This is a genomic window from Streptomyces sp. NPDC096132 (assembly GCF_044763345.1).
Classification (GTDB): Bacteria; Actinomycetota; Actinomycetes; order Streptomycetales; family Streptomycetaceae; genus Streptomyces.
The window spans coordinates 253,106-310,776 of record NZ_JBIWGA010000004.1 but is presented as its reverse complement, the minus strand read 5'-3'; the positions used below and the strand labels follow the sequence as shown (position 1 = coordinate 310,776).

Annotated in this window: 40 protein-coding genes and 1 pseudogene (2 of these 41 running past the window's edge); 27 read left to right on the top strand and 14 right to left on the bottom strand. The window is 69.8% G+C overall.

Going from position 1 to position 57,671, the window contains the following annotated elements; all coding sequences use genetic code 11:
- Nucleotides 1–710, bottom strand: partial view of a class I SAM-dependent methyltransferase gene (locus tag ACIRF9_RS12020; protein WP_403819504.1) — the 5' portion only. It extends 151 nt beyond the left edge of the window; 710 of the gene's 861 nt are visible here — the first part of the coding sequence; its start codon is at nucleotides 708–710; its stop codon lies off the left edge, out of view.
- Nucleotides 711–935: 225 nt separating this feature from the next.
- On the opposite strand from ACIRF9_RS12020, the gene acnA reads away from it, so the two are divergent.
- Nucleotides 936–3,653, top strand: coding sequence for an aconitate hydratase AcnA (acnA, locus tag ACIRF9_RS12015; protein ID WP_403819502.1), 2,718 nt, complete (start codon nucleotides 936–938; stop codon nucleotides 3,651–3,653).
- A 69-nt stretch (nucleotides 3,654–3,722) separates the two neighbouring features.
- Here acnA and ACIRF9_RS12010 read toward each other — a convergent pair whose 3' ends face one another.
- Both ACIRF9_RS12010 and ACIRF9_RS12005 read right to left on the bottom strand, forming a co-directional pair.
- Nucleotides 3,723–4,727 carry a helix-turn-helix transcriptional regulator gene (locus ACIRF9_RS12010; RefSeq protein ID WP_403819500.1) on the bottom strand — a complete coding sequence of 335 codons (1,005 nt, stop codon included), beginning with the start codon at nucleotides 4,725–4,727 and terminating at the stop codon, nucleotides 3,723–3,725.
- Between the two features lie 118 nt (nucleotides 4,728–4,845).
- On the bottom strand, nucleotides 4,846–8,517 hold the full coding sequence (locus ACIRF9_RS12005) for a S8 family peptidase (protein WP_403819498.1): 3,672 nt from the start codon (nucleotides 8,515–8,517) through the stop codon (nucleotides 4,846–4,848).
- A 254-nt stretch (nucleotides 8,518–8,771) separates the two neighbouring features.
- Between ACIRF9_RS12005 and ACIRF9_RS12000 the strand changes: the two genes are divergently transcribed.
- The 5 genes from ACIRF9_RS12000 (at nucleotide 8,772) to ACIRF9_RS11980 (ending at nucleotide 14,018) form a co-directional block, all read left to right on the top strand.
- A complete protein-coding gene (locus ACIRF9_RS12000) occupies nucleotides 8,772–9,497 on the top strand; it encodes a response regulator transcription factor (protein WP_403819496.1) in 726 nt (241 codons plus the stop codon).
- Nucleotides 9,494–11,008 carry an ATP-binding protein gene (locus tag ACIRF9_RS11995; RefSeq protein ID WP_403819494.1) on the top strand — a complete coding sequence of 505 codons (1,515 nt, stop codon included), beginning with the start codon at nucleotides 9,494–9,496 and terminating at the stop codon, nucleotides 11,006–11,008. Before ACIRF9_RS12000 ends, ACIRF9_RS11995 begins: the two co-directional genes overlap by 4 nt.
- Before the next feature lie 188 nt (nucleotides 11,009–11,196).
- Nucleotides 11,197–11,490: a hypothetical protein gene (locus ACIRF9_RS11990; protein ID WP_403819492.1), complete on the top strand. Its 294-nt coding sequence runs from the start codon at nucleotides 11,197–11,199 to the stop codon at nucleotides 11,488–11,490.
- A gap of 100 nt (nucleotides 11,491–11,590) precedes the next feature.
- Nucleotides 11,591–12,571, top strand: a complete 981-nt coding sequence (locus tag ACIRF9_RS11985) for a phosphotransferase enzyme family protein (protein ID WP_403819490.1) — start codon at nucleotides 11,591–11,593, stop codon at nucleotides 12,569–12,571.
- Nucleotides 12,572–12,953: 382 nt separating this feature from the next.
- Entirely contained in the window at nucleotides 12,954–14,018 is a 1,065-nt protein-coding gene (locus ACIRF9_RS11980) for a lytic polysaccharide monooxygenase (RefSeq protein ID WP_403819488.1), read from the top strand.
- A gap of 159 nt (nucleotides 14,019–14,177) precedes the next feature.
- On the opposite strand, the gene tnpA is transcribed toward ACIRF9_RS11980, so the two are convergent.
- Complete coding sequence (gene tnpA, locus ACIRF9_RS11975) at nucleotides 14,178–14,462, bottom strand: IS200/IS605 family transposase (protein WP_403819486.1); 285 nt, start codon at nucleotides 14,460–14,462, stop codon at nucleotides 14,178–14,180.
- 92 nt (nucleotides 14,463–14,554) lie between these two features.
- On the opposite strand from tnpA, the gene ACIRF9_RS11970 reads away from it, so the two are divergent.
- Nucleotides 14,555–15,778, top strand: coding sequence for an RNA-guided endonuclease InsQ/TnpB family protein (locus ACIRF9_RS11970; protein WP_403819485.1), 1,224 nt, complete (start codon nucleotides 14,555–14,557; stop codon nucleotides 15,776–15,778).
- Between the two features lie 175 nt (nucleotides 15,779–15,953).
- A pseudogene (locus ACIRF9_RS11965) lies at nucleotides 15,954–16,691 on the top strand (glycoside hydrolase family 92 protein); the annotation flags it as partial.
- Here the strand turns inward: ACIRF9_RS11965 and ACIRF9_RS11960 are convergent.
- Entirely contained in the window at nucleotides 16,672–17,676 is a 1,005-nt protein-coding gene (locus ACIRF9_RS11960) for an acetylxylan esterase (RefSeq protein WP_403819483.1), read from the bottom strand. The pseudogene ACIRF9_RS11965 and the gene ACIRF9_RS11960 sit on opposite strands and share 20 nt — an antisense overlap.
- Before the next feature lie 228 nt (nucleotides 17,677–17,904).
- Between ACIRF9_RS11960 and ACIRF9_RS11955 the strand changes: the two genes are divergently transcribed.
- From ACIRF9_RS11955 to ACIRF9_RS11930, 6 genes are read left to right on the top strand one after another with little or no spacing between them, the layout of a single operon-like run.
- Nucleotides 17,905–18,822 carry an ABC transporter permease gene (locus ACIRF9_RS11955; RefSeq protein ID WP_403819481.1) on the top strand — a complete coding sequence of 306 codons (918 nt, stop codon included), beginning with the start codon at nucleotides 17,905–17,907 and terminating at the stop codon, nucleotides 18,820–18,822.
- A complete protein-coding gene (locus ACIRF9_RS11950; RefSeq protein ID WP_403819480.1) occupies nucleotides 18,816–19,688 on the top strand; it encodes a carbohydrate ABC transporter permease in 873 nt (290 codons plus the stop codon). Before ACIRF9_RS11955 ends, ACIRF9_RS11950 begins: the two co-directional genes overlap by 7 nt.
- Nucleotides 19,689–19,715: 27 nt before the next feature.
- Nucleotides 19,716–21,371: an extracellular solute-binding protein gene (locus ACIRF9_RS11945; RefSeq protein WP_403819479.1), complete on the top strand. Its 1,656-nt coding sequence runs from the start codon at nucleotides 19,716–19,718 to the stop codon at nucleotides 21,369–21,371.
- Complete coding sequence (locus tag ACIRF9_RS11940; protein WP_403819477.1) at nucleotides 21,368–22,876, top strand: xylan 1,4-beta-xylosidase; 1,509 nt, start codon at nucleotides 21,368–21,370, stop codon at nucleotides 22,874–22,876. Before ACIRF9_RS11945 ends, ACIRF9_RS11940 begins: the two co-directional genes overlap by 4 nt.
- Nucleotides 22,873–23,553, top strand: coding sequence for a hypothetical protein (locus ACIRF9_RS11935; RefSeq protein ID WP_403819476.1), 681 nt, complete (start codon nucleotides 22,873–22,875; stop codon nucleotides 23,551–23,553). Before ACIRF9_RS11940 ends, ACIRF9_RS11935 begins: the two co-directional genes overlap by 4 nt.
- A complete protein-coding gene (locus ACIRF9_RS11930; RefSeq protein WP_403819474.1) occupies nucleotides 23,550–25,610 on the top strand; it encodes a beta-galactosidase in 2,061 nt (686 codons plus the stop codon). The genes ACIRF9_RS11935 and ACIRF9_RS11930 overlap by 4 nt, the downstream gene beginning before the upstream one ends.
- Here ACIRF9_RS11930 and ACIRF9_RS11925 read toward each other — a convergent pair.
- Together ACIRF9_RS11925 and ACIRF9_RS11920 are read right to left on the bottom strand one after the other, a co-directional pair.
- A complete protein-coding gene (locus ACIRF9_RS11925; RefSeq protein ID WP_403819473.1) occupies nucleotides 25,604–27,562 on the bottom strand; it encodes an alpha-glucuronidase in 1,959 nt (652 codons plus the stop codon). The two genes, ACIRF9_RS11930 and ACIRF9_RS11925, sit on opposite strands and share 7 nt — an antisense overlap.
- A complete protein-coding gene (locus ACIRF9_RS11920) occupies nucleotides 27,559–31,338 on the bottom strand; it encodes a GH92 family glycosyl hydrolase (protein ID WP_403819472.1) in 3,780 nt (1,259 codons plus the stop codon). The genes ACIRF9_RS11925 and ACIRF9_RS11920 overlap by 4 nt, the downstream gene beginning before the upstream one ends.
- 354 nt (nucleotides 31,339–31,692) lie before the next feature.
- Between ACIRF9_RS11920 and ngcE the strand changes: the two genes are divergently transcribed.
- The 9 genes from ngcE (at nucleotide 31,693) to ACIRF9_RS11875 (ending at nucleotide 43,983) form a co-directional block, all read left to right on the top strand.
- Nucleotides 31,693–33,156, top strand: coding sequence for an N-acetylglucosamine/diacetylchitobiose ABC transporter substrate-binding protein (ngcE, locus tag ACIRF9_RS11915; RefSeq protein ID WP_403819470.1), 1,464 nt, complete (start codon nucleotides 31,693–31,695; stop codon nucleotides 33,154–33,156).
- 27 nt (nucleotides 33,157–33,183) lie between these two features.
- The gene (locus ACIRF9_RS11910; RefSeq protein ID WP_403819468.1) at nucleotides 33,184–34,110 is read left to right on the top strand and encodes a carbohydrate ABC transporter permease; all 927 of its coding nucleotides are present in this window, start codon (nucleotides 33,184–33,186) and stop codon (nucleotides 34,108–34,110) included.
- 2 nt (nucleotides 34,111–34,112) lie between these two features.
- Nucleotides 34,113–35,027, top strand: coding sequence for a carbohydrate ABC transporter permease (locus tag ACIRF9_RS11905; protein WP_403819467.1), 915 nt, complete (start codon nucleotides 34,113–34,115; stop codon nucleotides 35,025–35,027).
- 318 nt (nucleotides 35,028–35,345) lie between these two features.
- Nucleotides 35,346–36,545 (top strand): ROK family transcriptional regulator, encoded by a 1,200-nt coding sequence (locus tag ACIRF9_RS11900; protein WP_403819465.1) that lies wholly within the window; start codon nucleotides 35,346–35,348, stop codon nucleotides 36,543–36,545.
- Nucleotides 36,546–36,680: 135 nt separating this feature from the next.
- Nucleotides 36,681–37,763 (top strand): sugar ABC transporter substrate-binding protein, encoded by a 1,083-nt coding sequence (locus ACIRF9_RS11895; RefSeq protein WP_403819463.1) that lies wholly within the window; start codon nucleotides 36,681–36,683, stop codon nucleotides 37,761–37,763.
- Between the two features lie 270 nt (nucleotides 37,764–38,033).
- A complete protein-coding gene (locus tag ACIRF9_RS11890; RefSeq protein ID WP_358999009.1) occupies nucleotides 38,034–38,825 on the top strand; it encodes an ATP-binding cassette domain-containing protein in 792 nt (263 codons plus the stop codon).
- A complete protein-coding gene (locus ACIRF9_RS11885; protein WP_403819462.1) occupies nucleotides 38,822–40,243 on the top strand; it encodes a sugar ABC transporter permease in 1,422 nt (473 codons plus the stop codon). The genes ACIRF9_RS11890 and ACIRF9_RS11885 overlap by 4 nt, the downstream gene beginning before the upstream one ends.
- A gap of 143 nt (nucleotides 40,244–40,386) precedes the next feature.
- The gene (dxs, locus tag ACIRF9_RS11880; RefSeq protein ID WP_403819460.1) at nucleotides 40,387–42,315 is read left to right on the top strand and encodes a 1-deoxy-D-xylulose-5-phosphate synthase; all 1,929 of its coding nucleotides are present in this window, start codon (nucleotides 40,387–40,389) and stop codon (nucleotides 42,313–42,315) included.
- Nucleotides 42,316–42,462: 147 nt separating this feature from the next.
- Nucleotides 42,463–43,983, top strand: a complete 1,521-nt coding sequence (locus ACIRF9_RS11875) for an amino acid permease (RefSeq protein ID WP_403819459.1) — start codon at nucleotides 42,463–42,465, stop codon at nucleotides 43,981–43,983.
- Nucleotides 43,984–44,227: 244 nt separating this feature from the next.
- Here ACIRF9_RS11875 and ACIRF9_RS11870 read toward each other — a convergent pair whose 3' ends face one another.
- Entirely contained in the window at nucleotides 44,228–44,599 is a 372-nt protein-coding gene (locus ACIRF9_RS11870) for an NTP pyrophosphohydrolase (protein ID WP_403819457.1), read from the bottom strand.
- Nucleotides 44,600–44,718: 119 nt separating this feature from the next.
- Here ACIRF9_RS11870 and ACIRF9_RS11865 point away from each other — a divergent pair, with 119 nt between their 5' ends.
- Nucleotides 44,719–45,735 (top strand): hypothetical protein, encoded by a 1,017-nt coding sequence (locus ACIRF9_RS11865; RefSeq protein ID WP_403819455.1) that lies wholly within the window; start codon nucleotides 44,719–44,721, stop codon nucleotides 45,733–45,735.
- A gap of 270 nt (nucleotides 45,736–46,005) precedes the next feature.
- Here the strand turns inward: ACIRF9_RS11865 and ACIRF9_RS11860 are convergent, their stop codons facing one another.
- The 4 genes from ACIRF9_RS11860 to ACIRF9_RS11845 form a co-directional block, all read right to left on the bottom strand.
- A complete protein-coding gene (locus ACIRF9_RS11860; protein WP_403819453.1) occupies nucleotides 46,006–48,135 on the bottom strand; it encodes a 3-hydroxyacyl-CoA dehydrogenase NAD-binding domain-containing protein in 2,130 nt (709 codons plus the stop codon).
- Entirely contained in the window at nucleotides 48,132–49,349 is a 1,218-nt protein-coding gene (locus ACIRF9_RS11855) for a thiolase family protein (protein ID WP_403819451.1), read from the bottom strand. Before ACIRF9_RS11855 ends, ACIRF9_RS11860 begins: the two co-directional genes overlap by 4 nt.
- Before the next feature lie 118 nt (nucleotides 49,350–49,467).
- Nucleotides 49,468–50,496: a LacI family DNA-binding transcriptional regulator gene (locus tag ACIRF9_RS11850; protein WP_403819449.1), complete on the bottom strand. Its 1,029-nt coding sequence runs from the start codon at nucleotides 50,494–50,496 to the stop codon at nucleotides 49,468–49,470.
- Nucleotides 50,493–52,901: a glycoside hydrolase family 2 protein gene (locus ACIRF9_RS11845; protein ID WP_403819447.1), complete on the bottom strand. Its 2,409-nt coding sequence runs from the start codon at nucleotides 52,899–52,901 to the stop codon at nucleotides 50,493–50,495. The genes ACIRF9_RS11850 and ACIRF9_RS11845 overlap by 4 nt, the downstream gene beginning before the upstream one ends.
- 170 nt (nucleotides 52,902–53,071) lie before the next feature.
- Here ACIRF9_RS11845 and ACIRF9_RS11840 point away from each other — a divergent pair, with 170 nt between their 5' ends.
- From ACIRF9_RS11840 to ACIRF9_RS11830, 3 genes are read left to right on the top strand one after another with little or no spacing between them, the layout of a single operon-like run.
- Complete coding sequence (locus ACIRF9_RS11840) at nucleotides 53,072–54,385, top strand: extracellular solute-binding protein (protein ID WP_403819445.1); 1,314 nt, start codon at nucleotides 53,072–53,074, stop codon at nucleotides 54,383–54,385.
- Complete coding sequence (locus tag ACIRF9_RS11835; protein WP_403819443.1) at nucleotides 54,385–55,254, top strand: carbohydrate ABC transporter permease; 870 nt, start codon at nucleotides 54,385–54,387, stop codon at nucleotides 55,252–55,254. Before ACIRF9_RS11840 ends, ACIRF9_RS11835 begins: the two co-directional genes overlap by 1 nt.
- Nucleotides 55,251–56,081, top strand: a complete 831-nt coding sequence (locus ACIRF9_RS11830; RefSeq protein WP_403819441.1) for a carbohydrate ABC transporter permease — start codon at nucleotides 55,251–55,253, stop codon at nucleotides 56,079–56,081. The genes ACIRF9_RS11835 and ACIRF9_RS11830 overlap by 4 nt, the downstream gene beginning before the upstream one ends.
- Before the next feature lie 5 nt (nucleotides 56,082–56,086).
- Here the strand turns inward: ACIRF9_RS11830 and ACIRF9_RS11825 are convergent, their stop codons facing one another.
- Nucleotides 56,087–57,400 carry an HRDC domain-containing protein gene (locus ACIRF9_RS11825; protein ID WP_403819439.1) on the bottom strand — a complete coding sequence of 438 codons (1,314 nt, stop codon included), beginning with the start codon at nucleotides 57,398–57,400 and terminating at the stop codon, nucleotides 56,087–56,089.
- 117 nt (nucleotides 57,401–57,517) lie between these two features.
- Nucleotides 57,518–57,671, bottom strand: the 3' end of a protein-coding gene (locus tag ACIRF9_RS11820) for a response regulator transcription factor (RefSeq protein WP_189292051.1). It continues 509 nt past the right edge of the window; 154 of the gene's 663 nt are visible here — the last part of the coding sequence; its start codon lies off the right edge, out of view — the gene reads right to left on this strand; the stop codon is at nucleotides 57,518–57,520.

Genomic DNA, 57,671 nt, shown 5'->3' with positions numbered 1-57,671 from the left:
AGGTGCGGGGCCGAGTAGGACCGGGAGAACGCCCAGGACACGAGGTCGTCCGTGGTGCGGACCGCCACGTCCCCGGCCGGCACGACCAGGCGTCCCGCGTGCTCGAAGCCGGCCCCGGCCAGGATGCGGTCCTCCCCGCCCGGGGTGCCGTCGACGAGCATCCCCTGCCCCGCGCGGCGGACCGGCCCCAGGTGCTGCCGCACCAGATCGTGGATCCGCGCGTACGGGGGAGCGGGCAGCGGCAGGGGGGTCGGCGGGGTGGGCGGGTCCTGGAGGTCGCTGATGTGGACGAGCGTGCCGCCCGGCTCCAGCATCCGCAGCACGGTGGCGGCGACCCGCTCGCGGTCCGTCCAGTGGAAGGACTGGGCGAACACCACCACCCGGAACTCGCCCAGGCCGGCGGGCAGATCCTCCGCGCGGGCGGCCACCCATCGAGCGTTGCCCACCCTCTGGCGCCCGGCCCGTCGCTCCGCCTCGGCCAGCATGTCCTCGTCCGGGTCGAGTCCGACCGCCTCGGCGAAGAACCGCGCCAGCGGGAGCGTCACGATGCCGGGTCCGCAGCCGACGTCGAGGAGCCGGCCCCGGCCGTCCAGTCCGAGCGCCGTGGCCAGTTCCTCGGCGAAGCCCGGGGCGTACGGCAGTCTGCCCCGCTCGTAGTGGGCCGCGCTGCCCTGGAACAGGGTCCGGTCCCACTGCCATCCCTCAGGCATGTCGTTTCCCCTCCACGAGGAGGAGCCTAGGGGGTGTGACGAGCCCGGGCATGACCATCCAGCCCCCATGTACTAGAGTTATCTCGACATCGAGATATCTGCCGAGGCGCACCGCAGCCGCCACCCTAGTAAGGGTTACCTAACTTAGCCTGACCTTAGCGGATCGGCCAAGCCCGCGTGGCGGCAGGATGCGGTGGTACGCGCACATCAATGAAGGAGACCGTCGTGTCGGCGAACAGCTTCGACGCCCGCAGCACGCTGCAGGTGGGCGACGAGTCGTACGAGATCTTCCGCCTGGACAAGGTGGAGGGCTCGGCCCGACTCCCCTACAGCCTCAAGGTCCTGCTGGAGAACCTGCTCCGCACGGAGGACGGCGCGAACATCACCGCCGACCACATCCGCGCCCTCGGCAACTGGGACTCCCAGGCGCAGCCCAGCCAGGAGATCCAGTTCACGCCGGCCCGCGTCATCATGCAGGACTTCACCGGCGTTCCCTGTGTCGTCGACCTCGCCACCATGCGTGAGGCCGTCAAGGCGCTCGGCGGCGACCCGGCGAAGGTCAACCCGCTCTCCCCGGCCGAGATGGTCATCGACCACTCCGTCATCGCCGACAAGTTCGGCACGAACGACGCCTTCAAGCAGAACGTCGACCTGGAGTACGGCCGCAACAAGGAGCGCTACCAGTTCCTGCGCTGGGGCCAGACCGCCTTCGACGACTTCAAGGTCGTACCGCCCGGCACCGGCATCGTCCACCAGGTGAACATCGAGCACCTCGCCCGGACCGTCATGGTCCGCGGCGGCCAGGCGTACCCCGACACCCTCGTCGGCACCGACTCGCACACCACCATGGTCAACGGCCTCGGCGTCCTCGGCTGGGGCGTCGGCGGCATCGAGGCCGAGGCCGCGATGCTCGGCCAGCCGGTCTCCATGCTCATCCCGCGCGTCGTCGGCTTCAAGCTGACCGGTGAGCTGCCCACCGGCACCACCGCCACCGACCTCGTGCTCACCATCACCGAGATGCTGCGCAAGCACGGCGTCGTCGGCAAGTTCGTCGAGTTCTACGGCGAGGGTGTGGCGGCGACGAGCCTCGCCAACCGCGCCACCATCGGCAACATGTCCCCGGAGTTCGGCTCCACCGCCGCGATCTTCCCGATCGACGACGAGACCCTGAACTACCTCAAGCTCACCGGCCGCTCCGAGCAGCAGGTCGCGCTCGTCGAGGCGTACGCCAAGGAGCAGGGCCTCTGGCTGGACCCGAAGGCCGAGCCGGACTTCTCCGAGAAGCTCGAGCTGGACCTGTCCACCGTCGTCCCGTCGATCGCCGGCCCGAAGCGCCCGCAGGACCGTATCGTCCTCGCGAACGCCGCCGAGCAGTTCAAGTCGGACGTCCGCAACTACGTCGACACCGTCGACGAGGCCGGCCAGGAGTCCTTCCCGGCCTCCGACGCCCCGGCCGTCGCCCCGAACGGCGCCCCGTCGAACCCGGTCACCGTGACCGCCCCCGACGGCTCGACGTACGAGATCGACCACGGCGCGGTGACGGTCGCGGCCATCACCTCCTGCACCAACACCTCCAACCCGTACGTCATGGTCGCCGCCGCGCTCGTCGCGAAGAAGGCCGTGGAGAAGGGCCTGACCCGCAAGCCGTGGGTCAAGACCACCCTCGCCCCGGGTTCGAAGGTCGTGACGGACTACTTCGACAAGGCCGGGCTGACCCCGTACCTCGACAAGGTCGGCTTCAACCTGGTCGGCTACGGCTGCACCACCTGCATCGGCAACTCCGGCCCGCTGCCGGAGGAGGTCTCCAAGGCCGTCAACGACCACGACCTCGCGGTCACCTCGGTCCTCTCCGGCAACCGGAACTTCGAGGGCCGGATCAACCCCGACGTCAAGATGAACTACCTGGCCTCCCCGCCGCTGGTCGTCGCGTACGCCCTCGCGGGCTCCATGAAGGTGGACATCACGCGCGACGCCCTGGGCGCCGACCAGGACGGCAACCCGGTCTTCCTCAAGGACATCTGGCCCTCCGAGGCCGAGGTCAACGACGTCGTGGCCAACGCCATCGGCGAGGACATGTTCTCCAAGTCCTACCAGGACGTCTTCGCGGGCGACGCCCAGTGGCAGGCCCTGTCGATCCCCACCGGCGACACCTTCGAGTGGGACGCGGAGTCGACGTACGTCCGCAAGCCCCCGTACTTCGAGGGCATGACGATGGAGACCACCCCGGTCTCCGACATCACGGGCGCCCGCGTCCTGGCGAAGCTGGGCGACTCGGTCACCACCGACCACATCTCCCCGGCCGGCGCCATCAAGGCCGACACTCCGGCCGGCAAGTACCTCACCGAGCACGGTGTGGAGCGTCGTGACTTCAACTCCTACGGCTCCCGCCGAGGCAACCACGAGGTCATGATCCGCGGTACCTTCGCCAACATCCGCCTGCGCAACCAGATCGCGCCGGGCACCGAGGGCGGCTACACCCGCGACTTCACCCAGGCCGACGCTCCGGTGTCGTTCATCTACGACGCGTCGCAGAACTACCAGGCCGCCGGCACCCCGCTGGTCATCCTGGGCGGCAAGGAGTACGGCTCCGGCTCGTCCCGCGACTGGGCCGCGAAGGGCACCGCGCTGCTCGGCGTCAAGGCCGTCATCACCGAGTCGTACGAGCGCATCCACCGCTCGAACCTCATCGGCATGGGCGTCCTGCCGCTCCAGTTCCCGGCCGGCCAGAACGCCGACTCGCTCGGCCTGACCGGCGAGGAGACCTTCTCCATCACCGGCGTGACCGAGCTGAACGACGGCACCACCCCGAGCACGGTCAAGGTCACCACCGACACGGGCGTCGAGTTCGACGCGGTCGTCCGCATCGACACCCCCGGTGAGGCCGACTACTACCGCAACGGCGGCATCATGCAGTACGTGCTGCGCAGCCTGATCCGCAAGTAAGGTTCCAGGCAGGCAGGTTGAGGGCCGCGTCCCCGGGCCACCGGGGACGCGGCCCTTCGCCGTACGGGCTCACACCCACCCGCGCTGCGCCGCCCGCACCCCCAGCTGGAACCTGCTGGCCGCCCCCAGCCGCTCCTGCAGCTCACTCACCCGCCGCCGCAGGGTCCTGAGGCTCACCCCCAGATGCCGGGCCACCGCCTCGTCCTTCATCCCGGCCGTCAGCAGCCGGACCAACATCGCTTCCTCCTCGGACAGTTCACTGTCCTGCACGGGCAGGCCGAGGGGAGTCGCCTGCTGCCAGGCCATGTCGAAGAGCTGCTGCAGCGCCTCGGTCACCGCGGAGTGCCGCACCACCACACAGCAGTACCCGCCCGCCGCGGACGCGGTCAGCGGAAGCAGCGCCCGGGACCCGTCGACCACCAGCAGCTTGACCGGTACCGAGGGCAACACCCGGGCCCGCTCGCCGAGTTCACCCATCCGCAGGGCCTGGGCCAGCACCTTCGGATCCTCCAGGGCGGTCGCCGCGTAGATCCCCCGGGAGATGATCCCGCGGCGGAGCAGATCCGCCTGGAGATCCTGCTGCGGGGCGGGCGGGGCGAGATACGGGGGAGTGTCGAAGAGACACACCTCGCGCTCGGCCCGCGCGTACAGCTCCTCCAGCCGGGCCGCGATGGCGCCCTCGCCGGACACCACCTCGACCAGCCGGTCCGGCTCCTCGCGCAGCAGCCCCGCCTCGTACGCGGTCGCCAGTTTCTCGGCCGTCGACGCGAGCAGCTCGGACTCCGTCTCGCGCCGCCGGATCAGGGCCCGGACCGCCACCCGTGGGTCCACCGCCCGCATCCCGCCCATGGAGTCCGGCGGCTGCAGCAGCCCGAGCGCGAGTAACCGGTTGCAGGCCTCGCGGACCTGGGCCGCGGACTCGGCGCCCGTCAGCAGCGCCCAGCCGGCCGCCCCGGCATCGGGCTGATGGAGGATCGCCTGGTAGACGAGTTCCTCGAACGCGGAGACCCCCACCGCGGCCCAGGGGCCCGCGGCAGGGGTCTGCGTTGCCGTGTCGTATGCGGTGTTCACCATGTCCCGGCACGGTAGAGGATCTTTGTTAAGGCTGAAGGCGCATCCCTCAGGCCCGCCTCAGGCCCGCCTCAGGCCTGCTTCAGGCCTGCTCCATGCCTGAAGCAGGCCCGCTCCAGGCCTATTTCAGGCCGAACGCCCGCAGCACGGTCTGGTCGATCCCGTTGCCGTCGCGGTCGGTGGCCCGCACCCGCAGCGACACCGTCTCGGCGCCCTTCGCGGGCTTGAACCGGGCCTTGCCGTCCTCGACCTTCACCGCCTTCCAGGACGTGCCGTCGTCGTAGGAGACCCAGGCCTTCAGACCGCGTGCCTTCACACTGCCCAGCTGGTTCGACAGCGGCAGCCCGACCTCCAACTGCTCGCCGCGCTTCGCCCGGTTGAGCAGGTCGAGACCCTTGGGCGCGATACCGACCGTGAGCAGCGGCAGCGCCGTCTCGGTCGCCGTGTGCGCCGAGGCGAAGGTCCACTCGGTGTGCGTGCTCGTGGAGTACTTGGCCCAGGCCGCCCGGCGCTGCACGTCCAGATCGAAGCGGTACGACGCGTTGTCCGCCGGCACGTCGAAGACGCCGTACCCGCCGAGCGTCGAGTCACCGATCAGCTGCCCGTCCGCGTAGAGCTTGCCCTTCGCGGTGTTGTCGATGCCGTCGATGTTGCCGTAGTGACCCGGCGTGGAGTCGGTCAACTCCGCCACCCGGAAGGTGAGTTTGTCACCGGTGCGCTGGGAGACGCCGTACTCCTGGCTGGTTCCCGGCCGGATGACCTGGCGCAGCCAGTTCTCGGACGGTGCCGTGCCCGGCTTGCTGAAGACCTGCAGCGGGCTCCACTGCCCCCGCAGCGTCGCCCAGTTCGGGTAGACGACGTGCCAGGTACGGGTGTCGGGGTCGGCATAGTAGTACTCGTCGCGCTCCGTGCCGAGCTCGGTCTCCACGCTGCTCTCGATGCCGAAGCGCTGCCAAGGGCGGAACGTGTACACGGTGTCCGCGCCGATCTCACCGGCCGTGGCCCCGTAGTAACGGGCCCTCTTCTTCACCGTGGTGGACTTGTTCAGGTCGAAGGTCTGCTCGGCGGAGATGGCGCCGCTCTGCGCCGCGAGCAGGTTGTAGACGTACGGACTGGTCGGCGTGCCCTTCAGCTTCAGGGTGACCTTCTTGCCGGTCTTCAGCAGCTCGCCGAGCCTGGCCCCCTCCTCGCCGGTCGCGATCATCAGCGGAACCGTGGTCGCGCGGTCGACGGCCTCGATCCAGAAACCGGCCTTCTTGCGGTAGGCGATCAGGTAACCCGCACCGGCCTTGGTCGCGTTGTCCAGGGCGCTCTGCGCCCGCTCCGTGGCGTCGAGCGCGACCACCGCCACCTTGCCCTTGACGTCGAGCCCCGCGAAGTCGGCCTCGGTACCGGCGCCCGCGTCCACCGCCTGCACCTTGTGCTCACCGCTGAACTTCAGCGGGAAGTCCTCGTACGTCTGGGAGTAGTAGAGCGAGGACAGCTCGGTCTTCTCCGGGCTGGTGACACTCGCCGTCAACTCCTTCGCGTACAGCCGGAACTTGGCGTAGAACTCCAGGGATCCCACGGAGACCTGCTTCGTCGGAGCCACATAGATGTGGTCGGTCCAGAAGCCCTGGCTGTAGGTGAGACCCCAGGAGCTGCCCGGCCCCTCGCGGTGCCAGCTGGTGCTGAAGCCCTTGAACTCGGAGTCCTCCTTGGTCTTCGGCTTGATCTCCACCGCCTCACGGGCGTCGAGGACGACCTCGGTGTTCCCGTTCACCTTGATCTCGGGATTGCCGACGACCGAGGTGCCGACGGCGATTCCGCCCCCGTCCCGGTCCGGGATCCAGGTGGAGATCGAGTACGTCCCGGCCGGCACCTGCCACGTCCAGCCGCTGCCGATGTAGCCGTACTCGGTGGGGTAGGCGCCGTTCAGCTCCTGGAGCGAGTAGATCGACGCCCCGGTGGACGGCTTGCCGTCGCGGCCCAGGACCGAGACCTTCAGGTCGTAGGTCTTCGGCGCCTTCTCGAAGCCGACGGCCGTGGTGACCTGGACGCCGTCGGCGGTCGCCGTGATGTGGCCCGTGTACCGGCCCTGGGCCTCCGCCTCGGGGTCGAGACCGACCGGGACCGTGGCGGTGCCCCGCGCGGGAACGGTCACCGTGCCGGCGCCCACCGTGACGTCGGCGAGCGAGGACGCGATCTTCAACTCCACCGCCTTGTCGGTGGTGTTGGTGTAGGTGATGTCCTTGTCGACGACGCCGGTGTCACCGTCCGAGAACTTGCCGAAGCTGAGCGTCGGCGTCGCGAAGACGTTCTGCTCGACGGCCCGCACGGCGTCGACCCGTCCGTCGCCCTGCTCGAACACCGAGTTGGTGGCGTTCGTCTTCGCCGTGCTGGCCAGGGCCTGCTTGATCTGCTGCCCGGTCCAGTCCGGATGCGCCTGAACGACCAGCGCCGCCGTACCCGCGACATGCGGGGTGGCCATCGAAGTACCGCTGGCCACCGTGTAGTAGTCGTCGACCGGCGTACTGCCGGGCATGGAGGTGCCGACGGCGCGGGCCGCGGTGATGTTCACGCCCGGCGCGGTGATCTCCGGCTTGACCGCGGAGTCACCGAGGCGCGGGCCACGGCTGGAGAACGACGCCAGTTTGTCGGACTTGTCGACCGCGCCCACCGTCAGCGCCGAGTCGGCGATGCCCGGGGTGCCGACGGTCTGCTCGCGCGGGCCCGCGTTGCCCGACGCGATGACGAAGAGGGTCCCGGTGGACGCGGACAGCTCGTCGACGGTCTCACTGAGCACGTCCGAGGGGCCGGACGCCGTACCGCCCAGCGACATCGAGACGATCTTCGCTCCGGAGTGCGCCGCCCACTCCATGCCCGCGATGATCCACGAGGCCTGGCCGGAGCCCGTGTTGTCCAGCACCTTGCCGACCAGCAGCTCCGCGCCCGGCGCCACGCCCTTGAACCTGCCGTCCGAGGCGGCGCCCGAGCCGACGATCGTGGACGCCACATGGGTGCCGTGACCGAAGCCGTCCTGCACGCTCTCGTCCGGTACGAAGGTCTGCGACTCGGCGATCTTCCCGGCGAGATCCGGATGCCCCAAGTCCACGCCCGTGTCCAGGACCGCGACCTTGACGCCGGTGCCGTCGTAGCCCGCGCGCCACACCTCGGGCGCGCCGATCTGCGGCACGCTCACATCCAGGGACGCCTTCACCTTGGCGTCCAGCCAGATCTTGTCGATGCCCTCGCCGAGCCGCTTCGCGGCCGTGGAGGTGGCCTTCGTACCCAGGGCCGGGGCGATGTCCGCCCAGAAGGCGGTGGACTTCTTCGCGCTCAGCGCGGCGCCGTCGATCCCGGGCAACGCCAGCGTCCGGCGCGCGCCCTCGGGGGTCGCACTGCCCTTGCCGTAGGTGGCGATCACCGGCGTGACACCGGTCTTCGCGTCCGCGTACCCCTGCGCGACCAGCTGGGTGACGTTGAACAGGGCCGGGTCGAGCCGGCCGGCCTGGATCAGCGGAATGGCGTCCGCGGGCAGGACGCTGATCTCGCCGTTCTGCTCGCTGGACAGGAAGGTGGCGGCCTCACGGCCCTTGCCACGGCGGACGTCGACGGCGGACTTGCCGTCCGGGCCGGTGGTGAGCGACACCGTGTCGCCGGTGATGAGGGTGACGATCTGCGGTGCGGTGGTGCGCGTGCCCGTGGGTGCTGTGGTGACCGAGGCTCCGAAAGCGGCCGCCGCGGGCGGGATCGCCCCCGCGAGCAGTCCGGCGGCCGCGGCCCCGGCCCACAGGGCATGGAGTCTTCGCATGGGTGGACGTCCTCCCCTGAACGTGTCAGACCTCCGCCGGTGGGCGGAAGCCGGAGTTCAGACTGGGCGCCGAGTCACAGCGGGCTCAAGGGAATCCGGTGGCCGAAGCGTGCCAACGCCCCCTTCGGTCACGGCAGTCGGCACACTCCCTCCCGCCCCGCAGACACCGTCGTACCTGGTGGACGGTCATTTCACACGGCTGCGGCTCAGGCTGAACACAGCGTTCCCCCAGCGAACCGGGACAGGATCAGGACATGGCTGGCATCTCCGGTACCCGCAGCGGACGGGTTCGCGTCCTGATCGTCGATGACGAACCCGCGCTCACCGAAGTGCTCTCCGTGGCCGTCACGGAGGCGGGCTGGCGCGCCTACCCGGTGCTCGACGGGCACAGCGCGCTGCGCGAGGCCCGGCGCTGCGTCCCGCACGCCGTCGTCCTCGACGGCATGCTGCCCGACCTGGACGGCATCCAGGTCCTGCGCCGGCTGCGCTACGAGAACCCCGAGCTGCCCGTCCTCATGCTCACCGCCCGCGACGCCATCGAACACCGTATCGACGGGCTGGAGAACGGCGCCGACGACTACGTCACCAAGCCGTTCTCCCTGGAGGAGGTCGTCCTGCGGCTGCGCGGACTGCTGCGCCGCTCCGGTGCCGAACGCACCCGCACCGACGACTCCGTACGCGTCCTGGGCGACCTGGTGCTGGCCGCCGAGTCCCGGGAGGTGCACCGCGACGGGGTCCGCGTCGCACTGACCGCCAAGGAGTTCGACCTGCTCGGGCTGCTGATGGAGAATCCCCGCCAGGTGCTGAGCAAGGCGCAGATCCTGGACCGCGTGTGGAGCAGCTCCTTCGACGGCGGCGGCAACCTCGTCGAGGTGTACATCTCCAGCCTGCGCCGCAAGCTCGACCGGGGCCGGGCCCCCATGATCCACACGGTGCGCGGACTCGGCTACGCCATCAGGCCGGCGGAGGACGGGAGATGAACGTCCGCGGGCCCCGGGCCCGTTCCCTGCGCACCCGTCTCCTCCTCTTCATCACCGCCGTCCTGGTCGCCGTGTGCGCCGCGATGGCCCTCACCACCGTCTTCGCCCAGCGCGCCTATCTGCTGGGCAACCTGGACGACCGGGTCACCAACGCAGCCGAGCGCAGCCTGGGCGGGGCCTCGCTCCACCCCGACCTCACCGGCGACCTGACCTTCCTCAACGAGAGCGGCCACCCGGCCGGGATGCTCGCCGCCCGCCTCGACGCCGACGGCACCGTCCTCGCGGCGGCGACGGTCGGCCAGGACGCCCCGCCGCAGGGTCTCAACCGGGCCCAGACCGCCGTGCTGTCCGGCATCGGCACCGACGGCTCCTTCCACACCAGGACCGTCCCCGGCCTCGGCACCTACCGCATCACCGCCCTCGACAACAACGGTGTCCGGGTCCTCACCGGCCTGCCGATGGACGACGTCCAGGACATGATCAGCGGCCTGGTGGTCATCGAGGCGGTCGTCGCGGCGCTGGGCCTGACGGCGGCGGGCTGCGTCTGCGCCGTGGTCATACGACGTCAGCTGCGCCCCCTCGGCCGGGTCGCCGCCACCGCCGTCGAGGTCTCCCACGCTCCGCTGTGCCGGGGCGAGGTCACCGGCCTCACCCGGGTCCCCGAACGCGACACCGACCCCGGCAGCGAGGCCGGCCAGGTCGGCGCCGCCCTCAACCGCATGATCGACCACGTCGAGTCCTCGCTCGCCGAACGCCAGCGCAGCGAGGAGCGGGTGCGCCGCAGCGAGGAACGCATGCGCCGCTTCCTCGCCGACGCCAGCCACGAACTGCGCACCCCGCTCGCCTCGATCGCCGGGTACGCGGAGCTGATGAACCGCGGCACCGACCGCGTCGCACCCGACCTGGCCTGGCGCCGGGTGACGGCCGAGTCGGCCCGCATGACGGGCTTGGTCGAGGACCTCCTGCTGCTCGCCCGGCTCGACGAGGGCCGACCGCTGCAGTCCGCCGAGGTGGACCTGGCGGCGCTGGTCGCCGAGGCGGTCTGGGACGCCCGGGCCGCGGGCGGCGACCACGACTGGCAGCTGGAACTCTGCCTCGACACCTCCCCCCTCGTCCTCGGCGACGAGGCCCGCCTCCACCAGGTCGTGGCCAACCTGCTGGCCAACGCGCGCGTGCACACACCGGCGGGCACCGGCGTCGTGGCGATCGTCGAGGCGAGGGACGGCCTGGGCACGATCCGCGTCCGCGACGACGGCCCCGGCATACCGCCCGACCTCCTCCCCACCGTCTTCGAACGCTTCACCCGCGCCGACACCTCCCGCGCCCGCGCCACCGCGGGCACCGGCTCCGGCCTCGGCCTCGCCATCGTCGCCGCGATCACCGCGGCCCACGGCGGCCGCATCGACGTCCACAGCGAACCCGGCCGAACGGAGTTCACGGTGGAACTGCCCCTGAACGGTGACACGGGGGCGGACACCCTGACCTTCAGCTCGCGCGCCTCACTGCTCTGACGGCCCCGGCACGGCCGCACCGTTGCCCGAAGCCACGGCCTGCGGGAGCCTGGTGACGCTCCGCCGCACGACCGCGGATCCGGGGACGAGGCGACCATGCCGTTGGTACCGCTGGAACCCGGCCGGGAGGACTGGCTCACCCAGGACGAGGTCGCCCCCCCCCGTGGGGCGTGCGCCGCGTCGCCGTGATGAGGGTGGCCATCCTGGCCGACATCCCGTACGAGGTACGTCACGGCGAGTCCCGCGGGATCTACGGGGGCGACCCGCCCACCTGCCGCTTCTCCCCGGAGGAGGCCCGGCGTGTGGCCCTCGACCTGCGGGAGGGCCGCCTCGAAATCGACCCCTCCTGGCTCCCCGACACCCCGGAAGGCCGGGAGGCCGAGCGCCGTCTGAACCGCGCGGGCCGGCACGGCGACCTCGTCTTCGCGGGTTTCTTCGCGGCCGTGATGCCGGCCGCGCTGATCGGCCTCCTGGTGCGCTGACCATGCGCCGAACCGGAGCCCTCCACGATCACCTCGGTGGTATTCCTGGAGACGATCCACACCGCGGTGGTCATGGACAGAGCAGCCGGAGAGGACCTCGATGCAGAACACGGGTGACTTGATCGCAGACATCTACGCGCTCGGCACCGGGCCGTGGACGATGACGCCCGTCACCCGAGGCGCGCTCGGGCAGATCTGGAAGCTGTCCGGAAACCGCTCCTCATGGGCGGTCAAGGAACTCCTGTTCGGCTGTGACGAGCAGGCCGTCGAGCAGGAAGCCGCACTGCGCGACACGGCCGAGGAACTCGGGGTCCGCGCACCCCGGCTCCTGCCCAACCACGGCGGCACCTACGTCTCACAGCTCCCGGCCACCCTCGGGGGCTCGTACGTGAAGCTGTACGACTGGATCGACGGACCCCGGGCGGACCCCTCCGATCCCGGGAACCTGAGCTGGTGCGGCCGGACCCTGGCCCTCCTGCACCAGGCGGGCGAGGGAGCGAGCAGGGCCCCGGACGCCTGGTACGAGGAGTGCCACCCGCCCACCGACTGGGCGGAGTTGCACCGGAAGGTCGAGCGGGCCGGGCTGCCCTGGTCCGACGAACTGGGCCGCTTCATCACCGGCCCGGCGGCCGAACTGGCCGCGTACGTCACGCCGTCCGGCCCCGACGACGTGGTGATCTCGCATCTCGACATCCAGCCTCAGAACGTGCTGATCGGCCCGGCCGGCCCGGTCCTCCTCGACTGGGACAACGCCGGACCGATCTCGGCCGAACGAGAACTCGCCCATGTCGTGTACGTGTGGTCGGGCGGACCTCGATGCCACGCGGACTCCGCCCGGCGCCTGGTGCGCGCGTACCGGGAGGCGGGAGGCCGCGCCGTCGTCAAGAGCCCGGAACCGTTCTCGATGCTCTTCGCCACGGCCCTGAACTACGTCTACGTCCAGGCCGAATGCGCGGTCGACCCGACCGTGACCGACGCACAGCGCGAGTTCGCCGCCGGCCAAGTCGTCGCCTCGCTGGGGAGGGTGCCGGACCTCACCGCCGTCTCCCGGCTGACGGAAGCCCTCGAGACGGAGTGGTGACCGGGGGCCGCCGCCCCGCTTCAGCTTCCCCTCAGCTTCCCCACCCAAAGCCGTCCCCGCCCGGCAGTCCGTCACGGACAGGCAACGACTACGGCAAGGAGCTCCTGCGCCGGCACCTGCTGACCTCGCCGCACCACCACTGACGTCCGACGGGTCCAAGAGCGCCGTACGAGACCGTTTACAAGTGGGCCGTACGGCGCTACCTTCCGCCACAGGTGAGGTGGGAGCGCTCCCATATGGAGGGCCCGACGGACCGGAACCCGCCGGACCCCGACACGGAACCGCTCCCGCCTTCCCCACCCGCACCCGCATCCGCACCGCGTCACCCACCCCCACACGCACGGTCCGTACACGGAAGGACGGACTCCGTATGTCGTCTGTCATGATCACGACAAAACCGCGGGCGAGATTACGCCCCCGGGCCCTCCTCCTCGTTCTCCTGGCCCTGCTGACCACCGTCCCGGCCCTCGGTCTGATCGTCACGACCGGCGGCAGGGCCGAGGCCCACGGCACCCCCATGAAACCCGGCAGCCGCACCTTCCTGTGCTGGCAGGACGGTCTGACCGACACCGGTGAGATCAAGCCGGTCAACCCGGCCTGCAAGAACGCGCAACTGGTGAGCGGCACCACGCCGTTCTACAACTGGTTCTCGGTGCTGCGCTCCGACGGCGCCGGCCGCACCCGCGGCTTCGTCCCGGACGGCCAGCTGTGCAGCGGCGGCAACACCAACTTCACCGGCTTCAACGCCCCCCGCAACGACTGGCCGTTGACCCATCTCACCTCGGGCGCGACCGTCGACTTCTCCTACAACGCCTGGGCCGCGCACCCGGGCTGGTTCTATGTGTACGTCACCAAGGACGGCTTCGATCCCACGCAGACGCTCACCTGGGACGCCATGGAGGCTCAGCCGTTCCTGAGCGTCGACCATCCGCCGCTCAACGGCTCCCCGGGCACGGTCGAGGCCAACTACTCCTGGACCGGACAGCTCCCGGCCAACAAGTCGGGCCGGCACATCATCTACATGGTCTGGCAGCGTTCGGACAGCGCGGAGACCTTCTACTCCTGCTCCGACGTCGTCTTCGACGGCGGCAACGGCGAGGTGACCGGCATTCACGAGCCCGGCAACCCGAGCGAGCCGGTCCCGGGCACCTGCACCGCCACCCGCCGGACGACGGGCAGCTGGAACGGCGGCTACCAGTCCGAGGTCACCGTCACCAACTCCGGCGACGTCCCGATGCTCGGCTGGATGGTCGACTGGACGCTGCCGAGCGGCCAGTCGGTGGCCAGCCTCTGGAACGGCAACGCCACCTACAACGGCCAGGCGGTGATGGTCCACAACGCCGACTGGAACGGCTCGCTGAGTCCGGGCCAGAGCACGACCTTCGGCTATGTCGTCACGGGCAACGGAGGTGACACCACGACGACACTCCCCTGCCGGGTCGGCTGACCGGGGGACCTGGGCGGACCCGGTGGACGGTGTTCCACCGGGTCCGTTGGGGGATTCCTGTTCGTACCTTCCGGGTGGTGCGTGGCTTGAGCGACGCTCGACGCGCGACAACGTTATCGACCGCAGGGAACCGGCCTTCAGGCCGGAAGTGAGGCGGCTTCACGCGGGCGGGGTCTGCTGCTCGATGTACTGCCTGACGAACGACTGGTGGCGCTTGGGGTCGTCGAACTCCTGGCATGGACGGCGGAAGGAGACGCCCTTGAGGAAGTTGACGAGCTTGGTGACGGCGGCCTTGGGCGCGAAGTTCACCAGCAGATGGACGTGGTTGTGCTCGCCATTGAACTGCACCAGTTCACACTCGAAGTCCTCGTAGACGACTTGCGTGATCTCCTCCATGTGTCGCAGGTGCGTATCCGTGAACACCTGGTGTCGGAATCTGGTCACAAAGACAAGTGAACGTGCATCGCGAAAGCACGTGCCGACCAGTCCGGATGTTCTGCATCTCAGCCATAGCCCACGTACGTAGGGTGTCGGCCATGCAGCTTCGGTACGGCTTCCGTCTGTACCCGCAGCCAGCCCAGCGCGTCGCACTGGCCCAGGCGTTCGGGTGCGCCCGCGTCGTGTTCAACGACGCGGTGCGTGCTCGCGAGGATGCCCGTGCGGCGGGCAAGCCGTTTCCGAAGGCTGCCGAATTGTCCCAGAAATTAATTACCCAGGCTAAGCGGACAGCCGAGCGTGCCTGGCTGGGTGGGGTGTCCGCGGTGGTGCTGCAGCAGTCCCTGCGCGACGCCGAGGCCGCCCACCGCAATTTCATCGCCTCCCTCAAGGGGGAGCGCAAGGGCCCGAAGCTGGGCGCGCCAAAGTTCAAGTCGCGTAAGGACCGCAAACAGTCGATCCGGTTCACCGCGAATGCCCGCTGGTCCATCACCCCGGCGGGACGGCTTAATCTCCCGAAGATCGGCGAAGTGCGGGTGAGATGGTCACGGCCTCTTCCCGTCGCCCCGTCCTCGGTGACCGTGATCAAGGATGCGTCGGGCCGTTACTTCGCCAGCTTCGTCATCGACACCGACCCGGCCGCTGATCTGGAGCGGATGCCCCGTGCGGACCAGAGCATCGGCATCGATCTGGGGCTGACCCACTTCGCCGTTCTGTCCGACGGCACGAAGATCGACAGCCCCCGTTTCCTGCGCCGTGCGGAGAAGAAACTCAAAAAGGCCCAGCGGGAGCTGTCCCGCAAGCAGAGGGGATCGAAGAACCGCGAGAAGGCCCGTCTGAAAGTAGCCCGTGCGCACGCGCAGGTGGCCGACGTTCGCCGTGAGTTCCACCACCAGCTCTCCACGAAGCTGATCCGCGAGAATCAAGCGGTCGCGGTGGAGGACCTGGCGGTCAAGGGCCTGGCGCGCACCCGGCTGGCCAAGAGTGTGCATGATGCGGGCTGGTCCCAGTTCGTGAACATGCTCGCCTACAAGGCCGCCCGCTACGGGCGTACCTTCGTCAGGATCGGACGATTCGAGCCCACCAGTCAGGTGTGCTCCGCCTGCGGGCACAACGACGGGCCCAAACCCCTCGACGTACGGGAATGGACCTGCAGTGCCTGTGGCACGGTCCATGACCGTGACCACAACGCCGCGATCAACGTCAAACAGGCCGCCGGACTGGCGGTGACAGCCTGTGGAGCGCAGGTAAGACCAGAACCCGTTCTGGCACAGCGCGACGAAGCAGGAAGCCACGGAAGCCCGTCTGATGCCCGTGCCGCGTAGCGGCACAGCACCGAGCGAGCAGGCCAGAATCTCCCCTCAGGCGGGAGAGCAAGTCAATGTCCCTGCGGCTTGTGCACCCGTGCCGTGGTGCGCGACCCGTCCTGCGTCCTGCTGCTGGCGGCCGCCCTCGCGGTCACCGGCGCCACCCCTGCCCTGGTGGCATCCGCCACCCCAGGAGACGCCCGCCGGGATCACGGCGACCCCCGCCGAGGGCACGGTCGTCGACGGCGTGCAGGACATCACCGTGGGCACCGCCGGGACCACGGAACAGGGCTTCTACGACGTGAAGGTCACGGTGACCTCGGGCGACACCTCGTACGCCCAGCCCGTCGTCCTGACCGTGGCCGCCCCCGGCAGCCTGCTCGCCGCCTACAACAACACCGGTGTCTCGGACGACGCGGGCGAGCACGACGAGGCCGACTACGACGGCGGGGGCTGGAGCTACTCCCGCCAGGCCCTCGCGGCCGCCGGTCTCACCCCGGGCGGGCAGGGCACGGTGGACGGCCTGACCTTCACCTGGCCGAACTCGCCGAGCGCCCGCCCCGACAATGTCTCGGCCGTCGGCCAGACCATCGAACTCCGGGAGCCCGCACAGAAGTTGTCCTTCATCGGCAGTGCCGTCAACGGCAACCAGCGGACCACGGCCACCGTCACCTACACCGACGGCACCACCGGCACGGTCGACCTCTCCTTCACCGACTGGACCGTCGGCGGAGGCGGCGGCACCGTCCAGTACGGCAACGAGGTCGTCGCCCGGAGCGCGTACCGCAACGTGGCCGGGGCGGACAAGGACCCGGTGGCGACCTATGTGTTCGCCACCGCGCCGTTCACGGCACCGGACGGCAGGGCGGTCGCGAGCGTGCGGCTGCCCGACAACGCGAATCTTCACGTGTTCACCCTCGCGACCGGCTGACCTCCAACACCCCAGGCAGCCAGGCGAGTTGGCGGCGAACCTGCACGGCGTCGCCGCCCTCGTGCCCGTTGAACGGGTAGGCGTGGATCTCCTTGCGGGGGTCCACGCCGGCCGTCTCCCCGTAGCGGTTGAAGGCCGCGTACGCCCCGCTCGGCGGGCAGACGGTGTCGCGCAGCCCGACCCCGAAGTGCGCGGGGGCATGCGCCCGCCGGGCGAAGGAGACGCCCTCCAGATAGGAGAGCGTGCGGTACGCGGCCGCCTCGGCGCCCCGGTGGACGGCCAGATAGGCCGCGATCTCGCCGTACGGTCCCGCGTCCGTGAGGTCCAGGGCGCGGCGGATTCCGCACAGCAACGGGGCGGTGACCAGTACCGCCGCGAGGTCCGGGACGAGTCCCGCGACGGCCAGGGCGAGTCCGCCGCCCTGGCTGTTGCCGACGGCCACGGTCCGCGCCGCGTCCACCCCGGGGAGCGTGCGCACTGCGGCCACCGCGCGGACCGCGTCCGTGATCAGCCGGCGGTAGTGATGGTCCCCGGGCGCGAGCAGACCGCGGACGGCCGGGCCGGGGCCGCCCGGCGCCGCGGCGTGCGGGTCGGGCGTGTCGCCCCCGCAGCCGTACTGGTCGCCCTGGCCCCTGTTGTCCATGAGCAGATGCGCGTATCCGGCGTTCACCCAGGTCAGCCGCTCGTGCGGAAGGCCGCGGCCCCGGCCGTAGCCCGCGTACTCGACGACGGCGGGCAGCGGCTCGGACACCCCCGCCGGTCTGCTGAACCAGGCCCGCACCGGATCCCCCGCGAAGCCGCGGAAGGTCACGTCCCAGGTCTCGGTCAGCCGCAGGCCGGTGTCCACCGGACGCACGGACACCACCGGCGTCCACCGGGCGGCCTCCTCGATGGTGTCCCGCCAGAACGCGTCGAAGTCCGCGGGCTCTTCGAGGGCCGGGCGGTGGCGCTCCAACTCGGTCGGGGGAAGGTCGAACGCGGGCACGTGGGGCACCTCGCAGGAATCAGTGGGAAGAGAGAAACTTGCGGAGACGCTGATGCGGACTCCCGGGATCTACCCCGTGGACGGCCCGTTCCAACGCGGCACGTTCGCCCCAACTCTTCGCTGCGGTACCCATTGACAGCGCTTTCTGACTGCCCTTAAGTTGCCGCGAAGTTACCGGTAAGCGCTCGAAAGTTTCGGTTCCACCTCTCCGTCATGGAAGGACCGAGCATGAGCACCTCCACCAAACCGGTCCGGCGCAGACCGCTGCGCCGGGACTGGCAGCTGTACTCGCTGGCCGTGCTGCCGCTGCTGTTCTTCCTGGTCTTCCGCTATCTGCCGATGATCGGCAACGTCATCGCCTTCCGCCGTTTCGAGCCGGGCGGCTCGATCCTGGGGGAGCAGTGGGTGGGCCTGCGCTATGTGCGGATGTTCCTGTCCGACCCCACCTTCTGGCAGGTGTTCCGCAACACCCTGTGGCTGGGCGCGCTCACGCTCGTCTTCTGCTTCCCGATCCCGATCGTGCTGGCGCTGCTGCTCAACGAGGTGCGCCGGCGCTCACTGAAACGGTTCGTGCAGTCGGTCTCGTATCTGCCGCACTTCCTGTCGATCGTGATCGTCGCCGGCATCACCCTGCAGATGCTCGCCACGGACGGGCCCGTCAACCATGTGCTCGGTTGGCTTGGCCACGACCCGATCCGGTTCATCCAGGAACCCGGGTGGTTCCGGGCGATCTACGTCGGCTCGGAGATCTGGCAGACCGCCGGCTGGGGGACGATCCTCTACCTCGCCGCGCTCACCACGATCGACGAGGACCTCTACGAGGCCGCCCGCATCGACGGCGCGAACCGGTGGCGGCAGATCTGGCACGTCACCCTGCCCGGCATCCGCCCCGCCATGATCACGCTGCTGATCCTCAACATCGGCACGTTCATGGCGGTCGGCTTCGAGAAGATCCTGCTGCTGTACAACCCGCTGACCTATCCGACGGCCGACGTGGTCTCCACCTACCTCTACCGGGCCGGCGTCGAGTCCAACAGCTTCAGCTACGCCGCCGCGATCGGCCTGTTCGAGGCGGTCGTCGGGCTGGTGCTGATCACGGGCGCGAACCAGCTGTCGCGCCGCACGGTGGGGACGAGCCTGTGGTGAGACCGAGCCGTTCCCAGCGGGTCTTCCAGGGCGTCAACGGGGTGATCCTGACACTGGTCGTGGTCGTCACCCTGTACCCGTTCCTCAACATCATCGCCCGGTCGTTCAGCGGTGAGCGCCAGATCCGCGCCGGCGAAGTCGCCCTGTGGCCCAAGGGGTTCGACCTCACCACGTACGACATCGTCCTCCACGACTCGATGTTCTGGCGCAACTACGGCAACACCGTGCTCTACACGGTCGTCTCGACCGTCGTCGCCATGGTCCTGACGACCTGTTACGCCTACGTCCTGTCGAAGAGGGACCTCAGGGGCCGGGGCGTCCTCGTCGGGGTGGCCGTCTTCACCATGTTCTTCTCCGGCGGCCTGATCCCGAACTACGTCCTGGTGACCAGCCTCGGCCTGAAGAACTCCCTCTGGGCGATCGCCCTGCCCAACGCGATCAGCGTCTTCAACCTGCTGGTGATGAAGGCCTTCTTCGAGAGCCTCCCCACGGAACTGGAGGAGGCCGCCCAGATCGACGGCCTGAGCACCTACGGCATCCTGCTCAGGATCGTGCTGCCGCTGTCCAAGGCGGTCATCGCGACGATGGTGCTCTTCTACTCGGTGTCCTTCTGGAACTCCTGGTTCTCGGCGTACCTCTACATGGACCGGACCGAGCTCATGCCGGTCACGGTCTATCTGCGCAACCTCATCGCGGGCGCCACCACGGGCGGCAACGCCGGCGCCGGCACCGAGCAGCTCAGCCAGGTCGGGGCGAACATCCAGGCGGTCACGATCGTGCTCACCGCGCTGCCCATCCTCTGCGTGTACCCGTTCGTCCAGCGCTACTTCGTCTCCGGCGTGATGCTCGGCGCGGTCAAGGGCTGAGAGCCGGACCCCAACAAGGGAGTGCCCGTGAAGAACGCAGGTCAGCTGTCACGACGTCAGATCCTCGCCGCGGCGGGATTCATCGGCCTCGCCACGCTCACCGGCTGCGGCAGCGGCGACGACGGCCAGGACTCCAAGGACCTCTCCAAGAAGCAGAACGGCGCGATGAAGGAGTACCGGGTCGGGCAGCAGTTCAAAGCGGCGAAGCCGCTGTCGTTCTCGGTCCTGCACAACGACAACCCGGGCTACCCGATGAAGAACGACTGGCTGTTCTGGAAGGAGCTGACCCGGCGCACCGGTGTCACCCTGAAACCGGTCGCGGTCCCCCTCAGCGACTACGAGAAGAAGCGCAGCGTCCTCATCGGCGCGGGCGACGCCCCCTTCCTGATCCCCAAGACGTACCACCCCTCGGAAGTCGCGTTCGTGTCGTCGGGCGCGATCCTGCCCGTCAGCGAGTACGTGCACCTGATGCCCAACTTCCGGGACAAGGTGCGCAAGTGGAAGCTGGAGCCGGAACTCGACTCCATCCGCCAGTCCGACGGCAAGTACTACCTCCTGCCCGGGCTGCACGAGAAGGTCAAGTCCGGCTACTCGCTGTCGCTGCGCACGGACGTCCTCGACCGGCTGGGCCTGAGCCTGCCCACCACCTGGGACGAGGTGTACGACGTCTTCACGGCGATCCGGGCCGAGTACCCCGACCGGTACCCCTTCTCCGACCGCTGGAGCACCAACACCCCCTACCCTGCGGCCGCGTTGATGAGTTACCTCGGGCAGGCGTACGGGGTGAGGGCCGGCTGGACGTACGACAACATCAGCTATGACGCGAAGGCCGGGGAGTTCGTCTTCACCGGAGCCACCGACGGCTTCCGCCAGGTGGTGGAGTACCTGAGAAAGCTGGTCGCCGAGAAACTGGTGGACCCGGAGAGCTTCACCCAGACCGACGACGAGGCGGTGCAGAAACTCCTCGGCGAGAAGTCCTTCGCGATCAGCGCCAATCCTCAGGAGCTGGTCCAGAACTACCGCTACAACCTGGAGAAACAGGTCAAGGGCGCGACCATCGAGATGGTGCCGGTGCCGCTCGGCCCGGCCGGCCCGGTGGTGCTGGGCGGGGCACGGCTGGAGAACGGCGTGATGATCTCCAGCAAGGCCCTCAAGAGCGACACCTTCGTCGCGATGATGCAGTTCGTGGACTGGCTCTGGTACTCGGACGAGGGCCAGAAGTTCTCCAAATGGGGCGTCGAGGGCACCACCTACACCTCCTCCGGCGGCGGGTACGAGCTGAAGCCCGGTATCAGCCTGATGGGTTCCGACCCGGACGCCCCCAAGGACCTCCAGAAGGACTACGGCTTCTTCAACGGCGTCTTCACCTACGGCGGCAGCTGGGCGCTCGTCTCCTCCTCGTTCGGCCCGGACGAGGAGAAGTTCCAGGACGCCATGGCCCAGCGCGAACAGCTGCCCATCGCCCCCGCGCATCCGCTGCAGTCCGTGGAACAGGAGCAGGCCTCCCTCTGGGACACCCCGCTGCGCGACCACGTCACGCAGAACACCCTCAAGTTCGCCCTCGGCAAGCGTCCACTGTCCGAATGGGACGCCTATGTCGCCGAGTTGAAGGCGAAGAACATGGACCGGCTCGTCGATCTGCACAACAAGGCACGCGCGCGCTTCCAGAAGGAGAACGGGTGATCCGCGTTCCCGCCGAACCGGCCGGCCGGCTCTCCGACGCCTGGCGCCACTGCGTCGGCACCGGCCGCATCGAACTCGCCCTGCGCCGCGACTACCAGGACTCCCTCGCCCTCCTCCAGCGCGACATCGGCTTCCGGTACATCCGCGGCCACGGCCTGCTCAGCGACGGCATGGGCGTGTACCGCCCGTACGACCACGGAGGCGCCCGCCACGTCCACCACTCCTTCACCTACGTCGACCAGGTCGTCGACGCCTACCTGGACCTCGGCATCCGCCCGTTCCTGGAACTCGGCTTCATGCCCGAGGAGCTGGCGTCCGGAGACCAGACGATCTTCTGGTGGCGCGGCCGTGTCACCCCACCCCGCTCGCACCGGGAGTGGGCCGACCTGGTCCGCGCGACCCTGCGCCACCTCGTGGACCGTTACGGCCTCGACGAGGTGCGGACCTGGCCGATCGAGGTGTGGAACGAGCCCAACCTCGCCGACTTCTGGCAGGGGGCGGACGAGCAGGCGTACCACCGGCTCTACGAGGTGACCGCGCACACCGTGAAGGAGGTGGACGCGGAGCTGCAGGTCGGCGGCCCGGCGATCTCCCCGGGCGCCGACGACTGGCTGGACCGGTTCGCCGAGTTCGCCGAGCACCGGGACGTGCCGGTCGACTTCGTCTCCAAGCACGCCTACACCTCGGGACCCGCCCAGCACGTGCCGTTCGGCGTGCACCAGACCCTGGGCCCGGCGACCGGCCTGCTCGAGCAGTTCGCCACGCCCCGCGACCGCCTCAAGGGCACCCGGCTGGCCGGACTCCCCGTCCACATCACGGAGTTCAACTCCTCGTACCGCCCCGACAACCCCGTCCACGACACCGCCTTCCACGCCGCCTATCTGGCACCCGTGCTGGCGCGGGGCGGCGACCTCGTCGACTCGTTCTCGTACTGGACGTTCAGCGACATGTTCGAGGAGGCCGGCGTGCCGACCGCCCTCTTTCACGGCGGCTTCGGTCTGCTCACCCACCGGCAGGTCCGCAAACCCGTCTACCACCTGTACGCGTTCATGGCCCGGATGGGCTCCGACCTGCTGGCCCTCGGTGACGACCATCTCGTCACCCGTCACCCCGACGGCCGGGTCACCGTTCTCGCGTGGGCACCGGTCGACCCGACCGGCGAGACGGCGGGCCCCGAGCGGCACACCCTGCGGCTGTCCCTGCCGGTCGGTGGCGACGAGGTATTCGTTCGACGGTCGACTGTAGACAATGAGCGGGGTAACGCATACACGGCCTGGCGGCACATGGGCAGTCCACGCTCACCGAAGCGGGGGCAGCTGGACGTCCTGCACGAGGCCGCCGAGCCCGCCCGCGGCCACCGCCGCCTGCCCGTCCGCGAGGGCCGCGCCGACCTCGACCTGACCCTCACCCGTCACGAGCTCACCCTCGTCGAGCTGACCCCGGTCGTGGACGAGACCCCGCCCTGGTGGGACGCGCGCCGACTGCTGGGGAGGGAGCCCTCGTGAGCAGCGCGGCAAGCGATTTCGGAACAGGGGTCCTGTCCCGTGCCGCCGCTCTCGTCCACACCCTCCTCACCGTCGAGGCCCTGCTCCTGGCCGCCACGGCACCTGGCGTCGCGGGCCTGCTCGCCCTGGGCCCCGACCCGTCCAACCTGCCCCTCGCCGCCCTCTGCCTGCTGCCCCTCGGGCCGGCCGCCTCCGCCGCGCTGTACGCCCTGCACCACCGCGACCGCGACCTCACCGATCTGTACCCGGCTCGCGCCTGCCTGCGCGGCTGGCGCCTCAACGCCCTGCCCGCCCTCAAGCTCTGGACGCCCCTGCTGACCTGGCTGACGGTGATCGCCTTCACCCTCACCCACTTCGCCGCCACCGGCCTGCCCGGCTGGTGGGCGGTGCTGCTCGGGATCGTCGGCGTGGTCTCGCTCCTGTGGGGCGCCCACGCCCTCGTCCTCACCTCGCTGTTCACGTTCCGCGCCCGCGACACCGCCCGCCTCGCCGCGTACTTCCTGCTCCGGCACGGCAGGGCCACCCTGGCCGCCGCCTCCCTGCTCGTCCTGGCCGCCGGACTGACCGCCCTGCTGACCGAGGCCCTGCCCGCCCTGCTCGCCGCCCCGCTGCTGCTCTCCCTGCTGCACGCCGCCCGCCCGGTGATCGCCGAGACCCGGAAGGACTTCACCGCATGAGCCCGCACAGCCCGCAGAGCCCGGACACCCCGCACAGCCCGCGCGCACCGCACGGCTCCAAGATCCCCTACGGCGGCGACTACAACCCCGAGCAGTGGACGGAGGAGGTCTGGGACCAGGACCACCGCCTCTTCACCCGGGCAGGCATCGACACCCTCACCGTCGGCGTCTTCTCCTGGTCCCTCACCCAACCCGCCGAGGACACCTACGACTTCACCGTCCTCGACCGCATCCTCGACCGCGCCGCCGCCGAGGGCCGCCAGGTCTGCCTGGCCACCGGCACGGCCGCCCTCCCACCCTGGCTCGCCCGCGCGTACCCCGAGGTCAACCGCACCGACTTCGAGGGCCGCCGGCATCGCTACGGCCAGCGCCACAACTTCTGCCCCAGCTCACCCGTGTACCGCCGCCTGTCCACCGCGCTGGCGGGCCGTCTCGCCGAACGGTACGGCGACCACCCGGCGCTGCTCGCCTGGCACATCAACAACGAGTACGGCGGCGCCTGTTACTGCGACCTCTGCGCCGACGCCTTCCGCGACTGGCTGCGCGACCGGCACGGCACCCTGGACGCCCTCAACGATGCCTGGTGGACCACCTTCTGGTCGCACCGCTACACCGACTGGGACCAGATCGAGCCGCCCAGCGCCCTCACCGAGCACTGGCGCGGCCCCGACCACACCGCCTTCCAGGGCATCACCCTCGACTACCAGCGCTTCATGACCGACGCCCTGCTCGGCTGCTTCACCGCCGAGAAGGAGGCCGTCCGCGCCCACGACCCGGACACCCCCGTCACCACGAACCTCATGGGCGCCTACCGCCCCCTGGACTACCACCGCTGGGCACCGCACCTCGACTTCGCCTCCTGGGACAACTACCCGCCCCTGGACGCCCCGCCCACCCGTCCGGCCCTCGCCCACGACCTCATGCGCGGCCTCAAGGACGGCGCCCCCTTCTGGCTGATGGAGCAGACCCCGTCCACCACCGCCTGCCGCGACGTCAACCCCCTGCGCAGGCCGGGCGAGCTGCGCCTGGCCACCTTCCAGGCGATCGCGCACGGCGCCGACGCGGCCCTGTACTTCCAACTGCGCGCCTCGCGCGGAGCCTGCGAGAAGTACCACGGCGCGGTGATCGGTCACGCGGGCCGCGACGACACCCGCGTGTTCCGCGAAGTCGCCGCGCTGGGAGCGGAGTTGGCGGCACTCGACGATGTCACCCTGGGCGCCCGCACCCCCGCCCGCACCGCCCTCCTCTTCGACTGGGACAGCTGGTGGGCCCTGGAGATCTCCGACGGCCCCTCCCGGCTGGTCCGGTACCTGGACGTCGTCCACTCCTACTACCGGGCGGCCCGTGAGGCCGGCGCCGATGTGGACGTCGTCCCGGTCACGGCCGACCTCACGCCGTACGACGTGGTCCTCGCGCCTGTGCTCCACCTCGTCAAGGGAGACCTGGCCGAGCGCCTGGAGGCGGTGGCCCGGCGCGGCGGCAGCGTCCTCGCGACCTTTCTCACCGCCCGGTGCGACGAACACGACCGCGCCTTTCTCACCGACGTCCCCGGACCGCTGGCTCCCCTGATGGGCTTGCGCGTCGACGAGTGGGACGCACGTCCCGAGGACGTCGTCCAACCGGTGGACCTGGAGGGCTCGGTCTGCGCGGCGCGGCTGGTCTTCGAACTGGTGCGGCTGCGCGGCGCCGAGGCCGTCGGCACCTACGGGGCGGACTTCTACGCGGGCACCCCGGCGGTGACCCGGCACGCCTTCGGCGCGGGCGAGGGCTGGTACGTGGCCACGGCCCTCGACCAGCCCGGCGTCGACCGGGTCGTCCGCCGCGTGCTCGGCCGGCACGGCCTCATCGGACCGTATATCGCATACAGTGGACTGGAGAGCGTGAACCGGATCTCGCCGGACGGGATCCGGCTGCTGTTCCTCCTCAACCACTCCGCCCGGACGATCCGCCCGGCCGCCCACGCCGCCGCCACCGACCTCCTCACCGGCAAACCGGTGGCACGGGGCGAATCGTTCACTCTGGATCCGCTCGGTGTGGCGGTCCTGCGGCTTCAGTAGATCGGCCGTCCCTTGGCGTCCGGGACCCCCGACTTGCGCAGGAAGTAGCTGTTGACCTGGTCCCGCCACTCCCGGGCACCGCGCACCTGCTCCTCGTACCGCTCCGCGACGCGCGCGTGCCGTGCCGGTTCCACCAGGTCCGCGAGGCCCGCCCACACCCGGCGGGCCTGCTCTGCCTCCTCGACGCCCTCGAAGTGGGTGTCGTAGATGTGCTGGATCACCGTCCTCCCGCTCCTGAGCACATGCCCGTACGGCACATGGTGGAAGAACAGCAGCAGCTCGTCCGGGCATGTCCCGGGGGACTCGTACACCTCGGCCCAGGGCTTTGCGTACTGCGCCGCGTACCCCGTCCCGGTCGCCGCGCTGCGGTCGACGCCGACGCCGTCGCGGTCGGCGAAGTGGTACGTCCCCCACGGGCTGTACTCGTAGCCGTCGACGCTCGGCCCGTAGTGGTGCCCGGGCTGCACCATGAAGCCCACGCCCAGCGGCGCCGTGTACTTCTCGTACGTCCGCCAGGAGCCGTCCAGCACCGCGCGCAGCCCGCGGACCAGCCGCTCGGGGGCAGAGGGGAAGGTGAGGCCGATCCACTCGTCCAGGACGGTGTACGGGTCGGCGTCCGGCCGCCAGGCCAGCCTGCCGAAGGTGTAGAGGTTCGCCTGGGCCAGGGGATGCCCGGTCCAGAACGGGTCGTCGCCGACGTTGGACACGGCGACCAGCTCCCGCACCGACTCGCCGACGCTCGGCCCGGCCCCGCCCTCCGGCCGGAAGCGCAGCACCTCGCTCCACATCGGCCCGAGCCAGCACACGTGCCGCTGCTGCCCGGTGTACTCCTGCGTGGCCTGCACCTCCACCGCCAGCCGGGTGCGCGGCAGCGCCCCGAGCACCGGTGAGACCGGCTCCCGCACCTGGAAGTCCATCGGACCGTGCTTGACCTGGAGCACCGCGTTGTCGGCGAACTCCCCGTCCAGCGGGGCGAAATGGTCATGGGCGGCCCGGGCCCGGTCGGTCGTGCGGTCCCGCCAGTCCTGGCGGTGGTCGTAGACGAAGGCACGCCAGTGGACCGTGCCGCCGTGCGGGGCGAGCGCGGCGGCCAGCATGTTCGCGCCGTCCGCGTGACTGCGCCCGTACGTGAACGGACCCGGCTGCCCCTCCGAGTCCGCCTTCACCACGAACCCGCCGAAGTCCCCGATCGCCTCGTACACCCCGCGCACGGCCTGGGCCCACCAGTCCCGCACCGCGTCCTCCAGCGGATCGGCGGTGGACAGCCCGCCGAGCACGACCGGCGCGGCGAAGGTCACCGACAGATGCGTCCGGATGCCGTACGGCCGCAACGCCCCCGCGATCGCGGCCACTTCACCGATCCGGTCGGTCAGCAGGTGGGCCTCGGTCTCGTGCACGTTGACGTTGTTGACGGAGACGGCGTTGATCCCGCAGGCCGCGAGCAGCCTCCCGTACGCCCGGACCCGCTCCAGGTCTCCCCGTGCCCGGCCCTCCCGCCAGAACAGCGAGCCACCCGCGTACCCGCGCTCGACCTGGCCCATGACCGGGTGCACGGCCACGTTGTCCCAGTGGTCCAGCATGCGTACGGCCTTCGCCGGCCGGTGCACCTCGCGCGGGCGGCTGCCGGTGAACGCCTCCTCGCCGAGCCGTACGACATGGAACAGCCCGTACAACAGCCCCCGCCCGCCGGAGGCGGTCACCGTCGTCGTACCCCGCTCCCGCGCGAACGCGAAGCCCTCATCGCCGAGCCCGGGACCGCCCTCGGTCAGCTCCAGCAGCAGATCCTGCGCACCCTCCCGCACGAGCTCCCCGCCGAACCGCCCGCAGGCGTCGACCACTTCACCGCGCACGGTCCCGACCAGGGGACCGGAGCGGCCCCTGATCAGCACGCGCCGGGCCCCCAGAGGCCGAAAGGCCTCCGGGGGCAGCCAGCCGGGATCGATCCCGTTCAAGACAGCAACTCCACCTCGGACAACTGGACTTGGCCGTCGAACACCAGGCGGTACTTCGCGTACCTACCCGCCGACCCCACGCTGAACGCCCGCGTCTGCAGGTCCCAGGCGAAGGTCTGCCCGCTGCGACGGTCCAGGGTCTGCCACGTCGTCCCGTCGGCCGAGCCCTCCAGCCGCCACCCCGTGGGCGCCTTCGCGCGGTCGGAGGAGGTCAGGGTGTACTGCACCGCCTCGGTGGCGGCCCCGACCGGCAGGTCGACCGTGTCCGACACCGTGGCGTCCGTGTCCGACGTGTTGTCGAACAGGGCACCGTCGGCCGTCAGCACGTCCTTGCGGGGCGTCGGCACCTTGTCGTCGGTCGTGATCGACACCGGCGCCGCCTTCTTCCCGCTGCCCCAGGCCGAGGGCCGCGCACCCATGTCGAACTCCAGGGTCCCGCCCTTGGCGAGCAGCGTGTGCGGCAGGGAAGTCGACGTCCAGGTACGGCCGTTGACCTTCAGGCCCTGCACGTACACGTTCCGCGCGCTGTTCTTCGGGGCCCTGACGACCAGGTCCCGGCCGTTCTCCAGGTGCACGGTGGCCTTCTTGAACAGCGGGGAGCCGACCGCGTACTCGCCGCTGCCCATCACCAAGGGGTAGAAGCCGAGCGCGGAGAACAGGTACCAGGCCGACTGCTCGCCGTTGTCCTCGTCGCCGTGGTAGCCCTGTCCGATCGAGCTGCCGGTGTAGAGCCGCGACAGCACCTCGCGGACCTTCGCCTGCGCCTTCCAGGGCTGCCCGGCCGCGTCGTACATGTAGATCGCGTGATGGGCGACCTGGTTGGAGTGCCCGTACATGCCCATCCGGACGTCCCGCGCCTCCGTCATCTCGTGGATGACCCCGCCGTAGGACCCCACGAACTCGGGGGAGGCGGTCTCGGGGGTCGCGAAGTACGTGTCGAGCTTCTGCACCAGGCCGGCCCGGCCGCCGTACAGGTTGGCCAGACCCCGGCTGTCCTGCGGGGCGGTGAAGGCGTAGCCCCAGCCGTTGGTCTCGGTGTAGTCGTAGCCCCACACGCGCGGGTCGTACGCCGACGACTCGACGCGCCAGTCGCCGTTCGCGTCGCGGCCCTGGAAGAAGCCGGCCTCGGAGTCGAAGAGGTTCACATAGTCCCGGGCGCGGTTGAGGAAGTACTCCGACTCCTCCTTGTACCGCTTCTCGCCGGTCTTCTTGTACAGGGCCTGGCCCATCCGTGCGATGCCGTAGTCGTTGAGGTAGCCCTCCAGCGCCCACGACAGGCCCTCGTGCGTCTCGGTGCCGGTGTAGCCGAGGAAGGGCGAGGTGGTCATCCCCTTGCGGCCCACGCCCGAGGACGGCGGCACCACCGTCGCGTTCTTCACGGCGGCGTCGTACGCCGACCTCGCGTCGAAGTCGACGCCCTTGACGTAGGCGTCCGCGAAGGCGACGTCGGAGGAAGTGCCCGTCATGAGGTCCGCGTAGCCGGGGGAGGACCAGCGCGAGGTCCAGCCGCCGTCCTTGTACTGCTGCACGAAACCGTCGACCATCTCGCCCGCCTGAGTGGGTGTCAGCAGGGAGTACGCCGGCCAGGTCGTCCGATAGGTGTCCCAGAAGCCGTTGTTGACGTACACCTTGCCGTCCACGATCTTCGCGCCGGTGTGCGTCGGGGTGTCCTGGCTCTCCATCGGGGAGAACGGGGAGGCGTACCGGTACGCCGAACCGACCTTCTCGAAGCCGGAGTTGGGATACAGGTAGAGCCGGTACAGGCTGGAGTACAGCGTCGTCAGCTGGTCCGCGCTGGCGCCCTCGACCTCGACCTTGCCGAGGATTTCGTCCCACTGCCGCTGGGCCCGCCGCTCGACGGCGTCGAAGCCGGTGCCCTCCGGGATCTCCTGGCGCAGGTTGTCCTTCGCCTGGTCGACGCTGATCAGCGAGGTCGCCAGCCGCAGGGTGACCGTCCGGTCGGCGCCCGCGTCGAACCGCAGATATCCCTTCACCCCGCTGGACGCCCCGTCCGTCACCGGCGCGTCGAACTCGCCGTACACGAAGAGCCGGGTCGCGCCCGTGGACAGCCCGGACTTCACGTCCGAGTAGCCGGTGACGACACCCGCGTCCTTGTCGAGGGTCAGGCCCGCCTCGTCGGTGACGTTGTCGAAGAGGACGCTCGCGTCGTCCCCGGGGAAGGTGAAGCGCAGGGCCGCCGCGTGGTCGGTCGGCGTCATCTCCGCCTCGACCCCGTTCTCGAACCGGACCCCGTAGTAGTACGGCCGCGCGGTCTCGTTCTCGTGGCGGAACGCCAGCGCCCGTGCCGTCCGCCCGGTGTCCGGCGTGCCCGTCGCGGCCGACGGCATCACCTGGAACGTCTGCCGGTCGCCCATCCACGGACTCGGCTCATGACTCGCGCTGAACGCCTGGATCGTGGGCATGTTGTCCGCGTTGTTCCCGCGGGCGTAGTCGTACAGCCAGCTCAGCGAGCCCGCGTTCGTCACCGGGGTCCAGAAGTTGAACCCGTGCGGCACGGCCGTCGCCGGGAAGTTGTTGCCCCGCGAGAAACTCCCGCTGGAGTTGGTCCCCCGCGTGGTCACCGCGTAGTCCGACAGATGCGCCTTCCTCGGCTCCACGGCGGCCGTCCGCAGCGCGATGTCGTCCACCCAGCCCCGGAACTGCTCCGGGCCGCCGGGGGAGTCGTACGCCAGCAGGATCCGGTCGACGGTCTTCCCGGCCGCCACCGACCCGATCGACGACACCACGTCGTTCCACTGGTTGACGTACAGCACCTTCGCCGCGCCCTGCCCGCGCGGCGACAGCGCGTTGCCGTACTGGTCCACCGCGCCCAGCCCGCTGAGATACGTCCCGTCCGTGAAGGCCAGGTCCACCGAGACGTTCGTCGCCGCGTAGTCCAGGTCGCCGCGGACCATCTGCGGGAAGATCCGGTACGCCAGCCGGGTCCGCGCGCCGATGCGCACGTTCACGTCGAAGACCTTGTTGTACGAGTACGCCCGGCCGTCGCCCGTGTGCCGTCCGGCGTAGCGCAGCGACCGCACACCGGTGAACCCGGCCCGCGCCTTCGCCGTCGGCGAGCTGGTCGGGCCGTCGTCGACCACGGTGAGCATGTCCGGCGGCACCGGCTGGCCGCTCCCGTCCCCGCCCGTGCCGAACCGGACGTCGGCCAGCTGGAGGATGCCGGTCCCGTGGTTCTTCGTGAAGTCCAGCCGGAAGTGCCGGTACTCGGCCGCGGCGGCGAAGGTGTACGTCTTCGTCTGGAAGCGCCGGGCGAACGATTCCCCGGTGCGGCTGTCGAGCGTCGTCCAGGTGGTGCCGTCCGCCGAGCCCTTCAGGGTCCAGTCGGCCGGGTCGCGCTGGGCGACGTCGTTGGCGGAGGTCAGCGCGTAGGTGCTGACCGCGGCCGGAGCGGACAGGTCGAACTCCACCCAGCCGGTTGAGGCGAAGGTCAGCCACTTGCTGTCGGGGTCGCGGTCGACGAGGTTCTCCTTCACCTCGAAGGAGCCGGCGTTCTCCGCGCTCGCCCGCAGGTCCGTGACCCGGTCGGTCACATCACCGGGAAGTCTGCCGGTGTCGTAGCCGCCGTCGACCCCCGAGGCGCGCTCGGGAGTGCTGACCCAGTCGGGTTCCGGCTGCCCCGACTCGAACGACGAGGCGAACGCCCGGGCGGGAACCTCGGCGGCGGCCGGCAGGGCGACCGCCACGCCCGGAGCACCGACCGTCATGACGAGGGCCGCCGTGATCGCGACCGCGCGTAACCGTCCGAACCACTGCATGCGTGAGCATCCTCCCCGCCCGGACAAGGGCCTCGGACAACGTTGTCCTCCGTGGTGCGCAGCCATCAGTAGGGGGCCAAGTGCCCTCTGATGTCAAGGACGTTGATTGCGCCGGGCGGGGCACATGTCGTGGAATTTTCCGGCAAGGCGACCATGGGCCGCTCATATTTCCGGGAGGTCTCAACTCGGAAAAGACCCATGGTCAACCTTGCGTTCGATCTTGATCAATCGACGGGAACTGGACTATACCTGTCGGCGATTCACGCGACCCGCACGACTCTGCTCGACCTGACCGCGGTGCCCGGGGAGGATCCGGTTCACCGCCTGAGTCCTGGAGAAGGCGAGGACTTGAGCATGGGATCCAGCTCCGAGAACAACGGTGCCGTGAACGGCGAATCGGCGGGCGTCGGCCGCCGCGATCTGATCAGGCGGTCCGCCGCACTCGGCCTCATCTCCGTTCCCGCGGTGGGCTTTCTCTCCGCGTGCGCCAGCAGCGGCGGCGGTGACGAGGACAAGGCGAAGGCCGGAAAGAAGACGGCGAAGAACCCCCTTGCGGTCAACGAAACCGCCCAGATGGAATTCGTCCTGTTCGACGGCGGTTTCGGCAAGGAGTACGCCGAGGACGCCGTGAAGATCTACGAGAAGGACTTTCCGAAGGCGAAGGTGAAGTTCTCCGCCACGCAGAAGATCCAGTCCACGCTCCAGCCCCGCTTCAACCAGGGCACCCCGCCCGACCTCATCGACAACTCCGGCGCCGAACAGATGGACATGGGCGTCCTGGTCGGCAAGAAGCAGCTCACCGACCTGACCCCGCTGCTCGACGCGCCCTCCTACGACGACCCGGCCAAGAAGGTCCGCGACACCCTGCGTCCCGGCATCGTCGAGATGGGTCAGTTCGACGGCGACCCGGTCTGGATCATGTACTACGCCTACACCGTCTACGGCGTCTGGTACTCGCAGAAGGCCCTGGACTCGCTGGACTCCGCCTATCCCGAGACCTGGGACGAGATGCTCGCGGTCTGCGAGAAGGCCAAGAAGAAGGGCATGGCGGGCTGGACGTACGCGGGCAAATACCCGTACTACATCCCCTTCTCGCTCTACCCGATGATCGGCAAGGTCGGCGGCCGCGAGGTCCTCGACGCCATCGACAACCTCGAGCCGAACGCCTGGAAGCACCCGGCCGTCAAGGCCTGTTTCGAGGCGTACTACGAGCTCTACAAGAAGGGCTACATCCTCAAGGGCACCCCCGGCCTGGACCACATCCAGTCACAGACCGCGTGGGCCGAGGGCAAGGCCCTGTTCATCCCCAACGGCTCCTGGGTGGAGAACGAGTCGGCCAAGGTCATCCCCGCCGATTTCGACCTCGCCGTCTCGGCGCCCACCGGCATCGACTCCTCCGACAAGATGCCCTTCGGCACCATCTGGGCCTCAGGCGGCGAGCCCTTCATCGTCCCGGCCAAGGCGAAGAACGCCTCCGGCGGCATGGAACAGCTGCGCGTCATGCTCAGCGAGGCGTCCTCGAAGAACTTCACCGCCAAGGTCAAGTCGCTCACCGCGTACAACGGCGGCACCGACGGCATCTCCCTCACCCCCGGCCTGAAGTCGGGTGTCGCCGCGCTGGAGAAGGCCGGCGACAACGTGCTGAACCCGAGGATGCAGGACTGGTACGTCCAGCTGCAGAAGGAGCAGATCGGGGTCGGCGGTCTCGGCGAGATGATGGCCGGGCGGCTCACCCCGGTGGAGGCCATGAACAAGATCCAGGGATATGCCGACGCGGCCGCGAAGGACACCAGCATCAAGCACTACAAGCACCAGTAACGCATTCCCGACGGCACCGGAGTGGCGATGCAGCACGGCAAGTACCGGTTCATCGTGGGGTTCCTGGCGGTTCCTCTCGGACTGTACGCGCTCTTCGTGGTCTGGCCGTTCATCCAGTCCATCTACTACTCGTTCACGGACTGGACCGGTCTGAGCCCCGAATTCAAGATGGTCGGCTTCGACAATTACCGCAGGATGCTGGACGACCAGATCTTCTGGAAGTCCCTCTGGCACAGCCTGCTGTTCGCACTCCTGGTGCCGCTCGTGACGATCGGTTTCGCGCTGTTCCTGGCCTTCATGATCAATGTCGGCGGGCGGAGAAGGAAAGGAGGCCCGGTCGTTTCCGGAGTCCGGGGCTCCTCCTTCTACAAGATCGTGTATTTCTTTCCGCAGGTGCTGTCGATCGCGATCGTCGCACTGCTGTTCGCCTTCGCGTACAACCCGGACAGCGGAGCGATCAATTCCTTCCTGCGGGGCGTCGGGCTGGACGGCGTCCAGCCGCTCTGGCTCGGCGACCCCGACCTCGCGCTGTGGTGTGTGATGGCGGTCCTCGTCTGGTCCACGGTCGGGTTCTTCGTGGTCCTGTTCTCGGCGGGCATGGCCTCCATCCCCGCCGATCTGTACGAGGCCGCCCTCCTGGACGGCGCGAACCGGTCCACCACGTTCTTCCGGGTCACCCTGCCGCTGCTCTGGGACACCGTGCAGTCGGGCTGGGTCTACATGGGCATCCTCGCCCTCGGTGCCGAGTCGTTCGCGGTCGTGCAGATCATGACGACCGGCCCCGGCGGCCCCGACTACTCGACCACCGTCATGGTCCTGTACGTGTACCAGAAGGCGTTCCGTGACGGTCAGGCCGCCTACGCCACCACCATCGGCGTCGCCCTGCTCGTCGTGACGCTGGCCTTCGCCGCCGTCGTGATGCGACTGGGGCGACGCGAGCGGCTGGAGTACTGAGGATGAAGACGACCGAACCCCCCGTCCCCGCCCCCGCCCCCGTCACCAAGGTCGACCTCCCGGCCGGCAAGGCGCCCGCGGCGCCGAAGACCGAGGGCAGGGTCCTCAACGTCTTCTCGCACGGCGTGCTGGTTCTGTGGGCCGTGATGGTGGTGCTGCCGCTGCTGTGGGCGGTGATGACGTCCTTCAAGGACGACCGCTCCATCTTCGGCTCGCCCTGGTCGCTGCCGGACACCCTGCGCTTCGACAACTGGTCGCGGGCCTGGACCGAGGCCAACATGAGCGACTACTTCCTCAACACCGCCCTGGTGGTGGGCGGTTCGCTCATCGGCACCCTGGTTTTCGGCTCCATGGCCGCCTATGTCCTCGCCCGCTTCGACTTCCCCGGCAACCGGTTCATCTACTACCTGTTCATCGGCGGCATGAGCTTCCCCATCATGCTGGCGCTGGTCCCGCTGTTCTACGTGGTGAACAACATGGGGCTGCTGAACACCCTGCACGGACTGATCCTCGTCTACATCGCCTACTCGCTGCCGTTCACGGTGTTCTTCCTGACGGCGTTCTTCCGCACCCTGCCGACGTCGGTGGCGGAGGCCGCGTTCGTCGACGGCGCCTCGCACACCCGGATCTTCTTCCAGATCATGCTGCCGATGGCCAAACCCGGCCTGATCAGCGTGGGCATCTTCAACTTCCTCGGACAGTGGAACCAGTACATGCTGCCCACGGTCCTCAACACCGACCCCGACAAGCGGGTCCTCACCCAGGGCCTCGTCCAACTGGCCGTCAGCCAGGGCTACAAGGGGGACTGGTCCGGGCTCTTCGCCGGCCTGGTCATGGCCATGCTCCCCGTCCTCGCGGCGTACATCGTCTTCCAGCGCCAGGTCGTGCAGGGGTTGACAGCGGGGGCTCTGAAGTAAACCCGGCGCCTTCACGCGGCGTACACGGTCACCCGGCGCGCAGGGTGTCCGTGTACGCCGCTTTTGATAGCTCCCCGCCCGTTTTCACGCCCCCGTGCACCCATGCGCTCCGCACCGGAATGCCACTTTCCGCAACGCCCCGCAGCCGCCCCCGCACGCCCCGCAACGCTCCGCCGGGCCCTCGCGGGTCGAACTGTTCGAACGCGCGGATACTGTTCAACCTCTTGACGGGAGTGGACCCGAACGGCTCAGCTTAGAGTTCACTAGTTGGACATAGACGGGGCCTCATTGAAGCGGTCCCGCGCGCAGGAGGTCGTCGTGGAGACTCCGGGGTCGCAGTCGTCGCTGCATCGAGCCAACCTGGAGCGAGTCGTACGCGCCGTGCGTCTGGCCGGGTCCCTCACGCAGGCGGAGATCGCCCGGACGACCGGTCTGTCCGCCGCGACCGTCTCCAACATCGTGCGCGAGCTCAAGGACGGCGGAACCGTCGAGGTCACGCCCACTTCCGCGGGCGGGCGCAGGGCGCGCAGCGTATCGCTCAGCGGCGACGCCGGCATTGTCATCGGGGTCGATTTCGGCCACACCCATCTACGGGTCGCCCTCGGCAACCTCGCCCACCAGGTGCTCGCCGAGGAGTCCGAGCCGCTGGACGTGGACGCCTCCTCGAGCCAGGGCTTCGACCGGGCGGAACAGCTGGTCACCCGGTTGATCGAGGCCACCGGGGTGGACCGGACGAAGATCGCGGGCATCGGGCTCGGCGTCCCCGGCCCGATCGATCTGGAGTCCGGCACGCTCGGCTCCTCGGCCATCCTGCCGGGCTGGATCGGCACCAGACCCGCCGAGGAGCTCAGAGGGCGCCTCGGGGTGCCCGTGCACGTGGACAACGACGCCAACCTCGGCGCCCTCGGAGAACTGGTCTGGGGCAGCGGTCGGGGCGTACGTGATCTTGCTTACATCAAGGTCGCGAGCGGTGTCGGCGCCGGTCTGGTGATCGACGGGAAGATCTATCGCGGGCCCGGCGGAACCGCGGGTGAAATCGGACATATTACACTCGATGAATCCGGACCGGTCTGCCGCTGCGGGAACCGCGGCTGCCTGGAGACCTTCGCGGCCGCGCGCTATGTGCTGCCGCTCCTCCAGTCCAGCCACGGCACGGATCTGACGATGGAGGGTGTGGTGCGGCTGGCCAGGGACGGAGACCCGGGCTGCCGTCGGGTGATCGCCGACGTCGGCCGCCACATCGGCAGTGGAGTCGCCAATCTCTGCAACCTGCTGAACCCGAGCCGGGTGGTCCTGGGCGGTGATCTCGCCGAGGCCGGTGAGCTGGTGCTCGGTCCGATCAGGGAGTCCGTCGGCCGCTATGCGATCCCCAGTGCGGCGCGTCAACTCTCCGTTCTCCCGGGGGCACTTGGGGGCCGCGCGGAGGTGCTCGGAGCGCTCGCTCTCGCACTCAGCGAGATGGGCGATTCGACCCTTTTGGACGGCACACTGTCGGCTGCGACACCTGCCTTCACTTAGAGAACGCATGACGCCGTTGCCATCTCGTTAAGTATTTACTTCTTGACGTCGAACTTGCGGCCGAGTTGACTTCGAGCCACCTCGGCCGCAGCGTTGCGGCCCTGTCAGGGAGGCACACCCCAAATGAACGCAACGATGCGTAGAGTCGTGATCGGCGCCACCGCCGTCTCCATGGCACTGTCGATTGCCGCGTGCGGCAAGGCGGGCGACGACAAGGACGACTCCGGCAGCAGCTCGGACAGCAAGTCCATCGGCCTGCTGCTGCCCGACAGCGTCACCGCGCGCTACGAGAAGTTCGACAAGCCGCTCTTCGAGGCCAAGGTCAAGGAGCTGTGCTCCGACTGCGACGTGCAGTACGCGAACGCCGCGGCCGACCCGGCCAAGCAGGCCCAGCAGATGAGCAGCATGGTGACCAAGGGTGTGAAGGTCATCGTGATCTCCGCCCAGGACTCCGCAGCCATCAAGTCCTCCATCCAGTCCGCGGTGGACAAGGGCGTCAAGGTCGTCGCGTACGACCGCCTCGCCCAGGGCCCGGTCAGCGCCTACGTCTCGTTCGACAACGAGAAGGTCGGCGAGCTCCAGGGCCAGGCCCTGCTCGACGCCCTCGGCTCCAAGGCGACCACCAAGTCCAAGGTCGTCATGATCAACGGTGACGACGCCGACCCGAACGCCGCCCAGTTCAAGGCCGGCGCCCACAAGATCCTCGACGGCAAGGTCGACATCGCCTACGAGCAGTCGGGTCTGTGGAAGGACACCGTCGCCGCCCAGAAGATGTCCGCGGCCATCACCCAGCTCGGTGCCAAGAACATCGCGGGCGTCTACGCCGCCAACGACGGCATGGCCGGTGGCATCGCCAACACCCTCAAGGGTGCGAAGATCAGCGACATCCCGCTGACCGGTCAGGACGCCGAGCTCGCCGCCATCCAGCGGATCGTCGCCGGCACCCAGTCCGCCACGGTCTACAAGGCCTACAAGCCCGAGGCCGACACGGCCGCCGAGCTCGCGGTCAACCTGCTGGAGGGCAAGGACATCAAGTCCCTGGCCGACACCACCGTGACCAGCGGCTCCGGCGACAAGGTCCAGGCCAAGCTGCTGACCCCGGTGTCCGTCACCGTGGACAACATCAAGGACACGGTCGTCAAGGACGGTCTGTGGACGGTCGCGGACATCTGCACCGCCGACTACGCCGCCGCCTGCAAGAAGGCCGGCCTGCAGTAAACACGCGCACCCCGCGTAGCCCGGTCCGGGTCCCGCCCAGGGACCCGGACCCAGACCGCCGAGCGGTCCCGCGAAACCCCTCCGACGCCTGCCCCACCTTCACACCCCGCTGCCGGGGCGGGCGTCGGACGGAACCGTTGCCAAGCGCAGCGGATTCGCGCATGTTCATCTTGTAAACCTCGTGTGTGACGCGGCCTTCCGCCGCCTCCCGCACGTCCCTCCGCGCACACCCCCAAGCGCGGCATCCCCGCCGGTCAGGCGGCGAAGGAGATGGTTCACGTGTCCGCTACGCCCGTGCTGGCGTTGCGCGGAGTCTCCAAGCGATTCGGTGCGGTGCAGGCACTCACCGATGTCGATCTGGAGGTCCACGCCGGAGAAGTGGTCGCCCTGGTGGGCGACAACGGCGCAGGTAAGTCGACCCTGGTCAAGACGATCGCGGGTGTCCACCCCATCGATGAGGGCGTCATCGAGTGGGAGGGCAAGCCGGTCAGCATCACCAAGCCGCACGACGCCCAGGGACTCGGCGTCGCGACGGTCTACCAGGACCTCGCGCTCTGCGACAACCTCGACGTGGTGGGCAACCTCTACCTCGGCCGCGAGCTGCTGCACCGAGGCGTCATCGACGAGGTGACGATGGAGAAGAACGCCCGCGAGCTGCTGTCCACGCTCTCCATCCGGATCCCGAGCGTGCGCATCCCGATCGCGAGCCTCTCCGGCGGTCAGCGCCAGGTCGTCGCCATCGCCCGCGCCCTGATCGGTGACCCGAAGGTCGTCATCCTCGACGAGCCCACCGCCGCCCTCGGCGTCGAGCAGACCGCGCAGGTCCTCGACCTGGTCGAGCGGCTGCGCGAGCGCGACCTCGGCGTCATCCTCATCAGCCACAACATGGCCGACGTCAAGGCGGTCGCGGACACCGTCGCCGTCCTGCGCCTGGGCAAGAACAACGGCTCCTTCCCCGTGAAGGACACCAGCCACGAAGAGATCATCGCCGCGATCACGGGTGCCACGGACAATGCCGTGACCCGTCGTGCGGGGCGTCGCACCGCGGAGGCGGCAAAGTGAGCGACACGTCGAAGACCGTGAAGAGCGACTCCTCGGAGCCGGAGAAGACCGCTCAGGCCGCGAAGACCGAGGTCACCAAGGCGGAGACGGACGCGAAGGCCGACGCCGCGAAGGCCGCGAAGACCAAGGGCGTCGTCGAGACGCAGGACACCGTCGCGCCCGCCGACGACCCCACGGCCGCGCCGGTCGCCGTCGTCGACCCGCGACTGCTGGTCCGCGAAGAGGGACTCAAGGGCTACATCACCGAGTTCAAGCGCAAGGTGAAGGGCGGCGAGCTGGGCTCGCTGCCGGTGGTCATCGGCCTGATCGTCATCTGGACGATCTTCCAGCTGCAGAACGACCGCTTCCTGAGCGCCGACAACCTCTCGAACATCAGCTACTACCTGTCGGCCACCGGCATGCTCGCCATCGGCCTGGTGTTCGTCCTGCTGCTCGGTGAGATCGACCTGTCGGTCGGCTCGGTCAGCGGTCTGGCCTCCACCCTGTTCGCCGTGTTCGTGGTGACCCATGGCATGAACTCCTGGTTGGCGCTGATCCTCGCGGTCCTCACCGGTATCGCCATCGGCGCGCTGCAGGGCTGGTTCTTCGCCAGGATCGGTGTACCGGCGTTCGTCGTCACCCTGGCCGGCTTCCTCGGCTGGAACGGTCTGATGCTGTGGCTGCTGGGCGCCAGCGGCACCATCAACATCCCGTCGGACTCGGGTCCGATCCACCTGCTCGGCCAGAGCTCCTTCTTCATGGACCAGGCCATCATCGGCGCCTACCTGCTGGCCGGCCTCGCCGTCGTGCTCTCCCTGGTCGGCAACTTCAACGAGCAGCGCCGCCGCAAGGCCGCCGGCGTGCCGTTCCGGGCGACCGGTGAGATCCTGCTGCGCGTCGGCGCGCTCGCCGTCGCGGCCTTCGCCTCCGCGATCGTCCTCAACGACGCGGCCGGTGTCTCCAACGCGCTGGTGATCTTCCTGGCGGCGCTGGTGATCGTCGACTTCGTGCTCCGCCGCACGACGTACGGCCGCAAGGTGTTCGCGGTCGGCGGCGGCATCGAGGCCGCCCGCCGTGCCGGTATCAACGTGCCGATGATCCGCATCACCGTGTTCGCCATCTCCGGTGGCTTCGCGGCGATCGGCGGTATGTTCTTCGCCGGTCAGACCGCGAGTGCGACGCTGAGCGCCGGTGGCGGCAACACGCTGATGCTCGCCATCGCGGCGGCCGTCATCGGTGGCACCAGCCTCTTCGGTGGCCGCGGTACCGTCTGGTCCGCGCTGCTGGGCATGCTGGTCATCCAGTCCATCCAGACGGGTCTGGACCTGCTGAACATGAACACCTCGATCCAGTACATGATCACCGGTGGTGTTCTGCTGGGCGCCGTCGTGATCGACTCCGTGTCGCGCAAGTCTCAGAAGGCTGCGGGTCGCGGTTAACAGCGCCTCTCGCGCGTAGGTAACTCACTGTGCCCGGCACTTACACGGTGCCGGGCACAGTCGTGTCATAGTCGGCCGGGCGGAACATTAGACTCGACGAGCCCGGCAACAGCTCGAACAGCTTTTACTGCAAGGAGGCACGGGTGCCGCTGCTGACCCGCATCAGGGGACCGCGCGATCTGGACCGGCTCAGCCTGGAGGAGCTGGACCAGCTGGCAGAGGAGATCCGGAGCTTCCTGGTCGACGCCGTGTCCAAGACCGGCGGCCACCTCGGCCCCAACCTGGGTGTGGTCGAGCTCACCATCGCCCTGCACCGGGTCTTCGAGTCCCCCACGGACAAGATCCTCTGGGACACCGGCCACCAGTCCTACGTCCACAAGCTCCTCACCGGCCGGCAGGACTTCTCCCGGCTGAAGATGAAGGGCGGCCTGTCCGGCTACCCCTCGCAAGGAGAGTCCGAGCACGACGTCATCGAGAACAGCCACGCCTCCACCGTGCTGGGCTGGGCCGACGGCATCGCGAAGGCCAACGAGATCCGCAAACGCGACGCCCACGTCGTGGCGGTCATCGGCGACGGCGCCCTGACCGGCGGTATGGCCTGGGAGGCGCTCAACAACATCGCCGACGCCAAGGACCGCCCGCTGGTCATCGTCGTCAACGACAACGAGCGCTCGTACGCGCCGACCATCGGCGGCCTCGCCAACCACCTCGCGACCCTGCGCACCACCGACGGCTACGAACGCTTCCTGGCCCGCGGCAAGGACCTGCTGGAGCGCACCCCCGTCGTCGGCAAACCCCTCTTCGACACCCTGCACGGCGCCAAGAAGGGCCTGAAGGACTTCATCGCCCCCCAGGGCATGTTCGAGGACCTCGGCCTGAAGTACGTCGGCCCGATCGACGGCCACGACATCGAGGCCCTGGAGTCCGCGCTGGCGCGCGCGAAGCGCTTCGGCGGCCCCGTCATCGTGCACTGCCTCACCGAGAAGGGCCGCGGCTACCAGCCCGCCCTCCAGGACGAGGCCGACCGCTTCCACGCCGTCGGCAGGATCCACCCCGACACGGGCCTGCCGATCAGCAGCTCCGGCGCCGACTGGACCTCCGTCTTCGGCGAGGAGATGGTCAGGCTCGGCGAGGAGCGCGAGGACATCGTCGCCATCACGGCCGCGATGCTCCAGCCCGTCGGGCTCGACCGGTTCGCCAAGCACTTCCCGGAGCGCGTCTACGACGTCGGCATCGCGGAACAGCACGGCGCCGTCTCCGCCGCGGGCCTGGCCCACGCCGGGGTGCACCCGGTCTTCGCGGTGTACGCCACCTTCCTCAACCGCGCCTTCGACCAGGTCCTCATGGACGTCGCCCTCCACAAGTGCGGTGTGACGTTCGTACTGGACCGGGCGGGTGTCACCGGCACCGACGGCGCCTCCCACAACGGCATGTGGGACATGTCGATCCTCCAGGTCGTCCCCGGCCTCCGGCTCGCCGCCCCGCGCGACGCCGACCAGGTCCGCGCCCAGCTGCGCGAGGCCGTCGCCGTCGACGACGCGCCCACCGTCGTACGGTTCTCCAAGGGCGCCGTCGGCCCCGCCGTACCCGCCGTCGGACGCGTCGGCGGCATGGACGTGCTGCGCGCGCCGGGCACCGACACGCCCGACGTGCTGCTCGTCTCCGTGGGCGCCCTGGCGCCGATGTGCCTGGAGATCGCCGGTCTGCTCGACAAGCAGGGCATCTCCACCACCGTCGTCGACCCGCGCTGGGTCAAGCCCGTCGACGAGGCCATGGCCCCGCTCGCCGAGCGCCACCGGGTGGTCGTCACCGTCGAGGACAACAGCCGCGTCGGCGGAGTCGGCTCGGCGATCGCCCAGGCCCTGCGCGACGCGGACGTCGACGTCCCGCTGCGCGACTTCGGCATCCCGCCCCGCTTCCTCGACCACGCCTCGCGCGCCGAGGTCATGGCGGAGATCGGCCTGACCGCGCCCGACATCGCCCGCCAGGTCACCGGACTCGTCGCCAAGCTGGACGCCAAGTACGGCACCCCGGACGCAGAGGTGGACGCCGTGGAGCCCGCCCGCGACTGACGCCACACGACACGCCCGAATGGGCCGGTTCCACCACTGCCAAGAGTGGTGAAACCGGCCCATTCGCGTTAACCGGCCCGCGCCGGGGCATACGGTCTGTGCCCCCTCTCGATCATGTCGAGGACGACACAGCGTGGGAGGTATCCCGTGAGCAGCACCCTCTTCCGGACGAAGAAGGTCGAGCAGTCCATCCTCGACACCGAGGAGCCAGAGCACGCGCTCAAGAAATCCTTGTCCGCGCTCGATCTGACCGTCTTCGGCGTCGGCGTCATCATCGGCACCGGCATCTTCGTCCTGACCGGCACGGTCGCGAAGAACAACGCCGGACCCGCCGTCGCCCTGGCCTTCGTCGCGGCCGGCGTGGCCTGCGGGCTCGCCGCGCTGTGCTACGCCGAGTTCGCCTCCACCGTCCCGGTGGCCGGCTCCGCGTACACCTTCTCGTACGCCTCCCTCGGCGAACTGCCCGCCTGGATCATCGGCTGGGACCTCGTCCTGGAGTTCGCGCTCGGCACGGCGGTGGTGGCCGTCGGCTGGTCCGGGTACATCGCCTCGCTCCTCGACAACGCGGGCTGGCACCTGCCGGAGGCGCTCAGTACCCGGGAGGAGGCCAGCGGCTTCGGCTTCGACATCCTCGCCGCCGCCCTCGTGCTGCTGCTCACGGCGATCCTCGTGGTCGGCACGAAGCTCTCCGCGCGGGTCACCTCGGTCGTCGTCGCCATCAAGGTGACCGTCGTCCTGACCGTGATCATCGCGGGCCTCTTCTTCATCCACGGGGAGAACTACGACCCGTTCGTCCCGAAGGCGCAGACCGTGCCGGCGGGCAACAACCTCCAAGCGCCGCTCATCCAGCTGATGTTCGGCTGGGCGCCCTCCAACTTCGGTGTGATGGGCATCTTCACCGCCGCCTCCGTCGTGTTCTTCGCGTTCATCGGCTTCGACGTCGTCGCCACCGCCGCCGAGGAGACCCGCAACCCGCAGCGCGACATGCCCCGCGGCATCATCGGCTCCCTCATCATCTGCACGGTCCTGTACGTCGCCGTGTCGATCGTCGTCACCGGGATGGAGCACTACACCAAGCTGTCCGTGAGCGCGCCGCTCGCCGACGCCTTCAAGCACACCGGACACCCCTGGTACGCGGGCTTCATCAGCTTCGGCGCCGCCGTCGGCCTCACGACCGTCTGCATGATCCTGCTCCTCGGCCAGACCCGGGTCTTCTTCGCGATGAGCCGCGACGGACTGCTGCCGCGCTTCTTCTCCCACGTCCACCCGCGGTTCAAGACCCCGCACCGGCCGACCATCCTGCTCGGTTGCCTCATCGCGATCCTGGCCGGCTTCACCAAGCTCAGCGAACTCGCCGAGCTGGTGAACATCGGCACCCTGTTCGCCTTCGTGGTCGTCGCGATCGGTGTGATCATCCTCCGCCGCACCCGCCCCGACCTGCCCCGCGCCTTCCGCACCCCCTGGGTGCCGGTCATCCCGATCCTGTCGGTGTGCGCCTCGCTGTGGCTGATGCTCAACCTGCCCGCCGAGACCTGGCTCCGCTTCGGCGTCTGGATGATCATCGGCTTCTTCGTCTACTTCCTCTACGGCCGCTCCCACAGCCGTCTGGGCCGACACCACGAGACCACGGCCGCACAGGTGGCCAAGGGGGAAGCGGGCGAGGACTGACCCGCCCTCAGAGCCTGTGTCATATCCCCGGCCGGGCGCGCGGCGTCTGGCACGCACTCCCCCAGAGGGGGGACCCCCAGCCGCGTTGCCGAAACGCCCACGTGGCTCCTCCCCCACTCTCGAATGCGCTCGAGCGGGGGCACCCCCATCGAGGGCGCTCCGGCGCCTTGCGATCTGGGGGTCCCCCCTCTGGGGGAGCACCAGACGCCGCGCCCTGATCCGACCGGGGATATGACACAGGCTCTCACCCTCGTACGGCCCGCGGCCCCGTGACGTCCGCCCCCAGCTCCGTCACCCGGCGGCGCAGTTCGCGGTCGGCGGTGACGACCAGCCGGGGGCGGCCGTCGGCCCGGGCGACCAGGCCGACGATGTGGTCGTCCCCGCTGCCGACCGCCGACTCGACCCGTACCCCGGGCGCCGGCTCCACCCCGCGCGCCGCGCCCTCGACGACGAGCACGATCTCCACCGGCCCGGCATGCCCCGGCAGCCCGTCCACGGCCAGCCGGTCGCGCAGCCGCTCCGCGGCGCCCCGCCGATCCCGCCACCACCCGTCGGGCACCGACCCGACCACGTTCGCGCCGTCCACGATCACCAGCAGTACGGGCCTGTCGTCCATACGGCCAGGGTCCCACGCCCACCACACCGGAACACCGGCCGGCCGGCTGCCGTCCCACGAACGCCACGACAGCAGGCCCGCCGGGAGTGGCCGGGGAGGTGCCGACATAAAGTGAACGGGTGAACGGCGACTGGCTCATACGCGGCCGCGACGGGCGGCTCAGTGTCTACCTGACGTCGGACGACGCCGTCCTGTGCCGCGCGGAACGCGCACCGGGCGGGCCTTGGGACGGTCCGCGCAGGGTCGGCGGCGACCAGAAGGTGCACCCGGTGCTCGCCGTCGGCCATGGCGTCGACGGCTACGCCCATCTGGTGTCCTGGCGGCCCACCGTGAAGGCGGAGGCGGGCCTGGTGCACTCCACCCACTACCGGCCCCTGCTCGCGCCGCTGGACTGGGTGCCCGTCGGCCACCCGGACAAGCGGGGCGCCCGCACCGGCCCGCCCGCCGTGGCGGTGGACGCCCAGGGGCGGGCCCATGTCTTCGTCCGAGACCAGGCCACCGGCATCCGTATGGTCGCGCAGAAGGAGAAGGGCGGCTGGGAGCCCTGGCGGGACCTGAAGGGCAACGGCGTCGAGGGGCCGCCCGTCGCGGTGACGGGGGAGTCGGGACGGATCGAGGCGTACGCGGCCGTGTCCGGCGGGATCCTGCACTGGCGGCAGACGGAACCGGGCGGGCAGCCAGTCCTGGAGGAGGCCCTGGAGGCACCGGTCCGCCCCGGCACGCTGCGGGCGCTGGCCACCTCCCCGGAGCACACCACCCTCTTCTACACGGACGACTCCGGCGACCTGTGGGCCTGGCGCCCCGGCGACAAACCCGCCCCGCTGCTCGCCGCGGCGGGGGCCGGCCCGGTCGCCGCGATCCGCTGCGAACTCGACGGCCACGACTGCACCTTGCTCGCCCAGCGCTCCGCGAGCGGCCGGGTCGCCTTCGCCGCGTACCCCACCGAACAGGAGTCGGCCGGTGCCTGGTGGACCGAGTCCGGCCCCCACCTGGAGTCGGACGCCGAGGTGGCGCTGGCCGTGGACCACGAGGACCGGGCGGTGGCCGCCACCCTGTCCCCGTCGACCGGCCGCCTGCGCCTCAGCCGCCGCAAGGACGAGCCGGTGCTGGCGCTGACGGCGTGGCAGGAGGTGTGAGCGGCGGGCTTCTCGGCCCGCTGTCCGTGCCCGGGGTGGAAGAGCGGCGCCGCGACCGACGGGCCCACCAAGGGTGCCCTGATCGTCCTGCGGAACAACCCGGGCCTGGAGGACCTCGTCGTCAAGGGCCCAGGCCGGACCGGCATCGGCATCGCCCTGGAGGCGGAGAACGCCGAACTCAGGGCGAGGCTCGCAGCCGCCGAGAAGGCCGACGCATGACAGAGGGCCTCCGCCGCACCGGCGGAGGCCCTCTTCACATCCGTACGACGGTTACGCCGGGACCGACGCCACGCCCGGGGCGAGGAACCGCTTCCCGTTCACCCGCTCGGAGACGCCCTCGCGGTCCAGGTACGGCGTGATGCCGCCCAGGTGGAAGGGCCAGCCGGCGCCCGTGATCAGGCAGAGGTCGATGTCCTGCGCCTCGGCGACGACACCCTCGTCGAGCATGAGCCCGATCTCCTGCGCCACGGCCTGAAGGACGCGCGCCCGCACCTGCTCCTCGGTGAGGACCGTGTCGCCCTGCTTGAGGAGCGCGGCGACCTCGGGGTCCAGCTCCGGCTTGCCGGAGTCGTAGACGTAGAAGCCGCGCTTGCCGGCCTCGACGACCGCCTTGAGGTTCGGGGAGACCGTGAAGCGGTCCGGGAAGGCCCGGTTGAGGGTCTCCGAGACGTGCAGACCGATCGCGGGACCGACCAGCTCCAGCAGGACCAGCGGGGACATCGGCAGGCCGAGCGGCTCCACGCCCTTCTCCGCGACCTCGACCGGGGTGCCCTCGTCGATGACGTTCTGCACCTCGCCCATGAAGCGGGTCAGGATGCGGTTCACGACGAACGCCGGGGCGTCCTTCGTCAGCACCGCCGTCTTCTTCAGCTTCTTGGCGACGGCGAAGGCCGTGGCCAGCGAGGCGTCGTCGGTCTGCTCGCCGCGGACGATCTCCAGGAGCGGCAGGACCGCGACCGGGTTGAAGAAGTGGAAGCCCACGACCCGCTCGGGGTGCTGGAGCTTCGACGCCATCTCCGACACCGACAGCGAGGAGGTGTTGGTGGCGAGGATCGCGTGCGCCGGGGCGACCGCCTCGACCTCCGCGAACACCTGCTGCTTGACACCGATCTCCTCGAACACGGCTTCGATGATGAAGTCCGCGTCCGCGAAGCCCTCGGCCTTGTCCAGCACACCCGTGACCAGGGCCTTGAGGCGGTTGGCCTTGTCCTGGTTGATCCGGCCCTTGCCGAGCAGCTTCTCGATCTCGGCGTGGACGTAGCCCACACCCTTGTCGACGCGCTCCTGGTCGATGTCGGTCAGCACGACCGGCACCTCCAGGCGGCGCAGGAAGAGCAGGGCGAGCTGCGAGGCCATCAGACCGGCGCCGACGACGCCGACCTTGGTGACCGGGCGGGCCAGGTTCTTGTCCGGGGCACCGGCCGGGCGCTTGCCGCGCTTCTGCACCAGGTTGAAGGCGTAGATGCCGGCGCGCAGTTCGCCACCCATGATCAGGTCGGCGAGCGCGGTGTCCTCGGCGTCGTAGCCCTGCTGGAGGTCGCCGTTCTTGGCGGCGGCGATGATGTCCAGGGCGCGGTAGGCGGCCGGGGCCGCGCCGTGCACCTTGGAGTCGGCGACGAACCGGCCGCGCGCGACGGCCTGGTCCCAGGCCTCGCCGCGGTCGATGACCGGACGCTCGACCTCGACGTCACCCTTGAGGACGTTCGCCGTCCAGATCAGCGACTGCTCCAGGAAGTCCGCGCCCTCGAAGAGCGCGTCCGCGATGCCCAGGTCGAAGACCTGCTGGCCCTTGAGCTGCTTGTTCTGGTTGAGGCTGTTCTCGACGATCACCGAGACGGCCTTGTCGGCGCCGATCAGGTTCGGCAGCAGCGTGCAGCCGCCCCAGCCGGGGACCAGACCGAGGAAGACCTCGGGCAGGGAGAACGCCGGGAGCGCCTTCGAGACGGTGCGGTACGTGCAGTGCAGACCGACCTCGACGCCACCGCCCATCGCCGCGCCGTTGTAGTACGCGAAGGTGGGCACGGCCAGCGCCGACAGACGCTTGAAGACCTCGTGGCCGCCCTTGCCGATGGCGAGCGCGTGGTCGTACTCCTTCAGGAGCTCGACGCCCTTGAGGTCCGCGCCGACGGCGAAGATGAACGGCTTGCCGGTGACACCCACACCGACGATCTCGCCGGCCGCGGCCTCCTTCTCCACCTGGTCGATCGCGACGCCCAGGTTCGCGAGCGAGGCGGGGCCGAAGGTGGTCGGCTTGGTGTGGTCGAAACCGTTGTCCAGGGTGATCAGGGCGAAACGGCCCGCACCGGACGGCAGGTCGAGGTGGCGTACGTGCGCCGACGTCACGACCTCGTCCGGGAACAGCTCGGCCGCACCCTTCAGCAGCTCAGCGGTGGTGCTCACTTGTCCCCCTCGAAGTGCGGGTTCTCCCAGATGACCGTCGCGCCCATGCCGAAGCCGACGCACATGGTGGTCAGGCCGTAGCGGACGTTCGGCTGCTCCTCGAACTGGCGGGCCAGCTGCGTCATCAGACGGACGCCGGAGGAGGCCAGCGGGTGGCCGAAGGCGATGGCGCCGCCGTACTGGTTGACGCGCTCGTCGTCGTCGGCGATGCCGTAGTGGTCGAGGAAGGCCAGGACCTGGACGGCGAAGGCCTCGTTGATCTCGAACAGACCGATGTCGGAGATGGACAGGCCCGCCTGCGCGAGGGCCTTCTCCGTGGCCGGGATCGGGCCGTAGCCCATGACCTCCGGCTCGACGCCCGCGAAGGAGTACGACACGAGGCGCATCTTCACCGGCAGGTTGTTCTCGCGGGCGAAGTCCTCGGACGCGATGAGGGAGGCGGTGGCGCCGTCGTTCAGACCGGCCGCGTTACCGGCGGTGACCCGGCCGTGGACGCGGAACGGGGTCTTCAGACCGGAGAGGTTCTCCAGGGTGGTGCCCGGGCGCATCGGCTCGTCGGCGGTGACCAGGCCCCAGCCCGTCTCACCCGCGTCGGCGTTCGTGCGACGCACCGAGATCGGCACCAGGTCGGCCTGGATCTTGCCGTTGGCGTACGCCTTGGCGGCCTTCTCCTGGGAGCGCACCGCGTACTCGTCCGCGCGCTGCTTGGTGATCTGCGGGTAGCGGTCGTGCAGGTTCTCCGCGGTCATGCCCATGAACAGGGCGGACTCGTCGACCAGCTTCTCCGAGACGAAGCGCGGGTTCGGGTCCACGCCCTCACCCATGGGGTGACGGCCCATGTGCTCGACGCCGCCGGCGATGGCGATGTCGTAGGCACCGAAGGCGACCGAACCGGCGACCGTGGTGACGGCGGTGAGGGCACCGGCGCACATGCGGTCGATGGAGTAGCCGGGCACCGACGTCGGCAGACCGGCGAGGATGCCGGCCGTGCGGCCGATGGTCAGGCCCTGGTCACCGATCTGCGTGGTCGCGGCGATGGCGACCTCGTCGATCTTCTTGGGGTCGAGACCGGGGTTGCGGCGCAGCAGCTCCCGGATCGCCTTCACGACGAGGTCGTCGGCGCGGGTCTCGTGGTAGATGCCCTTCGGGCCCGCCTTGCCGAACGGGGTACGGACGCCGTCTACGAAGACGACGTCCCTGACGGTACGAGGCACGATGGCTCTCCTCCAGGGTGCGGGATGGCACTGCTGCGATGCGCTGAGCGCGCGCTCAGGAGCCATGCTACTTGTGGGTAACGTGACTGCCCAGTCCCGGAGGCCCAAGCGGCGAAGGTCACACCTTCGGGGGCGCCGTCGACCCCCGCGGAGTCAGCACCGGAGTCGGTACGGGATGCGAGCCCGGTCCCTGGCGGGTGATCACGCCGAACAGGGTGCGGGCCGCCTCCGCGCCGAATCCGTGCACGTCGTGGCTCATCGCGGACAGCGTGGGATGGGTCAGCCGGCACAGCTGGGAGTCGTCCCAGGCGAGCAGGGAGACGTCACGCGGGACGCTCAGGCCCATCTCGGCGGCCACCGCCAGCCCGGCCACCGCCATGATGTCGTTGTCGTAGACGATGGCCGTCGGCCGGTCCGGCGGGGCGGCGGTCAGCAGGGACCGGGTGGCCCGCGCCCCCGCCTCCCCGGAGTAGTCCGTGGCCACCTGCCACGCCCCGGCCAGCCCCAGACTCCGCGCCGCCGCGTCGAAGGCGGCCGTCCGCATCACCGTGTGCCCGAGCGCGGCCGCACCCCCGACCCGGGCGATCCGGCGATGCCCCAGCGCCGCGAGGTACCGCACCGCCTCCGCCATCGCCGTGGCGTCGTCGGTCCACACCGAGGTGAGCGTCCCGGTCAGCGTCGGATGCCCCACCGCCACCACCGGCATCCCGAGCCGCTCGGCCGCCGCGACCCGGGGGTCGTCCGCCCGGAAGTCCACCAGGATCGCCCCGCCGATCTGCCGCCCCCGCCACCACGACTCGAGCAGCCCGGCCTCCTCCTCCACGCTCCTCACCAGCCGCAGCAGCAGCGAGCAGGCGTGCTCGGTCAGCACGCTCTCCACCCCGGAGACGAACTCCATGTAGAACGGCTCGAGTCCCAGCATCCGGGCCGGCCGGCAGATCGCCAGCCCCACCACGTCCACCCGCGAGCTCGACAGCGACCGCGCCGTCAGGTTCGGTTCCCACCCCAGCTCCCGCGCCGCCGTGAAGATCCGCTCCCGGGTCGCCTCCGAAAGCCCCGGCTTGCGGTTGAAGGCGAGCGACACGGCCCCCTTGGACACGCCGGCGCGCGCGGCGACGTCCTTGATGGTGACGCGAGAGGTCGTCATCGGGAGGGCTCCAGGCAGAACAGGGCGGCACGGGCCGCATCGGCATCGGGAGTGTCCCAGCCCGTCACCCCGATCGTCACCCGTTCCCCGGGAAGCAGCGTCACGAGCCCCCGGTCGGCCCGCACGTCCGGCCCCAGCCGGTCGGCCTGCAGCAGCAGATCCCGGACCAGGGTGCGGGCCGTCACGGTGACCGTCCCGGGGCCCACGGCCACCTCGAAGCCGGGCCGGGGATAAGGGATTTCGCGGTCGGCCACGGGAAAGTGCAACGCCCGCAACCGTCCCCCACTCTCGACTTCGCTCGAGCGGGGGGACCCCCATGCGTCCGCCACCAGGAACTCCTTGGCGCCGCTCGGCTCCAGCTCTCCGGGGACCCGTACGATCCCCACCTCCCGTGCGGCAGCGGCCAGTTGGAGCCGTACGGCGCCCAGCAGCTCCCCCGTCACGGACATCCGCCGCAGCTCCAGCACCCCCGACCATGCCCGGGCCGACTGGTTGACGGCCGCCAACACCAGTCCCTCGTCCCGCACTTGGAGGGTCAGCAACCGGTCCGCATACAGCCGCCGCAGCTCGTGGTACAGCGGCTTCTCCCGTCCGTCCCCGTCGATCGCCGCCCACGACGTCACCGGCCAGCAGTCGTTGAGCTGCCAGACCACCGTCCCCGCGCACACCGGCCAGTGCGACCGCCAGTGCTCGATCCCGGCGGCCACCGCCCGCGCCTGGTTGACCTGCGTCAGATAGTGCCAGCGGTCGAAGTCCCCCTCCGGCACGGCGAAGTGCCGGGCGAGCCCGCGCTCCAGCTTGCCGTTGCCGTCCTGCGCCTTCTGCCGGTGCAGCATGCCGGGGGAGTCCGCCGCGAGCACCTCACCCGGCAGGGCCCGCCGCAGCGTCGCGTGGGCGGGGGGAGCCTGCCAGCCGAACTCCGCGACGAACCGCGGCACTTCACTTCGGTACTCGGCGTAGTCCCGCCGGTTCCACACCTCCCAGGAGTGGTGCGTGCCGTGCGCCGGGTCGTTCGGATGGTGCGCCCACGACCCCGACCAGGGACTGCCCGCCGTGTACGGCCGCGTCGGATCCGACTCGGCCACCACCCGCGGCAGTACGCCCAGGTAGTACCCCTCCCCCCAGGAGTTCCCGGCGAGCCGTCCCTCCCAGCCCCAGTCCCGGAACCCCCACAGGTTCTCGTTGTTGCCGTTCCACAGCACCAGCGAGGGGTGCGGCATCAGCCGTACGACGTTCTCCCGGGCCTCCGCCTCCACCTCCCCGCGCAGCGGCTGCTCCTCCGGGTAGGCCGCACAGGCGAACGGGAAGTCCTGCCACACCATGAGGCCCAGCTCGTCGCAGGCGTCGTAGAAGTCCTCGCTCTCGTAGATCCCGCCGCCCCACACCCGGACCAGGTCCACCCCGGCGTCGGCGGCCTGCCGCAGCCGTCCGCGGTAACGCTCCCGGGTCACCCGGGACGGGAAGACGTCGTCCGGGATCCAGTTCACGCCGCGTGCGAAGAGCCGCTCCCCGTTGACGACGAGGGTGAACCCGGTGCCGTGGGCGTCGGTGGAGGTGTCCAGCACGACCTCGCGGAAACCGACCCGCCGCCGCCACACGTCGAGCGGCGCGCTCCCGTGCAGCAACGTCAACTCGACCTCGTACAGGGCCTGTTCGCCGTAGCCCCGCGGCCACCACAGCTCGGCGTCCGGCACCTCCAGCCGTACGACGCCCTTCGTGCCCGTCACCTCGCCCCGCGCCCGCACGTCCCCCACCCGGGCCTCCAGCGTGAGCACGGCCTCCACCCGGGTGCGCTCCACCTCCACGTGCAACTCGACCACGCCGGCGCCCCGTCGGACGGTGACGAGTGGCCGCACCCGGGCCAGCCGTGCCGTCGACCAGCGCTCCAGCCGCACCGGCCGCCAGATCCCGGCCGTCACCAGCGTCGGCCCCCAGTCCCAGCCGAACGAGCAGGCCATCTTGCGGAGGTACTGGTAGGGCTCGGCGTACGCGGCCGGCCGTTCGCCGGTCTTCCCGCGCACCGCCTCCGCCTCGGCGTAGGCGGAGGCGAACCGGACCGACAGCGGCCCGCTCGATCCCGTCACGTCGAACCGGTACGAGCGGTGCATGTTCCGCACCCGGCCCAGGAGCCGGCCGTCCAGGCGGACCTCGGCGGCCGTGTCGAGCCCGTCGAAGACCAGGTCCGTCTGCTCGTGCCCGGACGGCACGGCCGCGAGCCGCGTCTCGTACGTCCACTCCCGCCGCCCGACCCACGCGACCTCGGTCTCGTTGCGCCCCAGGAAGGGATCCGGGATCACCCCCGCCGCCAGCAGATCGGTGTGCACGCAGCCCGGCACCACGGCCGGGAGCGCCTCTCCTTCGTGCCGCAGGGTCCATCCGTCGCCGAGCGGTGAAGCCTCCAGCATGCGCACTCCCTGAACCGGTCGAGCCGAGTGGTGGGTGCCATCTCTCCGTCCTTGGCGGGAATGGGACTTTACCGGTTGAGGAAAGCGCTGTCAGAGTGCCGAATCAGCCAACCCGCTCGTGCTCGACCACCCGTACGTGCTCGTCCGTCCCTCGAACGGAGCTGATGCACATGAACCGCCGTACAGTCCTGGCCATGGTCGTGGGAGCCGCCCTGCTGGTTCCCGGCTGCACCGGTACCGGAGGAAGCGCGAAGGGCGCGGACGCCGAGGCGCCCGACGACCCGTCGAAGGTGAGCGGCACCATCACGGTCCTCACCGTGCGCACCGACCTCGTGCAGGACGGCACGATGAAAAAGTACGCCGCCGAGTTCAACAAGACGTACCCCAAGGTGAAGGTCGAGTTCCAGGCCCTCACCAACTACGAGGCCGAGATCAAGATCCGGATGAACACGGAGGACTACGGCGACGTCCTGCTGATCCCCGGGGTCATCAAGAAGAGCGACTACCCGAAGTTCTTCGCCTCCCTCGGCACCGAGGCCGAACGCAGCGAGAAGTACCGCTTCACCGACTTCACCACCGTCGGCGGCAAGGTCTACGGCCAGAGCCCCAACGGTGTGATGCCCGGCTTCGTCTACAACAAGCGGGTCTGGAAGGAGGCCGGGGTCACCGAGTGGCCCACCACGCCTGCCGAGTTCCTCGCCGGTCTGAAGGCGATCAAGGCGAAGACCGACGCGATCCCGTACTACACCAACTTCGCCGCCCAGTGGCCGCTGACCTCCTGGACCTTCGTCAACGGCTCCGTCTCCTGCGACCCGCAGGCCACCACCAGGCTGGCGGAGGGCGACCCGTGGGCGAAGGGCAGCGACCTGCGCACGGGTGACACCCTGCTCCACGACATCGTCGAGGAGGGCCTCGCCGAGAAGGACCCGACGACCAGCAACTGGGAGGAGTCCAAGCCCCGTACGGCCAAGGGCGAGATCGCCACCCAGTGGCTCGGCACCTGGGCGATCATCCAGTTCCAGGACGCGGCCCGCAAGGCCGGCGTCGATCCCGGGGACATCGGTTTCATGCCGTTCCCGGCCCAGGTGGACGGGACGTTCTGCGCGACCGTCGGCCCCGACTACCACCAGGCCGTCAACGTCCACTCGAAGCACAAGGCGGCGGCCCGCGCCTGGATCGACTGGTTCACCGACAAGTCCGGCTACGACCGGGACAACCTCGCCATCTCCCCGCTCAAGGACGCCCCCATGCCCGAGGTGCTCAGGCCGTACGAGGACGCCGGTGTGAAGCTCATCGAGCTGGACGACTCGGCGGGCGCCCGGGTGAAGCTGATCGACGACGAGTCCGAGGTCGGCATCAACAAGCCCGAGTACCGCCAGGACCTCGTCGACCTCGCCCGCGGCGCGAAGAAGGGCAGCCTGGACGACTTCTTCGCGGACCTCGGCCGCAAGTGGACCGAGACGCAGAAGAACGTGGGCGACTGATGACCCGCTTCCGGCGGGGCCTGACCCCCTGGCTGTTCCTGCTGGCCCCGCTCGCCCTGCTGATCACCTTCACCTACGCGCCGATCGCCAACATGGTCGCGTACAGCTTCACCGACTGGGACGGAGTGAGCCCCGAACTGCACTACACGGGCGCCGAGAACTACGCGGAGATCTTCACCCGGGAGGACCTCTTCCAGGTGTTCTTCGTCAGCGGGTACTACCTGGCCGCCTCGGCGATCCAGATCGTCGCCGCGCTGTACTTCGCGACGGTGCTCAGCTTCCGGGTCCGGTTCCGCAACTTCTTCAAGGGCGTGATCTTCTTCCCGTCCCTGGTGAACGGGGTGGCCATCGGGTTCGTCTTCCTCTACTTCTTCCAGGACGGCGGCACCCTCGACACGGTCCTCGGCCTCTTCGGCGTCCACACCGACCACGCCTGGCTGGGCACCCCCTTCTCGGCGAACGCGTCCCTGGCGGGGGTCTCGATCTGGCGCTACCTGGGCATGAACTTCGTCCTGTTCCTCGGCGCGATCCAGTCCATCCCGGGAGAGCTGTACGAGGCGTCCGAACTCGACGGGGCGAACCGCTGGAACCAGTTCCGCCACATCATCCTGCCCGGGATCAAACCGGTGCTGACGCTGACGGTGATCCTCTCGGTCTCCGGCTCCCTCGCGGCCTTCGAGATCCCGTACATCATGACGGGCGGCGCGACCGGGACCGAGACCTTCGTGATCCAGACCGTGAAGCTGGCCTTCCAGTTCAACAAGACGGGCCTCGCCTCGGCGGCGGCCGTCGTGCTGCTGCTGATCACCCTGCTGGTGACCTGGGTACAGCGGCGCCTCGTCCCCGACGACAGGGTGGACCTCGTATGACACGCCGAGCCGTGGCCCGCACCCTCGTGTACCTGTCGCTCACCGGCGCGGCGGTGAGCGTCCTGCTCCCGCTCGGCGTCGTCCTGCTCACGTCCCTGAAGACGGAGAACGAGACGGCCGACAGCGGCGGCGCGCTCACCCTGCCGCACGACCCGCTGAACTTCCACAACTACGTCGCGGCGTTCCGGGACGGCGGCATGCTCACGGCGTTCGGCAACACCGCCTTCATCCTGGTGATCTCCGTCGGCGGGACCGTCCTGATCGGTTCGATGACGGCGTACGCCATCGACCGCTTCACGTTCCGGTTCCGGAAGCTGGTGATCGCCCTGTTCCTGGTGGCCGCCCTGGTCCCCGGGGTCACCACCCAGGTGGCGACCTTCCAGATCGTCCACAGCCTCGGCATGTACGACACCCGCTGGGCCCCGATCGCCCTCTACATGGGCACGGACATCGTCTCGATCTACATCTTCCTGCAGTTCGTCCGGTCGATCCCGATCTCACTGGACGAGGCGGCCCGTCTGGACGGCGCGGGTCCGTTCACGATCTACCGCAAGGTGATCTTCCCGCTGCTGAAACCGGCGATCGCGACGGTCGTGATCGTGAAGGGGATCGCCGTCTACAACGACTTCTACATCCCCTTCCTCTACATGCCCTCACAAGATCTTGGCGTGATCTCGACGTCCCTGTTCCGCTTCAAGGGCCCCTACGCGGCCCACTGGGAAACGATCTCGGCAGGAGCCGTGCTGGTCATCCTGCCGACACTGATCGTGTTCCTGGCGCTGCAGAAGTACATCTACAACGGCTTCATGCGGGGCGCGTCCAGGTGACGCACTCAGCCGGATAGCGCGGCCACCAGCACCGGCGTGACCTGCTCCACCTGCCACGGCCGAGCCCCGAGTCCCGCGAGCGTGCCCCCGACCGACTCCGCGTCGAGGGGAACCGGCGGCTCCCAGCAGACCCTGCGCACCGTGTCCGGGGCGATCAGGTTCTCCTGGGGCATGGCGAGCTCCTCGGCCAGCGCGGAGACCGCGGCCCGCGCCGCCGACAGGCGGGCGGCGGCCGCGGGGTCCTTGTCGGCCCACGCCCGGGGCGGCGGAGGCCCGGCCACCGGCTGCCCCGGCTGCGGCAGCTGGGACTCGCTGAGCCCCTTCGCCCGGTCGACGGCCGCCTGCCACTGCTCCAGCTGCCGCCGGCCCATGCGGTGCCCGAAGCCGTTCAGCGCGGCCAGCGCGTGCACATGGGCGGGAAGCGCGAGCGCGGCCTCCACGATGGCCGCGTCCGAGAGCACCTTGCCCGGCGAGACGTCCCGCCGCTGGGCGATCCGGTCCCGCGTCTGCCACAGCTCCCGGACCACCCCGAGCTGCCGCCGCCGGCGCACCTTGTGCATGCCGGACGTACGGCGCCAGGGGTCCTTGCGGGGCTCCGGCGGCGGGGCGGACGCGATCGCGTCGAACTCCTGCCGGGCCCACTCCAGCTTGCCCTGCCGGTCCAGCTCCTTCTCCAGCGCGTCGCGCAGGTCGACGAGGAGCTCGACGTCCAGGGCGGCGTACCGCAGCCAGGGCTCGGGCAGCGGGCGGGTCGACCAGTCGACCGCGGAGTGCCCCTTCTCGAGGACGAAGCCCAGCACGCCCTCGACCATCGCGCCGAGGCCGACCCGCGGGAACCCGGCGAGCCGCCCGGCCAGCTCGGTGTCGAACAGACGCGTCGGCACCAGACCTATCTCGCGCAGACAGGGCAGGTCCTGGGTGGCGGCGTGCAGCACCCACTCGGCGTCGGAGAGGGCCGCGCCGAGCTCCGAGAGGTCCGGGCAGGCCACGGGATCGATCAGCGCGCTGCCGGCGCCCTCGCGGCGCAGTTGCACCAGATAGGCGCGCTGTCCGTAGCGGTAGCCGGAGGCGCGCTCGGCGTCCACGGCGACGGGGCCGCGGCCGGCGGCGAAGGCGGCGATGGTCTCGGCGAGGGAGGCCTCGTCGGCGATCACGGGCGGAATGCCCTCGCGCGGTTCGAGCAGAGGTGTCGGCTCGGATGTCGGCTCAGGTGTCGGCGCCCCGGAAACAGGAGAAGCAGTAGATCCGCCGTCGTCCGGAGGGGCGCCTCCGGTGGTTCGCAGTGAACTGGCTGCTGCGGTTTCTTGGGCGTCGGTCACCTGTCAAGGGTATCCGTGTGTGGACGGGACCCGCCGACGGAACGTTCCGTCGGCGGGCGCCCCGGGGTCGTAAACCAGTCAGGGCAGGGAGGGAATCGGGAAGGAATCGGAAAGTGGTCAGTGGATGATGCCGGTCCGCAGGGCCACCGCGACCATCCCGGCGCGGTCGCCCGTGCCGAGCTTGCGGGCGATGCGGGCGAGGTGGCTCTTGACGGTCAGCGCGGACAGGCCCATCGAGACGCCGATCGCCTTGTTCGACTGGCCTTCGGCG

Excerpts from the sequence above, each read along its gene's own strand:
- ACIRF9_RS11895 (WP_403819463.1), top strand. The coding sequence starts at position 36,681 with ATGCGTAGAGTCGTGATCGGCGCCACCGCCGTCTCCATGGCACTGTCG.
- ACIRF9_RS11830 (WP_403819441.1), top strand. The coding sequence starts at position 55,251 with ATGACACGCCGAGCCGTGGCCCGCACCCTCGTGTACCTGTCGCTCACC.
- ACIRF9_RS11985 (WP_403819490.1), top strand. The coding sequence starts at position 11,591 with ATGCAGAACACGGGTGACTTGATCGCAGACATCTACGCGCTCGGCACC.
- ACIRF9_RS11905 (WP_403819467.1), top strand. The coding sequence starts at position 34,113 with ATGAAGACGACCGAACCCCCCGTCCCCGCCCCCGCCCCCGTCACCAAG.
- ACIRF9_RS11850 (WP_403819449.1), bottom strand. The coding sequence starts at position 50,496 with ATGACGACCTCTCGCGTCACCATCAAGGACGTCGCCGCGCGCGCCGGC.
- ACIRF9_RS12010 (WP_403819500.1), bottom strand. The coding sequence starts at position 4,727 with ATGGTGAACACCGCATACGACACGGCAACGCAGACCCCTGCCGCGGGC.
- ACIRF9_RS11835 (WP_403819443.1), top strand. The coding sequence starts at position 54,385 with ATGACCCGCTTCCGGCGGGGCCTGACCCCCTGGCTGTTCCTGCTGGCC.
- ngcE (WP_403819470.1), top strand. The coding sequence starts at position 31,693 with ATGGGATCCAGCTCCGAGAACAACGGTGCCGTGAACGGCGAATCGGCG.
- ACIRF9_RS11845 (WP_403819447.1), bottom strand. The coding sequence starts at position 52,901 with ATGCTGGAGGCTTCACCGCTCGGCGACGGATGGACCCTGCGGCACGAA.
- ACIRF9_RS11995 (WP_403819494.1), top strand. The coding sequence starts at position 9,494 with ATGAACGTCCGCGGGCCCCGGGCCCGTTCCCTGCGCACCCGTCTCCTC.
- ACIRF9_RS11980 (WP_403819488.1), top strand. The coding sequence starts at position 12,954 with ATGATCACGACAAAACCGCGGGCGAGATTACGCCCCCGGGCCCTCCTC.
- ACIRF9_RS11990 (WP_403819492.1), top strand. The coding sequence starts at position 11,197 with ATGAGGGTGGCCATCCTGGCCGACATCCCGTACGAGGTACGTCACGGC.
- ACIRF9_RS11910 (WP_403819468.1), top strand. The coding sequence starts at position 33,184 with ATGCAGCACGGCAAGTACCGGTTCATCGTGGGGTTCCTGGCGGTTCCT.
- ACIRF9_RS12005 (WP_403819498.1), bottom strand. The coding sequence starts at position 8,517 with ATGCGAAGACTCCATGCCCTGTGGGCCGGGGCCGCGGCCGCCGGACTG.
- ACIRF9_RS11955 (WP_403819481.1), top strand. The coding sequence starts at position 17,905 with ATGAGCACCTCCACCAAACCGGTCCGGCGCAGACCGCTGCGCCGGGAC.
- ACIRF9_RS11840 (WP_403819445.1), top strand. The coding sequence starts at position 53,072 with ATGAACCGCCGTACAGTCCTGGCCATGGTCGTGGGAGCCGCCCTGCTG.
- ACIRF9_RS11890 (WP_358999009.1), top strand. The coding sequence starts at position 38,034 with ATGGTTCACGTGTCCGCTACGCCCGTGCTGGCGTTGCGCGGAGTCTCC.
- ACIRF9_RS11920 (WP_403819472.1), bottom strand. The coding sequence starts at position 31,338 with ATGCAGTGGTTCGGACGGTTACGCGCGGTCGCGATCACGGCGGCCCTC.
- ACIRF9_RS11870 (WP_403819457.1), bottom strand. The coding sequence starts at position 44,599 with ATGGACGACAGGCCCGTACTGCTGGTGATCGTGGACGGCGCGAACGTG.
- ACIRF9_RS11970 (WP_403819485.1), top strand. The coding sequence starts at position 14,555 with ATGCAGCTTCGGTACGGCTTCCGTCTGTACCCGCAGCCAGCCCAGCGC.
- ACIRF9_RS11930 (WP_403819474.1), top strand. The coding sequence starts at position 23,550 with ATGAGCCCGCACAGCCCGCAGAGCCCGGACACCCCGCACAGCCCGCGC.
- ACIRF9_RS12000 (WP_403819496.1), top strand. The coding sequence starts at position 8,772 with ATGGCTGGCATCTCCGGTACCCGCAGCGGACGGGTTCGCGTCCTGATC.